The sequence below is a fragment of the Rhizobium sp. Leaf321 genome, from assembly GCF_001423215.1.
In the GTDB taxonomy this organism is placed as follows: Bacteria; Pseudomonadota; Alphaproteobacteria; order Rhizobiales; family Rhizobiaceae; genus Neorhizobium; species Neorhizobium soli.
In genome coordinates, this window is the sequence record NZ_LMOF01000001.1 from 287569 (window position 1) to 336429 (window position 48861).

The following is a 48861-nucleotide window of genomic DNA, read 5'->3' on the forward strand; positions in this document are numbered from 1 at the left end:
GGTCCTGTTCGGCCACCAGTTCGGTCGCCTGTGCCTGGTGGAGGCTCGCCTGCGCCTGGTCATAGGCGGCGCGGTTCTTCTCCGACTCGCTTTGGGTGGTGACGTTGTTTTTGAGCAAAGTCTCGGTGCGCTCATAGGTCAGCTTGGCCGCGTTCAGTGCTGCCTGCGCACTTTCGATGCCGGCCTTTGCCGAGACGATATTGGCCTCCGCCGATTTGCGGCTTTGCTCGGAATTGTCGAGCGAAGCTTCAGCGGTGGCGAGTTGCGCCTCTGCCTGTTCGAGCTTCTGGGCATAGATGCGGTCATCGATCTTGACGATCAGATCGCCCTTCTTGACCTTCTGGTAGTCCTGCACCGGCACGTCGACGATGACTCCCGCCAGTTGCGGACTGAGCAACGTCACCTGTCCGCGGACATAGGCATCGTTCGTGGTCTCGACCGTGCCGTGGAAGGGGGGCAGGTTCCAGGCGTAAAGCACGATAAACACGCCGACGATCCCGACGATCAGCGCGACGTATGTGGAAATGGATCTGAAGGCAGCGTTCATAGCTCTGTTCTTTTTCTAAAGTGTATCGAATTGACGGTCAGGCCTGCGTGGAGGCAGACGCATGCGGTATGAGCCGATCGCGGTGGGTCCACGCGAGATGGCATACAAGCATCACGATCGCGCCGATTGCGATCAGGAAAGTCACGTAGAAGGCGTCGTTATAGGCGAGCACATAGGCTTGTTGCTGAACGGCCTTGGCGAAGGTCGTGGTGCCCTGGATCGTGCGCTGGGTCAGATCGGATGTCGACCGCGCGTAGGCGCCGACATACTGCTGGATTCTCGCCGTCACCATCGGATCGGTGGGCAGAAGTCGGGATGTCAGGATCGACGAGTGATATTGCTCGCGCCAGGTGACAAAGGTGCCGAACAAGCCGCTGCCGAGGAACGCGCCGACCTTCTGGGTAAACAGGAAGACGGCGATAAAGCTGATGACGTAGGTCAGGCCCTTCTTCAGCGCGGCGGCAAAACCCACCGCCATGGCCGGCGGTAGAAACAGACCGCTTCCGAAAGCGATCATGGCCTGGCTGACATACATCTGTTCCGGCCGGGTCAGGACCGTGGATTGGCTGTCCATGTAGCATCCCGCCGCAATCAGGATCAACGCGACGAGGTGGATGAAGCCTTCACGGCCGGGCTTCATCACAAGCGCGCAGACGAGGCCTGAAATCACGCTGGCAATCAGGATCGCCCAGTAGAGCCCAGCCATCTGTTCGTTGAACAGCCCGAGCTGTTTGAAGAAGTTGATCGCGCCTGTGGATTGCTCGGTCAAAAGCATGCGGAAGACCAGGAGAACGCCTGCAAAATGGATGATCTCGCGCGAGGTGATCCAGCGCACGTCGATCAGGTTTGTCTTGCGGTTGAGTTCGATGATCGTCATCAGAACGCCGGTGACGATCGCGACGACAAGCAGCCAGCCGAGCCAGTCCGCTTCCAACCACCAATACAGGCGGCCCATGGTGAATACGACGGCAAGGCATCCCATGCTGGTGGCCAGAAGTGCATAACTGACAAAGTCGAGCGGCGCGATCACCTTGGCTCTTGGAGGCGAGGTGAGTGGCAGCAGGAACACAAGGCCGAACACGATCAGTGCGAGGCCCAGTTCCAGAAGGTAGAGGCCCTGAAGGTCGCGCTCGTCGAGCAGCGATGGCGACACGAGACCGGCAATCGGCGTTGCCAGAAGCAGACCGATCAGCGCCAGACAGATACCGATATTCAGCTTCTTCTCCGGCGGAAAGATCTCCAGCATGTAGAGAATTGCGATGGAGGAGACAGGCGCGGCCGCGGCTCCCGCAAAAAACCGGAGGGCAATGGCAACGCTGAGATCGTTCACCCACAGATGTGCCAGGCTGATGATCACGTAAGGGATAATGGCGATTTCGCAGAAGTTGCGGATACCGTATTGCGTGCGGACCTTGAACAGGAACAGACCAAGGCTGGCGTTGGGAAACAGATAGGCGGCCACCAGCCAGGACGCTTCGGTCTGGGTCGCTTCCATCGGGCCAGCAATCTGCTGGAGGTTGGCCGAAATCAGACTTGTGCCCAGGCCCTGCATGACCGCCGCGGCAATTGACGCGAATGCATAGAGGAGCGCAATTGGAAGCGGTTTCGGAACGAAAGCCGGGGGGGCTACAGGCGGCGCAACGGCAGGGGCCGCATCCTGCACAGCTGAGGCGGTCGATCGCCCCGCATCGGGGCTCGCATCTGAATTTTCGACGTCGTCTTTCACGACTGTTGTGTCACGTGATGACATTGAAGCTCTCCAGATCGGCAAGATTGGTGCCGATCGCGTCCAGGAGGTCGTTGGCACGGCGGATATCGTCGTGGTCGAGGCCTGCAAAAATCTGTTTCCGGATCTGGTCCGCGAGGGAGCGCACGAAGTCTGCCTGCTCCTTGCCGTGGGACGTCAGCGAGATCAGTTTCGCGCGTCGGTCGCCGGGATCGGGCCTGCGCTCGATCAGGCCGTTCTGTTCCATGCGGTCAAGCAGCCGGACCAGTGTCGCCTGCTCGAGCTCAAGCTCAAACGCAAGCTCGGTCTGTGTCATGCTCTGCTTTTTAGTCAGCCGAAACAACGCACGGGCGCGCGGATAGGTCAGGCCGTGGGCGGTGACCTGCTGATTGAACGCCGTGCGGATTTTCCGGCTTACCTTGGTAAGCGATTCCAGAAAATCAGAGCTTGCGAGATCCTGATCCATAAAAGGTTAGTGTGCTAAGTTTATGATGACCATTAGTTAGCATGCGTACTATTCCGGTTCAAGGTCGGGATCGCCCTGTCTGCCGGCTTCAGCAACGCCATTATCGCATTGCGGACCCCGTTCTGCTGCATGGGTCCGGAGTGTCCGCTCCCATACTGACGTGCCTATTCCATAGAAAATGCCGCGCTCTTGGGAAGCGCGGCAGGACTTATCGCTGTATCGCAGAAAACCTGCGGCCAGCACTTGGTGTTAGCGGCAAACCTTCGTTTCCTTGATGATCACAGCACCGTGACGCATCGTCTTGACCTTCTTCACGACACAACCGCGGCGCTGATGATGACGGTCACGTTCGCGCATCATGCGCGGCGGCGGCGGTCCACGACGGTCGTCGGTAACGATCGTAACGCTCTGAGCCTGTGCAAAAGGTACAAATGATACAGTCGATGTAATAGCAATAGCGGCTGCGATAATAAAATTCTTCACGTTTCCTGCCCTCCTTGATGGCGGACAGTAACGCGAATGTCATCGACTGGTTCCACGCCTTTATATCTTAGCGAAGAAGGCTTTGCCCGCCGTCGACGAAGATCGGCGTTCCAGTGATGTGACGGGAGCGATTGGACGCGAGAAACAGCACGACGTCAGCAACATCCTCACTTTCGCCTGCCTTGCCTCCGGTGATCGGAATTTCCCCTGCCGGAAAAACGACAGGGACAGCCGTTTCGTCCTTGCCGCGAAGACTTGTATTGTCGTCGATGCTTGTCCCGATCGATCCCGGGCAGATCGCATTCACGCGGATCCTGTGCTTGCCAAGTTCGAGTGCCAGTTGCTGCACCATCGCAACCTGGGCAGCCTTGGTGGCAGAATAGGCGGTAGCGCCCGGCGTTGTGAACGTGCGGTTGCCGTTGATCGAGGAGATTACGACGACCGACCCGCCCTGTTTCTTGAGATGCGGCACGGTGACGTGAAAGGATAGGTAGGTGCCGCGCAGGTTGACGCGGATCGTGGTGTCCCACTCGTCCGGCTTCATGTCGTCGATCGGAGCCCAGACGCCATTGATACCGGCGTTGATCACAACGATGTCCAGTTGGCCATAGGCTTCGACCAGATGATCAACCGCTGCTCTCATTGCGGCTTCGTCCGCAACGTCGGCATCCAGCACGAGGGCGTCGCCGCCTCCGGCCGTGATTTCGTCAGCCGTCTCTTCCAGTTCGCTGCGCGTATGGCCGAGAAGCCCGATTCTGGCTCCCGATTGGGCCAGCTTGAGCGCTGCCGCCTTGCCAATTCCAGATCCGGCGCCAGTGACCAGGGCGACCTGCGTTTTCAATTCCATGAGCACATTCCTTGCTGCGACGCGAAAATCAGTGAAGGGCAAACGGCAAACGTAAATCGTGGTTCCCAATCCGGACGTCAAAAGTGACCGCATGGAGAGACCCCGGTCGCCGGCGTCTCTTGATAGGGGCCAGGATCAGGGCAGCGTCCCGCATTCGAGCCCGTCACAGTTCTCGTTCAGGCTCCGCCGGATCCTGCTTTGGAGGAGGGGAACTCCAAACGCGTTTGCGACGTTGGGTAGCAATCTCAGATGGAGCCAACCCATGCGCTTTCGCCGCCCGATCATCGCCTGCATCGCCAGCCTTCTCAGCTTGCCCGTATCGGCACAGGAGTCTTCCTTTCTTCCCACGCTCAAGGGCAGCTGGACCGGCGTCGGCACCGTCGTGACGCGCATCGGCGCAAAGCCGATCAACGTGACGTGCAAATTCGATATGTCGGGTGGGCGCACGGCGTTTTCGATGGACGGCACGTGCCGCGGCCTGCTGGTCGTCCAGCGCAAAATATCCGCCACACTGCAGGAAAGCGGCAATGGCTACCGCGGCACCTATACCGGCCCTTCCGGTCAGCCTTCGACCCTTTCGGGAAGACAATCCGGCAACCGGATCAATCTGTCCGTCCGTTGGGCACGTGTCATCAACGGCGATCGGACTGCCAATATGACAATCGAATCGCGCGGTGCTGGCAGCCTGCGTCTGCAGACGGTCGACAAGGATCCGAGCACGGGCAAGACCGTCGTAACCAGCAGCATCAATTTAACCCGGTAGGCGCTCGAAAGCCCCTCGCCACGCACCTCGACCGCAGAGCGGGGAAATGAACTTTTCGCTGCACTGCACGTTGTCTTGCGCCATTGATCATTCGGAGAGATAATTTTGGACATCATCCGCATCCTTTTTGCCTTCCTCCTGCCGCCGCTAGGCGTGTTCCTCCAGGTCGGCCTCGGCCTGCACTTCTGGCTGAACATCCTCCTCACCCTGTGCGGCTTCCTTCCGGGTATCGTGCACGCGCTGTGGGTCATCCTGAAGAAATAACAGGATCGCGGCGCTTGACTCGCCGTCGCGTCTCACTCGGACTTTCGCGATACTGCGCCCTGTAGCTGCGCGATAGGGCGGAACCCGAGTTGAAACCGGTCTCGGCGGCGATGTCGGCGATTGCTGCTGAGGTCTCGATGACCTTTCGTCGGGCTGCGTTCAGACGCAGGGCAATATAATGATTGTGTGGTCCCACACCTATCGTTGTCTGAAACATGTCTTGAAGATGCCGGGCGCTTACACCTACGCGCTTTGCGAGCCTGGTGAGAACCAAGGGAGCATCGACAGTCTCCTCCATCAATCGCACCGCCGCCTGAACTCTGGCGTCGCGTCCCTGTCTGACGGAAGTGACGGCTGAACCATGCTCGCGGCCTAGGCGGTGACCGTATTCATAGAGAAACAGCCTGGACACTTCGAGCGCCAGCGTATGGCCATGGGCCCTGCGGATCAGTTCCAGCATCAGGTCGAGCGTCGGAACCGGTCCGCCTGTCGTAATGCGCTTGCTGTCGATCACGAAGCGGTCTCGAACAAGCTCGACCTCCGGATAAACCAGCGAAAAGGCCTCCAGATCCTCCCAGTGGATGGTTGCACGCGACCCGTTCAGCAGGCCAGCCTCGGCCAGCACGAAGGTTCCGGTCTCAATACCCGCGATCAGGCTTCGATGTCTCGCTGTGCGAGCAAGCTGCGCCTTAAGGTCGTTCGTAACGCTTTTCTTCCAGTCATAACTCGACAAGACGAACAGCGGGTCCGTTTCCCTTGCCGGTCGAAACGCGCCAGCCACCGCGATCGGTATTCCGCATGTCGTGTCGACCGGCGTTCCATCAGGAGAATGCAGTGTCCAGCGATAGAGGTCGCCCCCGGCAATGCGATTTGCAGCCCGCAACGGTTCGATCACAGACGCCAGAAGTATGAGGTTGGTCTCTGGCAGAAGAAGGATATCGAAGTGCTGACTGGGGGCCTTTTGGCTCATTCACCGTAATCCGTGCTGATTGCCGATAGTGTATGAAATGGCTCCGATAATGCAAAGCATTCCATCCGCCTCTCGGTCGTAATACGCTCAATCAGAAGGAGCATATGATGCCGCTTGAGATGAACCGCGAGGTTTTCATAACCTGCGCCGTGACGGGTGCCGGAGATACGACATCACGATCGCCACACGTGCCGATCACGCCGAAGCAGATCGCCGATTCTGCCATAGATGCGGCGAAGGCCGGGGCGGCCGTTGTTCACTGCCACGTGCGCAACCCGGAAACCGGCGCGGCAGCCCGCAATATCGACCTCTACAGGGAAGTGACCGACCGCATCCGCTCGGCCGATGTCGATGTGGTCCTGAACCTCACCGCCGGCATGGGCGGCGATCTCGTGTTCGGCAATGTCGAAGCGCCTTTCCCCGTCAATCCGGAAGGAACCGACATGGTCGGCGCCACGGAGCGTGTGGCGCATGTGGCGGAGTGCCTGCCGGAAATCTGCACGCTCGATTGCGGCACCATGAATTTCTCGCTCGGCGATTACGTCATGACCAACACGCCGTCGATGCTGCGCGAAATGGCAAGGCAGATGACGGCGCTCGGCGTGCGTCCCGAGATCGAGGCTTTCGATACGGGTCATCTGTGGTTTGCCAAGCAACTCGTCGAGGAAGGCCTGATCGAGGATCCGGTGCTGATCCAGCTCTGCATGGGAATTCCGTGGGGCGCGCCCGACGACCTGAATACGTTCATGGCCATGGTCAACAACGTCCCGAAGACGTGGACGTTCTCGGCCTTCTCGATCGGCCGCAACGCGCTTGCCTATCCGGCGGCAGCGGTGCTGGCCGGCGGCAATGTCCGGGTCGGTCTTGAAGACAATCTCTATGCCGGCAAGGGGCAGCTCGCGACCAACGCGCAGCTCGTCGAAAAGGCGGTTGGCGTGATCGAGGGCATGGGCGCAAAGATCATCGGCCCGGCCGAAGTGCGTGAAAAACTCAAGCTGCAGAAACGGCGATCGGCATGAGCAAGATCAAGAAGGCAGCCTGTATCGGTGGCGGTGTCATCGGTGGCGCCTGGGCCGCGCGTTTCCTGCTTGGCGGCATCGACGTTTCCATCTTCGATCCGCACCCCGATGCCGAGCGCATCGTCACGGAGGTGGTGGCCAATGCGGAGCGCGCCTATGGCATGCTGACCATGGCGCCGCTGCCGCCTCGGGGAAAACTCGTCTTTTGCCCCACGCTGGAGGAGGCGGTCGCAGGCGCCGACTGGATCCAGGAAAGCGTCCCGGAACGGCTGGACCTGAAGCGTGGCGTTCTGACGAAAATCGATGCGGCTGCCGATCCGAAGGCGCTGATCGGATCGTCCACTTCAGGGCTGATGCCGACGCAACTGCAGCGCGACATGCGGCATCCCGAGCGTATGTTCGTCGCGCATCCCTACAACCCTGTCTACCTCCTGCCGCTGGCCGAACTGGTCGGCGGCGAACGCACAAGCCCGGAGACCCTGCTTCTCGCCCGCGAGCGGCTGGCGCCGATTGGCATGAAGGGCGTGATCCTCAAGAAGGAGATCGAAGCCTTTGTCGGCGACCGTCTGCTGGAAGCCTTCTGGCGCGAGGCGCTGTGGCTGATCCATGACGATATCTGCGATACCGAGACACTCGACGATGTGATCCGCTATTCCTTCGGCATGCGCTGGGCGCAGATGGGACTGTTCGAAACCTACCGCATTGCGGGTGGCGAAGCGGGCATGCGGCACTTTCTGGCGCAGTTTGGCCCCTGCCTCGCCTGGCCCTGGACCAAGCTGACCGATGTGGTCGATCTCGATGACGCCCTGGTCGACAAGATCGCAGCCCAATCGGATGCCCAGTCCGGCGCCTATGGCATCCGCGATCTGGAACGCATCCGGGACGAAAACTTGGTAGGCATCATGCAGGCGCTGAAAGCTGGCGACGGCGGCAAGGGCTGGGGCGCCGGAAAGATCCTCTCCGAGTTCGAGACGCATCTCTGGTCTGAAGGCGGCGGAAACGGCAACGGCGCAAGCCTGTCCGTCGACACCTCGGCCCCGCTGCGGCTGGTCGATACCAAGGTCAATGCCGCCTGGGTCGATTACAATGGCCACATGACGGAGCACCGATACCTCCAGGTGTTCGGCGACACGTCCGATGCCCTGCTGCGCCTGATCGGCGTCGACTTCGCGTATGTCGAGGCGGGCCACAGCTATTACACGGTCGAGACGCATATCCGGCATCTGGGCGAGGCCAAGCTCGGCCAGGCGATCTACGCCACACTGCAGATCCTGTCCGTCGACGAAAAGCGCGTCCGATTTTTCTCGACCATTCACGACTCGAAGACTGACGGCATCATCGCGACGGCAGAGCAACTGATGCTGCATGTGGATGCAAGCGCCGGCAAATCCGTTGTCGCTCCTCCGGAAGTGATGGCAAAGCTTGCGCCGATTGCGCAGGCGCATGCCAAGCTAACGTTCCCGGACGGGGCAGGCCGCTCAGTCGGGCAGAAAAATTAGCTCAGCGGAAGCGTTAGGCGGCCGGAACAATAACCGCATCTCCTCTGTTTCTGACAACAAGGAGAGATGCGCCATGACCTACGAGTTAAGGGCCGTCCGAGGCGATCAGATCATTCGGGAAAGTTTCGCAACGGCGCAGGATGCCGTCTCTTCGATCGATGCGTTGCGGGGACAGGGGGTGCGGGTGGAAGTAGCCATCGACAGCACCGCAGTCCAGCCTGATACACTGACGGATTCGGAACGGCTGATCATCGTGAAAGAAGGCCGGAGATCCGCGGCAAGCGGCAACACGCTGGACACCTGCCCTTACACGGATGATCTTGACCGTCGCGCGCTTTGGCTGGAAGGATATCAGGATCCGAGCTGATTGATTTTTCTGCCGGACAATCACACGTATCCTAATAGGGCAAAAATCATGCAGATTCGTGCGTTTAGCGCCGGGGACACCGATGAACTTGCGGGACTGCTCGAGGAAATGCAGGACTATTACGGCGTGTTCTGCCCTCCGCGGGACGCAATCGTCGCGGGGATTCTCAACCGGCCGCTCAATACCGAGATCATCGTCGCCGGAACCAGCCGCGTGATTGGCTTTGCCGCCTTCGCTTCGATCTTTCCCGGTCCCGGCCTGGTGCCGGGCCTGTTCCTCAAAGAGCTTTTCGTGTCAGCTTCCGAGCGGGGCCAAGAGGTTGGTATCAAACTGATGCAGCGGCTTGCAGCGATTGCCGTCGAACGGAAGTTTGGCCGCGTCGATTGGACGGCGGCGCGCACGAACCAGCGGCTTTTGAAGTTCTACGACGACCTTGGCGGCGAGCGGAAGGAAACCCACATCTTCTACCGTCTCGAGGGTGCGAAACTGAACGCGCTGGCTGAACGGAGCTAGCTTAGAAAGCGCCGTCCTATCCAGGAAACACGGAGAGCCAGCACCCTCGCTATGACATTCCTGCCACAGTTTGACCCGCTTTTCCGTTCCGGGCAACTCTTGCTTTGAGCAAAAGAGTTCAGCCGTTGACTTGCAAAAGCCCTCCCGATAATTCCTGATCAAAATAATCATGATTTCTTTTCCGCTTGGTCTGCAGCGGCGGGGCGTCGTGGCAGAAATTTTAGTACGAGGGGAATTTCGCGTGGCGTTTCGGTCAAGACCTTTTCAAGTCAATGGTTTTTCACGGATTTCGATGGGGCGCCGGGTAAGCGCCCAACGGATAGCGCTTCTTTCCAGTGTGGCAATCCTGCTGCCGCTGCAGGCTCTTGCACAGACAGCTGATGCCACCGGCACAACGCTCGCGCCGATTGTGCTCGAAAGCGGTGGCAGTGGAGTGGGTCCCGATGCGACGATCGTTGCCAAGGCTTCCCGTTCCAGCAGCAAGACCGATACCCCTCTGCTCGACGCGCCCGCTTCGGTTTCCGTCGTGACGGAAGAAGAACTGGAAAAGCGCGGCGTCACGACGCTCGACGAGGCTCTGGCCTACACGCCGGGTGTTTCGACCGACATCTACGGCTCCGACAATCGCTACGATCACTATCTGATCCGCGGGTTCTACTCGACCGGCAACGCCACCTATCGCGACGGTCTGCCGATGTATACGGGTGGCGATTTTACGACCAACCGTATCGAACCCTACGCGATGCAGCGCATCGAAGTGCTGAAGGGTTCCAACTCGTCTCTGTTCGGACTGTCGGGACCGGGTGGTATCGTCAATGCGGTGACCAAGCTTCCGCAGGACGAGAAATTCGGCGAAGTCTACACGACACTCGGCGACGGTCATGTCGAGACCGGAACCGATTTCGGCGGCCCGCTGGATGCAGACGGTATCTGGAGCTATCGTTTGACCGGCAAGTGGCAGAATGCCGACGCAGGGATCGACGAGACCGAGGACGATCGCATCTACGTCGCGCCGGCGCTGACCTGGTCTCCGACCGCGGATACGTCCTTCACGCTTCTGATGGACTACAACAAGCGTGACGGCAGCACGTCTCACGGCATTCCGCTCGGCTCCGGCATCGATTCCGAGACCTATCTCGGCGAGCAAGATTTCGACAACATGGACGTAATCGAGAAGAATATCGGTTACCAGTTCCGCCACGATTTCGGCAATGGTCTCGAGTTCCGCCAGAACGCCAGGTACACCAAACTCGATGTCACCTACGAGAGTGTCTACAATTCGGCTGATCCAGCCACGAGCCGCAACGCTCTTGCAGTCTACGGCGGATCCACGCGATTCCACATCGACAACCAGTTGCAGTACGAGGCGAGCTTTGGTGACTTCGACAGCCGGACGCTGTTCGGCTTCGACTACGGTCGCGACAGCAACGAGGAAATGCGGTTCGACGGTACTGCACTCGGCGTCGGCGATATCCGCAATCCGGTTTACTGCGGTCGAAGCTGCGTGTCATTCGGTGCCGGCGTTGCGTCCGAGTCCGATCTGACGACCAAGGGTCTCTATATCCAGGAAGAGCTGACCTACGACGATCGGCTGATCTTTACCGTCGGCGGTCGTTATGACCATGCCGAAACTGAAAGCACTTCCTACGGCACAAACTACGACGCGGTCGACGAGAATTTCTCCAAGCGAGCCGGTGTGACCTACAAGGCCACGAGCGAAGTCTCTGTCTACGCCAACTACTCGGAATCCTTCCTTCCGGTTGCGGCCAATCGCAGCTACTTCATCGGCACCCCTAAACCGCAGGAAGGCAGGCAGTACGAAATTGGCATCAAGTATGAGCCGACCGGCATCGATGCGCTCTTCACGGCGGCACTGTTCGACCTGACGCAGACCAACGTCGCACAATGGGCACCGGACTATTCGGCTCAGTACCAGGTCGGAAAGATCAACGTTCGCGGTCTCGAACTGGAAGCCAAGGTCGCGCTGTCCAATCGGATCAACTTTACCGCCGGATATTCCTACCTGGATGCAGAGATCGAGGAGGATGTCGACCCCACTCTCGTCGGCAACCGGCCGTATCTGGTTCCCAAGCACATGGCGTCGGCATGGTTCGACTACACGCTTCCCGGCAACGGCGCGCGCGGCGATCTGACGCTCGGCGTTGGCGGACGCCTGGTCGGCAGTTCCTATGCCGATAACGCCAACACGGATCCCGTTCCGTCGAGGGTCCTGTTCGACGCAGCCGTGAAATATCAGATCCGCGACAACGTCGCTCTCTCGGCGAACGTCACGAACCTGCTCGATAAGGAATATATCAGCCAGATCGACGGCTTCAGCAACACCGCCTATTACGGCGATCGCCGTACGGTTCTCGCAACGCTGAAATACACTTGGTAACCGGGCTTCGCCTCAATGGGGCACTCGAACTGTGAAACCTGATTATACCAAGACATGACTGTGGAAAGGACCGTTTACAGATGCCTATCTGCCAGACAGCGATCGGCTTCGGTATCGTTGCACCCACGAGACGACAGGTTCTGACGGCTATCGCGTCGGGGTTTGCCGCTGCGGCGACCGGAGGCCTTCCTGGTGTCGCGATGGCGCAAGACGAACTTCGCTTTGTCCATGCCTTCGGTGAAACGGTACTGCCGCAGCCGGCCAGGCGTGTGGTCTCGCTCGGGTATTCCACCCATGATCCTCTCCTGGCGCTGGGTGTCGTCCCTGTCGCCACGCGCCAGTGGTTCGGAGGCTATCCCTACAACGTCTGGCCTTGGGCCCAGGCGCTGATGGGAGATGCCCAGCCGCAGGTCATCTCGGGTGAAGTGTCAATGGAGATCGTCGCTTCGCTCCAACCGGACCTGATTATCGGCATCGGATCAGGTATCTCGCAGGCCGAATACGATATCCTATCCCAGATTGCGCCTGTCCTGATGCAGGAAAAGGGCGATCTCGCCTATGGCACCACCTGGGACGCCCAGACCCGCGTCATCGGTCGCGCGGTCGGCAACACTGGCAAGGCTGAGGAACTCATCGAAGGCGTCAAGTCGAGGTTTGCGGACATCAGGACACGGCATCCGCAATGGGCGGAACAGACCGCTGTCTGCGCCTACAATTTCGGCGGAGAAACCGGTGCCTTCATCGGCACCGATACCCGCGCGACGTTCCTGAAGGAATTGGGTTTCAGGCCGCCGCCAGCACTCGCCAACCTCGAAACAAACGAGGGTTTTTACGCCCGGCTTTCCCCGGAGGATCTTTCCAGTCTCGACGCGGACCTGCTGATCTGGGTCTCCACGTCCGATGCCGTGCCGGACATCGTCTCAATGCCGATGCGCAAGACGCTGAAGGCCCATGTCGAGGGTCGTGAGGTCCTGGCCGGAGCGCTTCTGGCCGGAGCGTTGACCTTCGGCAGCGTTCTTTCCCTGCCGTTCGCGCTTGAGCGGCTTGAAGCGGAGATCGGGTTGGCTTTGGACGGAAAAGCCGAGACAAAGGTTCCATCAAGCGTTGCCGCCGGGCTTGCCCCGTGAAGTCAGCTGCCATCCTTGGCCTGATCTTCCTCTTCGCCGTGGTGCTGACACTTGGCGTCGGGGTGCGCGGTGTCACGCCTATCGATGTGTTCCAGGCAATCTTTGCATATGATGAGAGCAATCCGGTCCATATCGTCATCGGTTCCGTCCGAATGCCGCGCCTTGTCGCGGCGCTGATCGCCGGTGCGGGCCTCGGTATCGCCGGCACGATCATGCAGGCGCTCACCCGCAATCCGCTGGCGGATCCCGGCATCATGGGCGTCAACTCCGGTGCCGCCTTCGCAGTGGTGATTGCGGCTTTGCTGACAGGGCGGTCCGATAGTGGCTTGATGTCTGCCATGGCCTTTCCGGGCGCAGCACTCGCCGCCGCCGCCGTGTTCATGCTGGGCGGCGGACTACGCGGCGATGCAGGCCCCGTCCGGCTGGCGCTCGCGGGCACAGCGCTCAATGCGATGCTTCTGTCTCTGGTCTCGGCCATCGTCCTTGCCCGCAACGAGACGCTCGAAATTCTCCGTTTCTGGATCACAGGATCGCTAGCACAGGCTGGCGCGCGTCCGCTCGCCGGCATGGGGAGCGCCGCTGCCATCGGTATCGGGGTGGCTCTCCTGATTGCGCCGCGCATCGAGGCACTTTCACTCGGGTCTTCGCTTGCCCGCGGGCTGGGCACGAAACCGGCGCGCGTGCAGGCCGGAGCTCTCGTGGCGATTACGCTGACGACGGGTGCTGCGGTCGCGGTCGCGGGCCCCATCGCTTTCGTCGGCCTTCTGGTTCCGCCCCTGGCGCGGCGCGTCGCCGGACACGCCCTGCGGTTCGAGCTGATGGCGGCCGCTGTCATCGGCGCGTCGATCCTGCTCTATGCGGATACGCTCGGGCGTATCCTTCTCGCGCCATCGGAAATTCGCGTCGGCATCATGACAGCGCTGATCGGGGCTCCGGCTTTCGTCATCATCGCACGGCGGCTTCGTCCCGGAGCGACATCGTGACGGCGCGAGGCAATGGTCGGGCGAGGGGTGGCGGCAGGGCTGGCGTCGTCCTGCTGGTTGGCCTGCTGCTTTCCTCCATTCTCGCATCGCTCATGCTCGGCCAGATCTTTTTGACACCGCAGGATCTGTGGACCGGTCTATGGACGGGGACCGGGCCAGGAGCGCTGACGCTGCGTGTCCTGCGAGGCCCGGGAATTGCGACGGCAGTCGGTGTCGGGGCCGTTCTCGGCGCGTCCGGCACGATCTTCCAGATCCTGCTGCGCAATCCGCTGGCGGCGCCGGATGTGATGGGTTTCATGCAAGGCGCTGGCCTTGCGGTGATCTGCGGCGTCGCCTTCGGCCTTTCCCTGCCGCTGCCATTTCTGGCCGCCGCCGGCGGATTGATTGCGGCTGTCATTGTTGCGGGACTTTCTTACCGGCGGCACGGTACGCAGGCGGCGCTGACGCTTATTCTCGTCGGCCTCGGGATGGGTTTTTTCTGTTCTGCTGCAAGCAGCTTCCTGATGACCCGCCTGCCGCTCCAGGAGGCTGCGGATGCGCAGCGCTGGCTTGCAGGCTCTCTGGCCGCCCGCAACTGGGGACATGCGCTTCAGGTTTCCGCCACCGGCGGCGTTCTGTTTGCTTTGCTGGCCTTTCAGGTGCGCTCACTCGGCCTGCTCGAACTGGGCGATGAGCTTGCAACGGGTCTCGGGGCCCGTGTGCGCCGGTCGAAATATCTGCTGATCACCACGGGTGTGCTGCTGGCCGGCGCGGGTGTCGCCGTGGCGGGGCCGGTGCCGTTCGTGGCGCTGATGGCGGGGCCACTCGGCTCGCGGATGACTAAGGCCAGCAGTCCGGGATCGCGGCTTGCAGCAGCCGCCGTCACAGGTGCCACAATTACTGTACTCGCGGATCTCGTCGCGCGCTCGCTTGTGCCGGGTCTGCAGCTACCGGTCGGCGTGATGACAGGGATCCTGGGAGCGCCCTATCTACTGTGGCTGCTCTCGCGTGAAATGGAGACTGGAGACCTGTGACAGGCAAGGCGCTGAAAACCGAACTCCTGACCCTTGGCTATCGCGACCGGATCGTGATCCAGGATCTGTCGCTCACACTGCCGGACGGCAAGATCACGACCATTCTCGGGCCGAACGGATGCGGAAAATCGACGCTTCTGAAAGCGTTGGCACGGCTTATCCCGCCGCTGCACGGCACTGTGACGCTGGGGGGGGATGATATTGCGAAGATCGACACGAGAGCTCTCGCACGAAGGCTCGCCATCCTGCCGCAGGCATCCAAGGCCCCGGAAGGCATCAGTGTGTCTGATCTGGTGCGGCGAGGCCGCACACCCTGGCGCGGACTGCTCGCGCCCTGGAGCGAGACCGATGCGATCGCCTGCGAACGGGCGTTGTCACAGGTCGGCCTTGCCGATCTCGCCGACAGGCCGCTCGACGAACTGTCCGGCGGCCAGAGGCAGCGGGCCTGGATCGCGCTCGTGCTCGCACAGGATACGCCCTACCTTTTGCTCGATGAGCCGACGACATGGCTTGACCTCAGCCACCAGATGGACGTGCTTTCCGTGCTGCGCGAGCGCAATCGCAACCACGGAACGACGGTTGTGGCCGTACTGCACGATCTCAATCTAGCCGTCCGGTTTTCCGATCATCTCGTGTTGCTCGGCAGTAACGGACTGGTGGATGTCGGAAGCCCCGAGCAGGTCATGACGGAAGCCAATCTCGACGAGGCTTTCGGTTTGAAATCAATGATCATTGCCGATCCGGTGACGGGAAAACCGATGGTCGTCCCGCGGTAAACTGGCCAATGCCGGCGGCATGCCGACAAGCCTCGCGCCAGAAACGTGATATATATTCACATCGCGGGGAAGATCTCATTCATAAAAACTAACAGTGATTGTTTTCGCTTAAGAATTTGGAATGTTTTTTGCCGCGAAGCAAATCCGTGCCGGATTCACGAATCTATACTGTTGCGCTAGATTCTGCTCAGCAAATGATTCGCCGTCACGATGCATTTATCTAGTGAGGCCACATTGGACGCAGTAAGCCACAGGTTTGAAGACCAGAGTTCATCAGTCGAATACTGGGCCATGAACAGGGCCCATCAGATTGTCGTCCACCACGGTATGAGCCTGATCGAAGCCGCGCAGTGCCTTGACCGCAAGCGAACCAGCGCAAGCACCTACGCGCTCAGAAAAGCGATCATGGATTGCCTTGTCGAAGCGCTCACACAAGGCGCCCAGCAGGAGGTGAAGCCTGCAGAATGAGTCTCATCACTGAGAGTTGAAGTCGAGTTCGCGCAACTGCCTCGAAGCTTTTCAATCCTGTGTTACTGTTTTCACCAGTACAAACGCAGTGATTGGAGTGCAGATGCTTGCAACACTCGCGATGCTGATCAGCCTGTCTTCGGCTGCAACGCCCGTCGTACAATCGCCTGCCACTGCGGGCGGTCCGTCCGGCGAGGTCGATGTCGAACTCGTCCTCGCCGTCGATACCTCCCGTTCCATGGATTTCGAAGAGGTCGCCATCCAGCGCGAAGGCTATATCGAAGCTCTCCAGCACAGGGAATTTCTCGATGCGGTCAGGTCAGGCATGACCGGCCGCATTGCGATCAGCTATTTCGAATGGGCTGGCGGGGTCGTGCCGGGGTCGGTCATCGACTGGCACGTGATCGAAAATGCGCAGGATGCGCTCGTCTTTACGCAAAAACTGGCAGCGCGTCCGATCGAGACACAAAGGCGGACGTCGATTTCCGCGGCGATCACGCAAGGGGCGACGATGATCGTCTCCAACCCGCTGAGGGGCATGCGCCAGGTCATCGATATCTCGGGCGATGGGCCCAACAATTCCGGCAACCCGGTTGAGCCTGCAAGGAACAAGGCGGTCGAGGCCGGAATCGTCATCAACGGTCTGGCTCTGATGCTGCGACCGTCTGGTGCACCGGGCGGCCTGGACAAGTATTACGCGGATTGCGTGACGGGTGGTCCGGGCTCCTTCGTTCTCCCGGTTCACCGCATCGAGGATTTCGCAGTCGCGGTGCGCCGCAAGCTGGTGATGGAGGTGAGCGGCATCACGCCACCGGAGAAAGTCATGAAGATTGCTTCGGCGCCCAAGAGCGATTGCATGATGGGCGAGAAACAGTGGCAGGACATTTTCGACCGTTAGACTAAGACTAAAGACGGGGCAGTGAGCATCAAAGCCGCGCGGACCAGCTTTTGACGTGGGCCGCAACCGTCTTCAGGTGATCGTCGGCGGAATAGCCTGAAACGGTTTTTCGCGGCTTCAGATCGTGATCGCCATCGGGAAGCCACAGGAGTTCGATCGCGTCCGAAAGATCGTAGCCTTTGACCTCCTCTTCGCTGCCGAGCGGGTCGCGGGTTCCCTGGCAGATCAGCGTCGGCGTCTTAAGGTCGCTCAGATGTGCGGTGCGGAGCTTGTCCGGTTTGGCCGGCGGGTGGAACGGATAACCCAGGCAGAGGAGACCGGCAATCCTGCCATCGGCAAACTCCTGGTCAGCAACCATGCTGGCGACGCGTCCGCCCATGGATTTTCCGCCGATCACCAAAAGGGATTTCACATCAAGGTCGGTGATTGCCTTTAGGTATTCCTCCTGCAATCGTTCGGCTTTCGGTGGCGGCCGGTTGCTGCCGCTTTCACGCCGCGCCGCCATGTATGCGAACTCGAACCGCGCCACGCGAAACCCTTCGTCAGCGAGAGCCTCAGTGACCGCTTTCATCGCGCTTGAGTCCATCGGGGCGCCTGCGCCATGCGCAAGAAGGATGGTCACCGGCGCGTCTTGTCGTCCATCGATCAGAAATTGTGTCGCCATCGTTAAGAAGCCCTTCCGCAAACTGAGGATAAGTCCTTTTATCGGCAGAGGGATAGCTAGCCAATCGGGGCCATGTTCCTATCTATGCCATTCAGGCGTGTAAGCGAAAGCGACCGGTTTGGGCGGAACTGCCAGTATCGAAAACAGCAAGACGCAAGCCGATGGCGAATTGCGGCGCTTTCTCGTGGGCCTTGGCCGGGGTGCCGCGGGCGCGATGCTGTTCGGCATTCCCATGCTGATGACGATGGAGCTGTGGGAACTGGGTTTCTATATCGAGCAATCCCGGCTCCTGATCCTGCTCCTCGTCAACATCCCGCTCCTGATCGTGCTTGCGCATCTCATCGGGTTTGAGCGGACCTCTACCTTCTGGCAGGCCGTGCGCGACGCGTTGACGGCCTTCGCGCTCGGGATCGTCATGAGTGGTGCGGCACTTGTGATGCTCGGCGTGCTGAAGGCCGATATGCCCATGGCAACGATCATCGGCAAGATCGCCATCCAGGCGGTTCCGGCAAGCATCGGCGCCATGCTCGGGCGCTCCCAGCTGGGTGGAGAGGATAACGCTGACGACGAGGACGACGAGACGTCCCAGTCATCAGATGCCGTTCCCGACAGTCTTTCGACGAACTACGTGCGCGAGCTGTTTCTGATGGCGATCGGTGCACTGTTTCTCAACCTCAATGTCGCGCCGACGGAAGAAGTCGTCCTGATTTCCTACAAGATGATGAACTGGCACGGGGTGGTAACAATCCTGGTGTCGATCGCCATCATGCACTGTTTCGTCTACGCGGTGTCTTTTCGCGGCGGGCACAGAATGCCGGAAGACAGCTCACGCTGGCCTATCTTCTTCCGCTACACGCTTCCCGGTTATATGGTCGCGATGCTGGTCAGTCTCTATGTGTTGTGGATCTTCGGCCGGCTGGATGGCATGGCCGCAACGCCGGTGCTGATCTCGGTCATCGTCCTCTCATTCCCGGGGGCGATCGGCGCTGCCGCGGCCCGACTGATCCTTTAGCGAGGCCCTGATGAAAGACACGAGCGATATCGGCAAGGTCACCGAAAAGGGTGAGGCACACTGGATCGAATGGGTCACTGCGATCGTTTCGACGCTGATTGTTGCGGCCGTCCTTGGCTGGGTTGGCTGGCGCGCCGTAAGTGAGGAGAAAGTCTCACCCGCGTTCCGTATCGAGATCACCGAACGCATGCCCGTCGAGGGCGGCTACCGCATCCGGTTCGATGTTTCCAACAGCGCTAACCGAACGGCGGCAGTGGTCGTCGTGCGCGGCGAGGTCATGGATGGTGAGGCGGCCATCGAACAGGCGGATGTCACCTTCGATTACGTTCCCGCGCAATCGAAAGCCTCGGGAGCCATCCTTTTCGCCCGTGAGCCGCGTCAGGATCAGATCCGGTTGCGGACGATCAGCTTCACCGATCCCTGAACGGACGCCGCCAGCCGATCATGGCTTTTCGACGGGCGCCGCCAATGCAATCCACTCACGTTCTGGAATCCGGCGTGACATTTCGTGTAGCGATGACGGGATCGATTCGGAGTCATGTGCGTTTATGTTCGCTGCCTGCGACCGACCAAGAGGTGAGGTCGCGGTAAAAGAAGAATTAAATGGAGTACAGGGATGAATAAGACTTTCGCCGCGGCTGTTGCCGCCCTGCCGATCGTTCTCACCGCAACGACCGCCTTTTCTGCAGACGTGATTTCGCGCAGGGATGCACCATACCAGGAAGCTGACCAGCGCGGCGGCGTCCGTATCGGCTATCTCGATTGCCAGGTCGGCGGTGGCGTCGGTTACGTCATCGGTTCCGCCAAGGAAGCCGAATGCACCTTCTCGTCCACGATGGGCAGCGAGCCGATCGATCAGTACACCGGCGTCATTCGCAAGATGGGTGTCGATCTCGGATTTACCACGCGCAGCCGCCTGATCTGGGCAGTCTTCGCACCGACCGCTGGCTATCACCACGGTTCGCTCGGCGGCCTCTACCAGGGCGCAACGGCTGAAGCGACTGTCGGTGCCGGCATCGGCGCCAACATTCTCGTCGGCGGCACATCCGGTTCGATCCATCTCCAGACCGTCAGCATCACCGGTCAGCTCGGCCTGAACGTTGCTGCGACAGGTACTTCGGTTACGCTGACCCCAGCCAACTGATCTATCGGCCAGACGTCAAGTCATTTGGAAGGCCGCCGGGTAACTCCGGCGGCCTTTCCATGTCTGGTAGCAACCTCTTGAACCGGTCCGCGCAAAATCATATTTTGACCCTGTCGCTTGGAAACAGCGTGCAGTTTGCGATCAATCAATTCGGCTAGGCGGCCGCGCCCCTACCGCGACAAGATAAGGATCGGCATCATGGATATAGAGAAAATCTTGGCGTCCGTCGTCGCGGTACGCGCCTCCATTCCCGATAACGCGTTCACGGCCGATGCTCTCGGCGTCCGGCGCGAAGGCAGCGGTGTGGTCATCCGGGAAAACGGTCTTATCCTGACGATCGGCTATCTGATTACCGAGGCCGATGACGTGTGGATCACGAGCCGTGATGGCCGCAAGGTCCCGGGCCATGCACTCGCCTACGATCAGGAAAGCGGCTTCGGTCTCGTCCAGGCCTTGGCGCCCTTGGAACTGCCGGCGCTCGAGATCGGCGATTCCGACAATGCTGCTGTCGGAGATCCGATCGTTTTTGCGGACGGGGAGGGCCAGTATGTGCGCGGCAATATCGTCGCCAAGCAGGAGTTCGCCGGATACTGGGAGTACCTGCTCGACGAGGCGATATTCATCACGCCAGCGCATCCCTCCTGGGGAGGCGCCGCGATGGTCGATGCCGAAGGCCGGTTGATCGGTGTCGGCTCCCTACGACTGCAGATGAGCAAGGGCGGAGAGATCGCCGATATCAATATGGTGGTCCCGATCAACCTACTGGCTCCAATCTTGGATGACCTGCTCAACAGCGGCGAATTCAAGCGCCAGCCGCGCCCTTGGCTCGGCGCGTTCTCGGCAGAAACGAATGGCGACGTCGTTGTCATGAGCGTCACCGAAAATGGCCCGGCCGCAAAGGCAGGGCTCAAGCGTGGCGACGTCATCTCGGAAATCCGCGACGGTGAGGTCGACGGGTTGGCTGACTTCTACCGCAAGGTTTGGGAAAGCGGTCCGCCCGGTGCGGAAATTCCCATGCGTGTTCTCCGTGACGGCCGCGAAGCCTGGCTTCGCGTGAAATCGGCGGACCGCAACGACTTCCTTCTGAAACCGCAACTGCAGTGAACGACAGCCGGATTACCGGATCAGGATCGCCCTGAAATCGTTGACATTCGTGCCCGTCGGGCCGGTGACGAACAGGTCACCGGTCGCTTCGAAGCCGGTATAGCTGTCGTTGCGTGACAGAAGCGCGCGTCCATCCTGTCCGGCCGCGATCAGTCGCCTTGTCGTGCTGCCGTCGCAAAAGGCGCCGGCGTTGTTTTCGGAGCCGTCGATCCCATCCGTATCGGCTGTCAGCGCAGTGATCTCGAGGCCGTCGATAGCTAGCGCAAGGGCCAGTGCGAATTCGCCGTTGCGTCCGCCACGTCCGCCGTCGGAGCGCAGCGTCACAGTCGTTTCGCCACCTGAGAGAAGCACGGCAGGCTTGGCGAACGGCCGGTCGTGCTTTGCAATTTCCCGCGCAATCGCTGCATGAACGAGCGCCACATCGCGCGCTTCACCTTCGATGGAATCCGACAGGATATGCGGCGTCAGGCCGTGTGCCAGCGCTATCTCGGCGGCGGCCTGCAGCGAAACGCCGGCCGAGGCGATGACGTGATGCTCGTTCCGGGCGAAAACCGGGTCTGAAGGATCCGGAGCATCGGCCGCGGGCGACGTCAGATGCGCCATCATGGCCCGCGTGAGATTGAGTCCGTAGTTTTCGACGATGGCCAAGGCATCGTGCCGCGTGCTTTCGTCGGGGATTGTCGGGCCGGACGCGACAAAGGCCGGATTGTCGCCGGGGATGTCGGAGACGATCAGGCTGACGACCCTGGCCTGGGTTGCTGCCGCAAGACGGCCACCCTTGATCGTCGACAGATGCTTGCGGACAACGTTCATCGCTGAAATCGGCGCGCCCGATGCCAGCAGGGTCTCGTTGAGCGCGATCTCGTCATCGAGCGTCAGTCCCTCCGGTGGCGCCGGCAGAAGGGCAGACCCGCCGCCGCAGACCAGTGCAATCAACAGATCCCGTTCCGTCAGATTAGAGACCGTTTCCATGATCTTCACCGCAGCGGCGAGACCGGTCGCATCGGGCACAGGGTGAGACGCCTCCAGAACCTCGATCAACCGTGTTTCGCACCCGTAGCCGTAACGGGTGACGACGACGCCTGAGAGCTCGCCGAGCCATATCGTTTCCAGCACTGCTGCCATCTGGGCTGCACCCTTGCCGGCGCCAACGACGACGGTACGGCCGTTCTGTGGCGGCTCAGGCAGGTGCCGGCTGATGCCGGTTAGAGGATCGGCTGCCTTTACCGCTGCGCGGAACATCGCCTCCAACAATTCCCGATCCTGCATTCCACGCTCCCTCATGCCTTCATTCGTCCGTTCGATCACGGTGACCTGCGGTCGTCAATCGCGTTTGCCCGCCGCCCCTTCAATGTCGCGCGCCGCCTGGCGGATCGTCTGCATCAGAATATCGAGCGGCGCAGGGACGCCGGCCTCGGCCTTGAGGGTCAGCCCCACCGGACCCTTCGTCTCCGCCGTGTCGATGGGCAGCGTTGCCAGCAGGCCGTGGGCGATATCGGCCGCCACAACGCCGTGGGAGATGATCCAGATAGCGTCGCTGGTCTGGACGAAGGCGCGACCGAACGTATCGGAAACCGTCTCGATCTGGACCGGGAGATCGGTAATGCCGTGGGTGATCAGAAACTGCTCGACAACAGGCCGAATGATCGATCCGCGCGTCGGCATCAGGATCGGAAAATTGCCAAGCGTTCCAAACAGCGACTGTTTCGCCTCAAGCAGTGGGTGACCGGTGCGGACCGCAAACACGACCTGTTCCGAATAGAGATGCTCGAAGCTCAGCCCCGCCATTTTCTCAGGCGCCGCAAGCCGTCCCACCACCAGATCGAGGTCGCCGAGGCGTAGCTGTTCCATCAGAACGGCATTCTCGCCCGTCACGATCTTCACCTGGCCGCCCGCATTCTCGGCAAGGAAAAGCGTCATTGCCCGCGGCATGATGTTGCTGGCGACCGTCGGAAGTGCGCCGATCCGCAGCGGCATCGTGTCACCGAAGCGGGTGGTGGAGACGGCATCCATGCCCCTTTTCAAGGAGGCGAGCGTGGTTCCGGCGTGGCGCAGAAACACTTCCCCTGATCGCGTCAAGCGCAAACCGCGGCCTTCGCGCTCGAACACCGTCACGCCAAGGGCCTCCTCCATTTCGCGAATGGTCTTCGTAACCGCCGGCTGGCTGACATTCAGCACCTTGGAGGCCTGCACGACACTCTTCTGCCGGGCGACCTCGACAAAGGTCTGCAGGTGGCGGAACTTGATCTTCAGATTGTCCAAATTCATAACCCATGGGTTAAGTAATGGCCAAAAATTATCATTTTACTTAACCGCATGCCAGTGCGAACACTGTGCCCAGGAGGATTTGGTTCATGCAGTTTGTCGATCTCGACGGCGTCACAGTTCACTATGACATCGACTGGGCGGGAGATGGCCGGCCGGTCGTGGTGCTCGTCAACTCGCTCGGCACGGATAGCCGTATCTGGCATCACGTCATCCCCAAGCTGGCGGGTGACTATACAGTCCTCACCTACGACAAGCGTGGTCACGGGTTGTCGGATCTCGGCAACCCTCCCTATTCCATAGAGGACCTCTCCGGCGAACTTGCAGCCCTGCTCGATCACCTCGGCCTGTCCAATGTCATCGTCTGCGGCCTTTCCGTGGGTGGATTGATTGCCCAGGGTCTCTACGCGTCGAGGCCGGATCTCGTTCGCGCGCTGATCCTTTCCAACACGGCGCACAAGATCGGGACGCCGCAGATGTGGGCTGACCGTATCGGCGCCGTCGAGCAAAACGGCATCGCCAGCATTCTTGAACCTGTCATGCAGCGGTGGTTTACAGCGTCGTTCCGCGAGCCCGGAAATGCCGCCTACAAGGCCTATTGCAACATGCTGGTGCGCCAACCCGCCCTCGGCTACAGCGGCACATGTGCTGCGATCAGCAAGGCGGATTACACTGAGCAGGCAGCCCGGATCGCGGTGCCGACGCTCTGCATCGCAGGCGATCAAGATGGATCGACCCCGCCCGAACTGGTGCGGTCGCTTGCGGATCTCATTCCCGGTGCACGCTATGAAGTCATCGAAGGCACGGCGCATATACCCTGTATCGAAGCGCCTGGCGCCTACGCGGCCCTGATCCGCGGCTTTCTCGAAGAACTGGAGTCCTGAACGATATGGCAGAAGCTTCAATCCCGTCGGAACGCTACAAGCAGGGACTGGCGACGCGCCGCTCGGTTCTCGGCGAGGCGCATGTGGACCGTGCTCTTGCCAACGAGACGCCGTTCGACCAGCCGTTCCAGCAGTTGATCACCGAAGGCGCCTGGGGCTCGGTCTGGTCGCGGGACCAATGGTCGAAGCGGGAACGGTCGATGGTGACGATCGCGCTTCTGGCCGCACTCGGCCATGATGAAGAGGTGGCGATGCATATCCGCGCCACGGCCAATACGGGAGCGACGCGCGACGATATCTGCGAGGCGCTGATGCATGTGGCGATCTACGCCGGCGTGCCCGCCGCCAACCACGCTTTCAAGATCGCCAAGGCCACCTATGCCGAAATCGATGCGGCTAAGCCTGCTGCGGAGGAGCAGAAATGAGCAACGCACCACCAGAAACGACACCCTTCTTTGCCCGAGACCGGGAGAGGCACCCTCCGGCATACACGCCCGGCTACAAGACCTCGGTCTTGCGCTCGCCGCAGCGGGCGCTGATCTCACTGGAAGGCACGCGCAGCGAAATCACCGGGCCGGTGTTCGGCCATAACATTCTCGGCGAATTCGACAACGACCTGATCGTCAACTACGCCAAGCCCGGTGAATCCGCGATCGGCGAGCGCATCATGGTCTATGGCCGTGTGCTCGATGAACGGGGCAGGGGCGTTGCCGGGGCTCTCGTCGAATTCTGGCAGGCCAATGCCGGTGGCCGCTATCGCCACAAGAAGGAAAGCTATCTGGCGCCGCTCGATCCCAATTTCGGCGGTTTCGGCCGGGCGATCGCGGATGCAGAGGGCTATTACTGTTTCCGGACGATAAAGCCCGGTCCCTACCCTTGGCCGAACGGCGTCAACGACTGGCGTCCGGCGCATATCCATTTCTCGGTATTCGGGCACGGTTTTGCCCAGCGCCTGATCACGCAGATGTATTTCGAGGGTGATCCGATGATCTGGCTCTGCCCGATCGTCAAGACGATCCCGGACAGGCACGCGATCGAAAGCCTGATCGCACCGCTCGACATGAATGCCTCGATCCCGCACGATCTGCGGGCCTACAAGTTTGATATCATCCTGCGCGGGCGCCGCTCGACCCTTTTCGAAAATCGTCTGGAAGGCAATTGATCATGGCGCAGCCGCTGAACTACCTCAAGGAAACGCCATCCCAGACGGCCGGACCCTACGTGCATATCGGTTGCACGCCGAATTTCGCAGGGCTTGAAGGCATCTACGACCAGGATCTCGGGTCCGGGCCAATGGCCAGCGACAAGACCAAGGGCGAACGAATCACCATCAGGGGGTTCGTCTATGACGGTGCCGGCGCACCGCTGAAGGATGCGCTGATCGAGATCTGGCAGGCCGACGCGGACGGGATCTACAACAGCCCGTCGGAAACGCGCGGTGCGGCCGATCCCAATTTCCTGGGGTGGGGCCGTTGTCCCGGCGATATGGCAACCGGCGAGTTCGCTTTCGAAACGATCAAGCCCGGGCGCGTGCCGTTCCGGGACGGCCGGCTGATGGCGCCGCATGTCACGTTCTGGATCGTGGCGCGTGGCATCAATCTTGGCCTGCAGACACGGATGTATTTCTCCGACGAGGAAACCGCCAATGCGGAGGATCCGGTCCTTGCCCGCATCGAGCATCGCGTACGGGTGCCGACCCTGATCGGTCAGCGCGACGGCGATACGGTTCGCTTCGATATCCACCTCCAGGGTGACAAGGAAACGATATTCTTCGATATCTGACGGCCAATTTCGAGAAAGACCAGCAAGGTGACAATTCCGGCATGACCGTTTCCGTATTCGAACATCCCTTCCTGTCCGGTCTGCTCGGCGATGAGGAGGTCGCAAGTCTTCTGTCTCCAGAGGCCGAGGTCGCGGCGATGCTTGCGTTCGAAGCGGCTCTCGCCACCGCGCAGGCAAAAAGCGGTCTGATACCGGATGCATCCGCGCAGGCGATCGCTGCGGCATGCGCGTCGTTTTCGCCCGACATCGCCAAGTTGAAGCAGGCGACAGCCAGAGACGGTGTCGTCGTGCCGGAATTGGTCCGACAGCTGCGCGGTACGATCGGGGATGAGGCAGCCCCGCATGTCCATTTCGGCGCAACCAGCCAGGATGTGATCGACACCGCCCTGATGCTCCGCCTGAAATCGGTCGCCACGCTTCTGTTGGGGCGACTGCAGGATCTGGCCGAGCGGTTCGGTGAAGTTGACCGGGCGCACGGTTCCCGCGCGATGATGGGGCATACGCGCATGCAGGCGGCTTTGCCGATCAAGGTATCGGACCGCGTGGATGCCTGGCGCCATCCGCTGATCCGGCAGAAACATCTGCTTGCCGCCTTTGCCGAGGATGGCTTTGCGCTGCAGTTTGGCGGTGCCGTCGGCACGCTGGAAAAACTGGGTGATCACGCGGCGGAAGTGCGCGCCATGGTGGCCGCCGAGCTCGGCCTTGCCGATGCTCCGCAATGGCAGAGCCAGCGGGGCAGGCTTGCCGAGTTCGCCGGCATCCTTGCGACAATTTCTGGAAGCCTCGGCAAATTCGGTCAGGATATCGCCCTTCTCGCGCAGATGGGGGACGAGATAACGCTGTCGGGCGGTGGTGCCTCATCGGCCATGGCGCACAAGCAGAACCCGGTGGCGGCCGAAGCGCTTGTCGCTCTTTCGCGTTACACCGCGGTCCAGCTTTCCGGCATGCAACTGGCCATGGTCCACGAGCAGGAGCGCTCGGGCGCTGCCTGGACGCTGGAATGGCTGGTCCTGCCGCATATCGTGATGGCGGCGGGTGCGGGCCTGCGGCTGGCCGGCGAGCTCGCTTTCAACATCACCGCGCTCGGCCGCGATGCCCCGCGCGATATTTGACGGATAGCAATCGGCTGACACGCCGATTTCGGTTTTACATTGCAGCACCGCATGCAATCTTCTCGCAACGTTACATCGGGAGGCGATGCGACACATGGCACGGGAGAGCCTAATGAAGACGCTGATTTCAACTGTTTTCGCACTGACCTTGATGTCGGGAGCCAGCTATGCCGAGACCATCAAGGTCGGCGTCGTCGGTCCCTTCTCGGGCCCATTCGCGCTGCAGGGAAAAAACTTCAAAGCCGGTATCGATGCCTTCTTTGCCCTGAACGGCAAGAAGGTTGGCGATAACGAGATCGAGGTGGTCTATCGCGACGTGCCGACCGCCGATCCCGCCAAGTCCAAAGCGATGTCGCAGGAGCTGATCGTGCGCGAGAAGGTCCAGTATCTCGCCGGATATTATTTCACGCCAGACGCGATGGCGGCGGCCCCCATGCTGCAGCAGGGCAATGTGCCGATGGTTGTCATGAACGCCGCCACGTCCGCAATCGTGAACGCGAGCCCTTATGTGGTGCGCACCTCGTTTACCACCTGGCAGACGGCCACACCGCTCGCCAAAGTCGCCAAGGACGGCGGCGTTACCAAGACGATCACGCTGGTGAGCGATTACGGACCTGGCGCCGATGCCGAGACGGCTTTCAAAACAGCGTTCGAGAAAGAGGGCGGGCAGGTTGTCGAATCCATCCGGATGCCGCTTTCGACAACGGATTTCGCACCCCTGATGCAGCGGATCAAGGATTCCGGCGCGCAGGCGCTGTTCACCTTCCTGCCATCCGGCCCGCCGACGCTTGCCTTCGTGAAGGCCTATAACGACACCGGCCTCAAGGCAGCAGGCATCAAGTTCTTCGCGACGGGCGATCTGACGCAGGAATCCGATCTTCCCGCCCTCGGTGAAGCCGGCCTCGGCCTTACCACCAGTTTCCACTATGCGGTGTCGCATGACTCTGCGGAAAACAAGGCTTTCGTCGAAGCAGCGCAGAAGGCGATCGGCAACCCCGCCGAACTCTCTTTCCCGGCCGTTGGCGCTTTCGATGGCATGCATGTCATCGCAAAAATGATAGAGGCGACCGGCGGCAAGCAGGATGCGGCCAAGGCCGTCGAGGCCGTCAAAGGCCTGTCATGGACCAGTCCGCGTGGACCCGTCACGATCGATCCGGTCAGCCGGCACATCACCCAGAACATCTATCTGCGCAGCGTCGAGAAAGGCGCAGACGGCAAATACTTCAACAAGGAAATCCAGACCTTCGAGAAACAGGGCGATCCGGGTCTGGCCTTCGCCAAGAAGTAGGCGTTCCTGCTGAGAGCTGCTCCGGCCTGTCAATGGGTTTGTAGGACCAACCCAATTGTCAAAACGGCCCTGCTGAGCCCGTGTTCAGCAGGGTTGGAAAGCCTTCGAGTCATGATCCCCGGCTCGCCGACACGTTCGCAGCATCCGTTAGTTTGCAAAGCGCAATTACCCTTCTTACTCATGTCGAGCGCATCGTACGCGTCCTAAGTCGGGCTACGCGTCGGAGAACCCAAACGGAGCCTCCGTCCTTCGATAGTTGTCCGGAAGTACCTGCCGTCCAATCGGCGGTTCGGCACGAGAAGTGCATTCTGTGCGCTGACAGAGCTGGCACGCAATGCCGATAGGCGTCGGCTTATGTGTCTGAGGATGCTCAGAGGCGTAGACAAGCCGGTCTGCATATCGAGCCTCACAGACGATCGCGATCGCTCGGTCGACGCTCGGAAAGCCGTGGCTGCCACCGCCCGAGTGCACGGTTCGAGCTATCGAGAAGAACCTTTGGCCATCAGGCAGCTCCATCCATTGTGTCACAACCCGCCTTGGAGAGGTAAACACCTGATGGACCGTCCACAACGGACAGCCGCCGCCGTGTCGTGCAAAGGGAAAGGCGCCGCTGTTCAGTCTCTTGGAGACGTTTCCGGCAACGTCGACCTTTATGAAGAAGAAGGGAACTCTCTCGTGTCCGGGCTTCTGGAGCGTCGTGAGCCGGTGCGCAGTCTGCTCGAAGCTCGTCCCGAAGAAACGAGCTAATGAGTCTAGATCGTATCGGCGAGCCTCCACAGCTTTGGCAAAGGCAGCATACGGCATCAGGATTGCCCCCGCGCAATAGGCAGCGATAGCTCGATGAGCAAGCCGCTCCGAATTCTGCGATTCGAAATTCCCTTCGGCAACGGTGCTTGCAATCTCGTTCTCAAACTCGAGGTAGGCGAGCTGCTGCGCCATCTGGAAATTCTGGCTTGAATGATCCAGAGCTTCGTTGAGCAGCAGTTCCTTGCGATGCCAGTCAAGTCGCCGGAGGGATCCTGACATCACCTCTGCGGGAAGCCTTCGGACTTTAAACCCGTGCTCGTTCTGGAGGAAGGCTGGCAAACCGCCGCCCTGGCTTACCCGGCCCGCCAGCTTTTCCGACAGCGTGTCCAAAACCGGGAAGTAGTTCTTTCGGGCGGCTAGAAAGCTTCTGACGGCGGCGATGGAATCCCCTTCAAACGGGCGTCCATCGTTTGTCGTGTGTTGGCGCCGGTCGGCTAAAGCGAACTGCTCCTCTTTGTATGCCGTGTAAAGTCGCAGCAGCGCTTCAGCAAACCCGGGAAAGCTGTGTGCGATATCCGCGATATCGACCGCATTCAAATCGATGTCAGTGAAGATCGCGTCTCGTGCTGCAAGCCGTAACTGCGCGACAAGATCCTGGCCTGCGTCAGCGGTAAATTCGCTAAAATCGATCTTATATGCCTTGGCCAGTCGCAGCAGTATTTCAGCTGTCACCGGGCGCTGATTGCGTTCCATCAGCGCGACATAGGATGGCGAGATGTCGAGGTCGCTCGCCATCTCTACCTGCTTCAGGCCCAAGTCCCGGCGAAGTCTTCGCAAGCGCGGCCCAAGGTAAACACGATTATCCATACAAGCATTACAGCATTACGAAGAACTTCTGTAAAGTTTGACAGCTTGACTTCAGCGTGGCTCGCCATGGCCTTACCGGCTGTTATCCTCCCATGGACAGAAACATTGGAGGGTCTCATGTCGTATCAAAAGCTACTCGAAGAAGCCGAGCACCTGATTGGTGGGAATGAATGCTGGACTGGAATGACACCCGAGGCCGTTGCGAGGATGAGGCTTCAGAACCGGTTCAAGACCGGCCTCGACATCGCCAAATACACCGCCAAGGTCATGCGGCGAGACATGGACGCGTATGATAACGACCCGTCCAAGTACACGCAGTCGCTCGGGTGCTGGCATGGGTTCATCGGTCAGCAGAAGATCATATCGATCAAAAAGCATTTTAAAAGCACGGAGCGGCGATACCTTTACCTCTCCGGCTGGATGGTCGCCGCATTGCGCTCGGAATTCGGCCCGCTGCCAGACCAGTCGATGCACGAGAAGACGACCGTACCGGCATTGATCAACGAGTTGTACACGTTCCTGCGGCAAGCCGATGCTCGTGAACTGGGCGACATATTCCGGCAAATCGACAAAGCCCGGGAGGCAGGCGATGCTGTCAAGGAACGGCAGCTCACCTCCGCGATCGATGATTTCCAAACGCACGTCGTCCCGGTCATAGCTGATATTGATGCCGGGTTCGGCAATGCCGAAGCGACCTACCTGCTCGCCAAGAAAATGATCGAGGCAGGGGCCTGCGCGCTTCAGATCGAAAACCAGGTCTCCGACGAGAAGCAGTGTGGTCATCAGGATGGTAAAGTCACCGTCCCTCACGAAGATTTCGTCGCGAAGATCCGTGCGTTGCGCTACGCCTTTCTCGAGATGGGAGTGGACGACGGCGTCATCGTGGCTCGCACGGATTCTTTGGGCGCCGGGCTGACCAAACAGATCGCCTTTTCGGTCTCCGAAGGCGATATCGGCGACCAGTACAATTCGTTTCTGGATTGCGAAGAGGTCGGCGCGGGCCAGCGATCGAACGGTGACGTCCTGCTGACCCGTGGCGACAAGGTTCTTCGTCCCAAGCGCCTCCGCTCGAACCTCTACCAGTTCCGACCCGGCACGGGTGCCGATCGTTGCGTGCTCGATTGCATCAATGCGCTCCAGAACGGCGCGGACCTTCTCTGGATCGAGACCGAGAAACCGCACATCGAGCAGATCGCCGGGATGGTCGACCGCATCCGCGACGTCGTTCCGAACGCGAAGCTCGTCTATAACAACTCGCCTTCCTTCAACTGGACGCTGAACTTCCGGCAACAGGTCTTTGACGTGTGGGTCGAGCAGGGCAGGGACGTTTCGGCGTATGACCGTGCGAAGCTCATGAGCGTCGACTACGACGGTACGGAACTCGGCAAAGAAGCTGATGAGCGCATCCGGACATTTCAGCGTGACGCAGCAAAGCGAGCAGGCATCTTCCATCATCTGATCACCCTGCCGACCTACCACACGGCGGCGCTTTCGACCGACAATCTTGCGAAGGATTACTTCGGCGATCAGGGAATGCTTGGCTACGTCGCCGGCGTTCAGCGCCAGGAGATTCGCCAGGGGATCGCAGCGGTGAAGCACCAGAATATGGCCGGTTCGGATCTGGGCGACGATCACAAGGAATACTTCGGTGGCGATGCGGCGCTGAAGGCGGCTGGAGAGCACAACACGATGAACCAGTTTGCAGCTTGAGCTGCAGGATCATACGCCTCGAAGGAGCGATGCTCCTTCGAGGTACACTTTCAACGGAGGAGCTGAAATGTCGACAAATACTGAGACCAAGACGTCACAACCCGAACGATCGAGAGCCGTCTTCTCAAACCAGGACTTCGAACTGATCCGGGTCGCGATCAGTCACTATTTGCAGGAAATCAAGGAGCAGCCGGAGGCGGTAAAATACTCGAACCTGTACCACCGGATCGGTCGCGTTGTTTGAACCCGCAAAGCAGCACCGGTGATAGAGACCATCGGTGCTGCGCTCGATGCTGGTGCTTGGGGCCGATTGCTGTGGAGGAGCGTGTAGGAATGCAACCAAAATGTCCTAAACCTTTTCCGATACCTATGTTTCTAAGGAGTTTCAGCGATAGGAAATCATGCTTTTCTGTCCCAAAACTCACTGCAAAATGACCCAGACTTTAAAGCTTAATTGAATCAGTGAGTTAGGAATCTCAAGCCAAGCAAGTGAGGTCTCGGAAAATACGGAACTGAGACGCGCCGTGTCGCAGGAAAGCGTGTTGTCACCTCTGGTCTACAAGCACCGAGCGTCCTTAGAGAACTTGAAGTCGCGGCTTGGGCGCATCATTGGGCACACCCGGCGCAAGCTGGTGGATATCACCCCCAACTGTTCAGCACCGATGGCCGAGGACGGCGTCGAGCGGATCAGAGAACAGTATCGCATCTAGGCCGAAGTGCGCGGCCTTGATCCGCAGGCTCGTCTTGATGGACTGCGGGAGCGATCAGCACTCCTGGTCGCCGAAACGCATACCTGGCTTGTTAAGTACCGCGCACGGGTCTCAACCAAGCCCCCTTGGCAAGGCCTTCGCCTACGTTGCCAAATATCGGGATGTTCTGCCTAACGGGCCTGTCGATGTGTTCGATGACACTTGCGACGGCTGTCCGCGTAGTCAGACACGGCAACGTCGACTCCACGGATATACGTCTGGTGGGTCTTCAATCCGGAGGCCCTTGATTGCTTGGAGCTGCAGCCCAGGGTTCTTTGCGAACGGAACATACGGCACCACCATCGGCAGCACGTTGGGAAGTCCGAATAAGGTTGCATCGGGAGCGGCATCTAAGGACACGTCGGACGTGCTCTCCGTCGATGCGCCAGTCTGCGATTAGTCTTTCAAGGTGCTGCAGTCGCGCATGGGCAGACACCATTCCAGTTTCACCGATGCCAGTGTTCTCAATTTCCAAGAAACGAGTGTCTGGCTTAGAGCCGGAGGTTGGGGTGGTGATCACAGGTGCAAGCCGTTAAAGCCGTTGCAGCTAGCCGCGGAAACCCGAGTGCTGACATGGCAACGTACGAACTTCAGTTTTACGTCAGTCGTATAGGCAAGCGGCAACGCATCGTCGTCTCTAATCATCACCAAGTATTTTTCCGACATCTGCCCTGTGAACATAGAACAACTGACCTGCTACCTCTGGCGGAAAGACTGGTATAATCCCCAGTTCCCGGCATCGATACAATAACTTTGCCCGTGAGCCGATGCGAGAGAGACGTACATAACGATCGTTGAAGTCTTCTATATCGCTGAGTGCGATCATTTTCCTTCGAGCCATCAACGGGTGGGGCGTGTGAGGAATCACACCAGCATCCATAAGCAGGCTTAAAGTCCAACGGTTCATATCGAGCAATTGGCATGCCTCATCCAGTGACGCGTGACCTTCCAAACGGTACCTGGGTGCATAGTGGTTGGGGTCGAGCATTAGAGCGTCGACAAGGCTGCGCTTCCCGCAGTTCGCTACGACTTCAAATTCACCTCTCAGCACGTCCGCAATGATCGATGAGTGCTGTAATTCGAACATCGCTCCGAGATTGACTATGGATTTTAAGCCGCTGGTTGCGACCGTTGTGACACGACCGAGTATCTGGGAATGAAGATCGACGATATCCGACCTTAGGAACTTTCGGTGTTGACGTGCTATCTTAGGTGAGTTGGGTCCGATATCGCAGCGCGTCAGTAGTCCCATTTCTTCGAGTTCAACAACTATGGACTTAGAGGACCCGAGGATGTTTGCTGCCTCTTTAATATTGACGCGCAAATCGGAAATTTCCGAAAAAATCTGAAGCGCTTTAGACGACACAATCCCGTCGTCGCTAACTAAGGTTGAGTCCTCTTGGATACGTTTTCGTATGAAGCGTTTATCTAGACCAGTGGCTCTGACGATGGCGGCCACTGAAGTCCATTGCGATTTCTCGGCGTCGTCTTTAGTAAGTGTGCGTCCAGGGAAAACGATAGCCTGCTCGGCGTGTCTCCTCAAAATTTTCCGAATGGTATCATATCCGGAATCCTCGCGTTTTATCATGAAAGCCTTGTACAGCCTTCCATAAACAGAGGTGCCTAACTCAGGGACCCCCTGCGCCTTGACCACCTCGTCCAGGGCATGAACGAGGCCGTTCTCGCCGCCAAGAAGATGCTCAAAACCTATGGAAAGTGCCGTCGCGCTCTCAGTAGCTGAAAGCTCTTTCAATCGCTCGACTGTTCCGTATTTCAGGGCGACCCCCAGCCTCCGGCTGAGATGGATAACGACCCGCAACTCCAATTTATCGATGAATTCTTGGTAGCCTCGATGCCCATCCAATCTTCTAGTAATGTAATGTTCGACCGGTGCTGCAATCATCCGGGCAGCAGAGGCGGAAAGATTATTGATCTCCACATCTCGGCGATCAAGTGTCTCGCAAAAGTCCACGTAGCGGCTTCCGACAGTCGGCTCAAGTGAGACGATCTCGCGATCATGCTTGGGACAACTGCGAACATCCCGAGCTAACCACGCCGCTCGCATGTATCGGCGAACGCCCGGCTTTCGTAAGACATCCGCTTCATCGTCAAGAAAACAATCTGGGCAGAAGCGCATAGTCCCTTTAACAACTGAAGGTTTTTCAAATTTAACGCCGAGCAAACTTACTTGGAGAGAAGAACCCAGCCCGACAGCATGATGGGCAAGCGTCGCAATGTCTATTCCACAGAGCTCAGCCAACTTACCAATGTGTTCAGGATCCCCACGGGTCGCTTTGTCATGGTCTATGCCAAGATCCCGACAAAACATAAAAGCCACGTTACCGTTGGCCCGGGCAAATCGGGAGACAAAGCTAGGCAATATTTCATCATCCAAAATCGGAACGCGAAACAAATCTGACATGGAACTCATCCAATGGGCGGGGGAGGGTGGTGCGTGGGGTCAGTCGTTAAAGGCACACAAATTGCAACTGACTGCTCAGTTGGCGAGTAGCTATGCCGTCAATTTCGTCGCTATGATCCGAGGAGGTCTGGAAGTCGAGACCTTCGACATCCGCCCGTCGATAAACTGGCGTGTCTGACACGCAAGATGGGAAAGCTCGCTGAAGGCGGGCGGTTTTAACGCATTGCAAAACCCGACTGAGAGATACGCCATGCTCATACCCGAGTTTACGCACTGAGACGAAATCTCTTTCAAAGCGTCTGATGGAATCGACCGCGACCGCGTATGCCTGGCGTCTGCCACGAAAAGGTCTGGCCGACCTTACAGAAGTGAAGACGCCTGCACGGACTAGACCGGAGAAAGCGGATTCCGACAGTCGAAGGCGCCCCATAGCTGGTTCTTTCTCCATTGCAGTGGGAGTAAGAATTCTCATCACTTCGGTACAATCGACCATCAAACAGTCGAAAAGCTGGTAGCCAGCCCGGTAATAGACAAACTGGAGCCGAACGGCCGTGATTGCCGCGAGCGCTTCAGCTAGCTCGCAGCCGGTATTAAGGATGGCTTCGCGAATAGGTACAAGGTCCATTCGGTCGCATAGCGCCTTGGCCATGAGTTGCCGCCGCAAAGCAGTTAGATCTGATGACGAGTAGCGATCAGTCGGAAGGCATTTCCCTGTCTCTGCCGGCGTTCCAATAAGTGCGGGGACGAAGCCTGATGTCGTCAGGTTCCGGAATTCACGGACCGAGCAGTCGAGAATTGCACGCGCGGTCTCGAAATCGACAGCGTCTTTCAAAGCAGCGGTAGCCACGCGTGCGGTCACCAGGTCAACCGGTGCCTCATACATCAACGACTGACGGCCCTTCAAAAGGCCGTGCTGAGTGAGATACCCATAGGCCAAGTCTGGCTGGACTCCGGCCGCTTGCGAGATTGATCGGACAGTCAAGCGAGACGGTTGCAAGGTACTGAGCGAAGGCGCTACGTCGGTAGTGCGATCACCAGTGGATTTGCTCAGGATCGCTCGAAACTCCTCGTATTCAGTAGGATGCTGTTCGATAGTAGCGTGAAGGATGCTGCAAAGCTCCGTAGAACCACACGTCGGACCCATGCCATTCACCGACCTCTGGACACCTGCCACCTCGTTGCAGAGAGCCTCGTATCCCCGCTCCGCAATGGCTCGCATGGCTTCCGTATCCACGGAGGTATAATAGAAGCGTTTTCCGTCTGTAGCCGCAGCTCCAATGGCATGGCAGAGGTCGATGCAGGCTGGTAGCGGAAGGCCGTCTAAGATGTGGCGCTCGACCTTGTGGCCAGACAACCGGTTTCGGACAAAACGCTCAAATTTGGTGGCGAAGCAAGACGTCTCAGGCTCAGAACCAAAGGTCAGTTCGCGGTCCAGCTGAAACATAAAGTCCGTTGCGTCCAAGGAAGACCCAACGCATTTGAACGGTTGCAACAACACTCCGTGTCTCTCACATCCGGAAATGCTGCTCACGGCCCAGTGGATGCGAGCATATTGGCCAGTCCCGGGCATACGGGAATGATCCTTGGCATCGTCAGTCAAGCATTGCAGACAAACTCGGGAAGGAACGTGCGACATCATTCCCCCGACGAAATGTTCGCCGCGAAACTCCACAGTTCTGGGCCCACGCACTACTACTCGCCGCTCAAGAAATGAGGTCGGCGGGTAACCCATAAGCTCCGCAAACTTCACTGTCTCGCTTGCGTCGCCGCTTACCAAGTCACGATAGCTTAGGCCAAGATCACGGCAAAAGCTTCGCAACTTTGGACTTCCGTTAGCCCGCGCTGTTCGAGAGAAAAAACTCACCAGAAGTTCGTCGGCAAAAAATGGGACACGTCGGAGACCGCTCACAGCTATCACTCCGGTCTCGTGGAAAAACCGGGCGTCAACTTCCCTGTTCTTGCGACAACCTGCCTTCGAATCTGTTCCCAGTTCTCCGCTGTCATAACGTTGGAGGCCTTAGTACAATTAGAAATCCGGCGATATCCATCAACGAAGTGCTTGAACCGTAATTCGTCGCCTGCGTCGTCGTCCCACAGTGCGCACTCAATGGACAGTTTGATGATCTGTGCAGTCATCCCGAACCGCCAGATGCCGCCGTGCATCAAGCGCCTGATAAAGTCATCGGTTGTAGGAAACGCGACTTTCAGCCCGGATGACGCCGCAAGCGCCTCCAAAATCTCTTTCGTGTTCTCGATGTCGCCTTCTTCATCCTGAAGATCATCGATGGGAAGAGGTCGAAGGCGACGTTCCATTTGCATCCATTCGTCCCGCTCCACAAACTCCTGGATCTGGGGAACGCCAGCAATCAAAATCCAGACCGGCCACTCCGGATCCTGCATGAGTAGTTTGATCTGGTTCGTGAGGTGGGCGCCGCCCTTTGCCTTCGGACCTTTCAGGACATGCTGAAACTCGTCAAAGAAGATGATTTTGTGCATCCCGAGACGAAGTCTCTTCCGCACCAGCAACCAGATGTCATCCTCATTCGGTGTACGAGCCATCGGATAGCCAGATGCCAGCAAGATTGCCTCGCCAAGCTTTTTTGCCGTGCACGCTGATGGCGTGTTTACCCGCAGGCAGTATCTTACGGAGTTTCCGTAACCATCATCAAAAGGCTCAAGCTCGGGGGTTGCATTCAACCTCCGGTTCACCAGTGTTGTCTTACCCGCGCCTGATGGTCCCGTCACGGCCACCGCATAGCCGGACGTGACTTGGTCGTTTAGCATATGGGAGATGATCAGCTCGATCTCCATATCCAGCTGATCATCTCTGTCTGACTCGAAGTAGACGTTGGAAAGATCCTTGAGTATCTCGGCTCGGCCCAGAAGTTTCGGTCTGACCCGGGCCCGCAGCAGTTCCCGTGCGCGAACGTTTGGATCAACAACGGTCATTGGCGATCCTCCTTTTTAGGCATGCCGGTCACGCGGATCGGACGTCTGGCTTTCGCTTCAGGAGCTTCCGGTACAGCCGCCTTGGCTTGCTCTTGAGCAGCGTCCGGCTGGGTTCTGTCGTTATTATCATGGGTCGGAGCAACCGGCCGTGTGACCTTTGAAGATTTACTGATCCGAGTTGACTGATCCCTTGGAGCGGGCAACCGATCCTCGTTTGCACCGAAGGCTGAGCGGTCAAAGCGCTGCACACCTGCTCCGGGATTTAGCGCCGAGCCTGCCGTATCGATGCGCTCGATCGTCCTTTCTTCAGGAGGTCTGGCTTTCAAACGAGCACTGAGGCGGCCAGCTGCAAATTCCTCGTCGTCATCATCTTCCTGATCTTCGTAGTCGATGCCATCGTCCCATGCAGCATAATCAAAATTCTGGTCTTGATTGTATCGTTGCTTGAAACCGAACTCCTTCTCGAACCGATCCAACTTTTTCTCAAGGCTATCATGAATAAGAACTCCCGATCGCTGCTTTGACAGTGCGAGGACTTCACGGACGATCTTGAGACAGCTTCTGACAGCATCTTGAGCGTGCAATTTCTTCGTGCCGAGATGGCGGTCCATATAGCGGACGGTTTCTCGCCATTCGTCGAGTGAAACGCCTTTCAATCCATCGAAAACCGCAGGTACCTCGATCCACTTGTTCAAGCGGCGGTGCTTGACGGAGATAGTGTGGATGTCGTCCTCGTTCATCCGAACGAGAAGCTTGGCACGGTACCATTTTTTTCGGATCTCCAGGAGCTCGGCACTGGAGTAAATGTTCCCCGCAATGTCGATGCCGCTGTTTCCGATAGAGCGTTTGATTGTCGTCCCGAAGATCTCCCGGTACTTGTCGGGGCTTGGCGGCGGAAGGATAGCTCCATTTTGCAGCTGTGACCCACGGTACCAAGCATCTAGCGGCGTCATGTGAAGTGCACGGTGCTTGGTATTGTGGTAACAATCGATGATCAGGCGAGCAATGAGATCTGCGAACTCTTCATCGGTAACGTGAGCGTACTTTTTCGGGTCGTACTCGCCTTTCATGAGCGGGTTAGAGAAGGTTTGTCCTGAAAATAGGTGAATGTAACTTTGGTTGATCGTGCGGAAGAAGCGTTCGATCCGGCCGCGAAGGTGTGGATGTTTCGAAGGTGGAATCCGGTGTTTGCCGGAGAACATCATAACTGCAAGTTCAAACTTGGCCGACACGTAGGCTGCGCCCGCGTCTGTATGTACAGCTCCAGGTGTTCCGCACTGTGGCCAGCCCGTCTGCGCCCCAAGAAGCGCCGAGATTTTATCTTTTCGTTGCGCGACCATTGCCAGCGTGGCTACCGCTGCGTCCGAATCCGGTGCGCCTTTCAGGATTTTCATACCGACGACGGAGCGTGAGAACGCGTCGAGAGCTACGGAAAGCCATACACGTCCCATAGCCTTGATTTTGATCTGAGCGCTCGGATCGATGTAGTTCCAGAGCCCATTCTTCGTCAGCATGGTCATAAGATGAACCTGGTGTTCGTCCATCTCGACAATCTCCAATGGACGAGTTACCTGAAGCCCTCGCTTCTTAAAGAGATACTTCCTTTCGACCGGATGTTTTGTGTCGTTCCTACCGACATCATTGACAAAATCGCTTTCCTCCGACGTCATCCGCTGGAAGGTTGAGAGAGAGATCTTACGATGCCCCGCCTTTCCCGCAGCTTTGAGCTTCTCATTCTCCCAGTTCATCAAAATATATGCTGAGAGAACGGTTGGAGCGTCGGGCGTTCTCGCCTTGTTGACGAACTCCAAAGCGAATTCTAGATCTCTCTGATCGAGTGTACTTCCTGGCGACCCGCCACCGTGATACCTGTCAGCCATTGACGACGGACGCAGCTCGCTATCTTCAAATCGTTTAATCAGACGACGGAACTGACGAGGGCCAACGAAGAGCTTCTTCTTACCCTTCTTTGTCATGCTGATCCGGGCCTCTTCGATCAGGGCCTCATTGTCTTTCTCGGCTTTGAAGATAGCGTAGAAACGTTTGATGTCTTGATCTGATCGATGGCACTTCTCTGGTGACCAGGCCGCATAGACGTCTTCTTGTGAAAGGAACTCAGCAACCATTTTGGCTCGCAAAACCTTTTCAGGGTCGAGTTCAAAAGACTTGACGTTTCGGGCCCGTTCAATGGCACGCTTCTCGGTGAAGTAGCCCGTATCGACCGTAGCCACTCCGCTCGCGATGAGTTCGGACAGAGTGTTCCATTTGTAAACAATCGGAGTGACATTTCCGGTGTCATCATTGGGACGGAATACGATGCCTTCATCAAATTCTTCTGCGTATCTGAGGTCGCGGTTGTTCACTGTGACAAGGTCATCCTTACCAACATAATATTTGGCGAGTTTTGTCGGTGACGGTCTGCTCATCAAACTCATAGTTTGCCCCCATGGCACTTTTTTTGTTTTACGCAATTTCGCGTTGTCGCCCCCGACATGGTCTCACGATGGTTTCACGAAGCGAGCCTCGTTGCCTTGATCCAAGAGTGGCGCTCAAGGTTTGTCGTCGCAGGCGAAGGGTGGTGGTGAACAATCAAGCCGCGGTCGATAAGCGACCAGACGGCATCCCACCCACTGGAGAACGTCAATTCTGGGATAGACATCAAGACCTTTGCCACGCGCTCACGCCCGCCTGATTTCTTAAGCGCTTCCAGTACGTGGATGTTGTTCGCTTCATTATTCCGACGACGTGCCTCGACAATCTGCTCAGCGCGGTAAATGGCAGGTTTCGAAATCTCCTCTTCAGTCACGACAAGTGCATAATGGGCGTGATTTGAGAGTTCTTGGTTACGGAAAAGTTCGACAAGGTCCTCAACCTCCCCTGAGTTCTCCTTGTTGCGGACCGCATAAAGGATGCGGCACCCGTTCTCAAAATCAGCACAAAAGTCGAACCAGTAATCCCGTTGAACGCCGTCCACCGTGATCTGAACCTTGTACTGGGTTCTTACCGCTACGCAGCCGGGCTCGGTTTTAAGAAGCATAAGCAGTCCGCCTTCGAGGCCGCTCTCAAGACGAACCGACGTCTCCGTGTGCGGGTCAATGTCCATCACGCGGTTGGAAACGATGCTCTTGCGCTCTTCGGCCGGGATCAGATCCGGTCGGTTGCGGATCGCGATGTTACGATCTGCACGGCCGGGCTCCGGATAGGAGCTATCCCAAACCAAGTCAGGTTCGTCCACGGTGGCGTCGCTACCAGCTTGGTATTTCATAATCTCCTGACCAGCCAGTGCCTTCGCGATCCTGGTCAGGGTTTGCATAATGGGTTTCTTCTTTGAACGTCATCAAGATCATGTCGATGCCACACCGACGTTCATGCATCGTGTTAATGACAAACGGGATGTCAACCATATCGCCTCCGCTGCGCTAACGCATGCGTGCTCCAAAAGCGGCCAGGCTTCGGGATCTGCAACGGGAACCTGAGATCAGAGTCTCAGATTACGCTGGCCCATATGTCGCCCGAATGGTTGAAAACGTTGAGAAGCTGGGGAAGGAACATTTTGCTTTGACCAGTTGTAACGCGTGACATTGTAGAGTTTGGTAGCACCAACTCTTGTAGGTTATATCGATAGCGCGTTGTCAAAAGCAGTCATTTATCGAAGTTCCATATTTCAACGAGTACAAAACTGACACCAGAGAACGCCCGTGTCGAGCACCCTGGTCGCAATTCCCGTTCTTATGGTTAACGATAGGATTCTGCCGGGACGTCATGACTAGTCTTCAGTCCAACAGCACAGATGCGGCTAGACACGTAGTTTGGCCGATATCTGCGGAACCTCATCGTCGTGTTCCAGCGGTTTTAGAAAGTCATTCATCGTCAGCCGAACTCGCCGATTTTCTACCGCTGAAGTCCTCAAGAGTGCTCTGACTGGATCGCATGCATACCACTTGCCTTCAGCCGGATTGTAGACCCCTGGAAGAGCATGGCATCGATGTATCAGCATGAAATCGTGAACGTCCAGCGTTGCGATTACCGCATTGTGGGCTATCGCAGCAGCGGCAATATGCAAGTCCTGGAGCGGGCGCTCCCTCCTTTGGTTGTCTCGTTGGATGCGTAGGTTCTTGAGCCGCTGGTCGGTGGCTAGAACTCCCCATGCCTGCGCTACCTCTGGACCGGTTTCCGCAATGGGCACTCCCGACGCGATTACATGAGCGTACCAGGCTGTCAGTCGACCGGCCTTAACTGGATCTTTCTCCATCAAGCTGGCGATGCCGAACTGTACCTCCATCAGCGCTCCGGCCGGGATGATGTACTCTTCGCTTTCCAAGAACTTCATCACGGCGTCATTTCGCCGAGGTTTACTCGTCTCGCTCAGAACACTGTTGTCCAGCATGAATTTGATGCTCATCGCTTTACGTCCTGTCGGTCGCAAGCGATGGTCGGTCTCTGTGGTTTACATATCGTTAACACGGATCGCGTCCCTACTCAGAGTGTCTCGCTCCGGACCTCTCCAGCTGCTGTGCGGCACTTCGGGAAAATAGCTACCTCATCATTTGTAGTAAGGAATTTGTCGAGAATCACGTAGATTGGGTCAATGACGTCTAAGGAAATTATCGTCGTAAAAGACGAAAACAGGGAAATGTCCCAATTCCTTCGCAAACTTATTGCAGAGGGAAGCGTGTGCGTTGAGCTCGATTCCGAGCTCTACCATGTGAATATTCGTCGTGAAAAATTATCAAAACCGGTTCGTCGAAAGCTGCTGCAGGCGCCAGTCGTCGACGATTAAGGCCCAACTATTTCGAATCACTACTTTCTACGACCGGAGGTCTGTCGCGACAGGGGAAGCGGCGTGCTAGTTACAAAACTTAATCCGGAAGCAATGGACGCTGCCAGCTAATGCCGATCTTGGCGGCCCGAACTTATCCGGACAGAGTAGGCCCAGTTGGGGACAATGCTCATGACCATTGGACGATCGCAGCCTTTTAAGGCGTTACGGGGTGCGAAGTTCGTATTCTAGCTCGTTTCCTACAACTGACGTCAACTCGCGCAATGCGGGCGATTTTTCGTTCCAAAAAAGACGATTAGTCTGAGCCGTCAGCGCAGGTGCGCCGATGACAAATCTTTCGTTGTATCGGAGATACAAATCGTTGAAGAAATCTTTCAGTTGAAGCTGGAGACGTTCTTCTGGAAATCCAGCAAATTTTCGAGCTCCATTTCCCTCGAGCGGCTCGATCATTACCAAGGTCATAGCTTCGTACCGACTAATTTCGTCACGAATTCCCTTTCTTCCCGTCATCTCGGACAAAGCGTAGGAAAAACGCGTTATAGAATCGACGACGTTTCCTTGCTCATCAAAGGCGAGATCGTTCTTTTTCATCTGAGATTTGTCGGTCTCAGCACCTTCTTCTACTGACTCATTCGCAGCAGCTTTAAGCTCAGATGACGACCTATCACTACCTTCGATTTCAGTTGCTAAGGTGTACATGCTTCGATGGCTGGAAACCCCCAAAGACGCTACCAGCCATATGAGTCGTTTATCTGTCATTCCGCACGTAGCGCCTCAATTCGCTCCGACGATTACTTCATTGGCCTGTCATGGTCTCTCACGGCTTTCTCCAATCCTGGTCCGCAGGCGTTACTGGCGAGGCGAAGTGTTCAGTTCACTTTCAGGGGACGGCGTAGCCGATATGACGCCCTGAGATTATTCTCGTCATCAGACTACATTTTGACGAATTCTGGATCACTGTTGGAGGGCCTTGGAGGCTGTCATTAACGAAGTAGTCCGGGTAGATGGCTGGACCGGAAGTTCCACTTGAAACACAACCTTTTTCTTGAGATATTACAGCGACTGAACGGCTAGTGCCGAGAAAGGCGGTGGTCCGTGGATCAGGCGACCAGAACCTCAACGCCTATTGCGTCTCTGTCCAAGGCTCTTGCGAGGATTGTTCGTGCCCGCAACACCGAGGAAGCAGTCTCCACGCTGAGAGAGACCGCGCGGAATGTCATCGGCTGCGAAGGGATTGCCATCATCCTCAAAGATGGGGATCTTTGCCACTATGTCGAAGAGGACGCCATCGGACCTCTCTGGAAGGGGCAGAAATTTCCGGCAGTTGCGTGCGTCAGCGGATGGTCGATGCGCAACAAGGCCACCGCGGTGATCCCGGATATCAGGGCGGATGACCGGATCCCTTACGAGCTCTATGCCGGGACCTTCGTCCGCGCGATGGCGATGACACCTGTCCGGTCGGATGCTCCCATCGGCGCGATCGGTGCATATTGGTCGCAGCCCTATACGCCTGCGGACTGGGAAGTGGAGGTGCTCGAGGCGCTTGCGGAGGCCGCCGCCACTGCGCTCGACAACGCCGCTCTGATCGAGTCCTTGACCGCCGGATCATCACCGCGGAGCGGCGTTGCACTGGCCCCCCGGAACGACGACTTCGCGCGCGACGTCAAGCGTGTGGGTGCCATAGCAGCCGTGCCAACGATGCTCGATGTCGTCTTGCGCATCACGGGAATGGGCTTTGCCGCGGTCGCGCGCGTGACAGAGACACGCTGGATCGCCTGCGAAGTTCTGGATCGCGTCGGTTTCGGTCTCAAGCCTGGCGACGAACTGCCGATCGAAAGCACATTCTGCAACGAGATCCGCGGGCACCGCCAGACCATCGTCTTCGACGACGCTGCGGAAGATCTCCAATACTGCGATCATCACACGCCGCGTACCTATGGTTTGCGCAGCTACATCTCCCAGCCGATCATTCTGGAGAGTGGTGCCTTCTGGGGTACGCTTTGCGCGATAGATTCCAATCCCGCAAAAGTAAATAACCCCGAGGTTCTAGGCGCATTCAAGCTCTTCGCGGAACTCATAGCACATCATCTCGATGCCGAGACCCGGCTGGTTAACACAAGCGTCGCGCTCGAGCGCGAACGCGAGCTTTCCGAACTAAGAGAGCAGTTTATCGCGGTGCTCGGACACGACCTGCGAAATCCGATCGCGGCCATAGATGCGGGAACGTCGCGTCTCATGAAAGAAGGATGGACGGAGCGCAGCCCGGTCCTTCTGGACCTGATGAAAGCCAGCCTTTCCAGAATGTCGGGCCTCGTTGACAACGTGATGGACCTCGCCAGGGCCCGCATGGGTGGAGGGATAACACTGTCGCTGTCCGAGAAGGACCTTTCGACTACGCTCCAGCATGTGGTCGACGAGGTTTCCGTCGCAAACCCGACGAGACGGATTACGGCCGCGTTCGATGGCCCAATGAGGCTCGCCGTAGATCACCCCAGACTGGCGCAGATGGTCTCGAACCTCCTGTCCAACGCCGTCACGCACGGTGCCGACGACAAGCCAGTCGCGATCAGTGGTCGAATAGCCGATGGTTGTCTCGAGATCTCGGTGACAAACGGCGGCAAGCCCATTGAGAGGTCCGAGATCGACAAACTGTTCCTTCCCTTCAAGCGAGGCGACGGCAGGTCGGGCGTTCAGGGTCTTGGGCTGGGTCTCTATATAGCGTCGCAGATCGCGCAGGCTCAAGGCGGACGCATTGACGTGCGATCCGACGCCGACGAGACGTGCTTCACGTTCCGGATGTCGATCTCACGCGATCGTGCCATGTGACTGAACTTCAACCCATTCCGAGAGGTGCGCTCCGGTCGCAGCATCTGACGGGCTGAAATACGGGGGAGATCTGGTCGGCAGTCTTGCCCTGCACGAATAGGGATCTACGTTTGCTCGTGACGAACAGAGGCTTCAAGTTGATCAAGGCACGGCCTGCATTCCTGCTTCTGAGCGCGGCCATCATCCCGGTGCTCGTGCTTGCAACATTGATGGGATGGTTCATCATGCGCGAGCGTCAGGCCGAGATCGACGCGGACGTCCGAGACCGTGCTTCGCTTCTGGCAAGCTCGCTCCAGCGCGAACTCGCAACGCAGATTCAGCTCCTCTCTCTGGTGGCGGAATCCCCACGGCTCGACCTCCCGGTGTCGCGGACAAGCTTCAACGAGACGGCACGCCGTCTCAACGATCAGGTCCCAGCATGGGAGCAGGTGCGGGTCTCGAACGGGGACGGAGAGATCGTGCTGTCGTTCCCCCCTCTTGCAGCCTCCGCCCCAAGGACGGTTGTCGACAAGGAGAGCCACGACCGTGTGCTGAAATCCGGATCTGGCATAATCGGGAACGTGGTGATAGGGCCAGGCGGAAAACCTGCTTTCGCCGTCCGGGTTCCGATTATCCGGAGCGGGCGCACCAGAGCTATATTATCAGCAGTCATCCGTCCGGAAATAATCACGCAAATTCTCCAGAGAAGCGGACTTCCGAACGACTGGGCCTCTTGGGTTGTCGACAACCAGGATAGGATCGTCGCTGCTACCGCAGCACCAGGTTTCGAGGCCAGGCCAGCCTTGGAATATGTCAGTCCTGCCGGGGACTCCCGTGTCAAACTGCACGATGGCACAAGTCTTCAAATATCAGAGGCGTCGCTCGCTGGAACGCCGTGGCGCGTTAGCGTCGGAGTTCCGGCGGCCGACTACGATCTTCCTGCAAGACAGGCAACGCTTCTTCTCCTTGTGGCTAGCATCGTGCTCATTGCCCTGTGTGCGACGGCAGCAGTTCTCCTCTATCATGAGCTTCGGACGCGCAGCGCCGAGCGTGAAAGTCTTGCGAACTGGCAGCGGATGGACGCCCTGGGCAAGCTTACCGGACAGGCCGCCCACGACTTCAATAACCTGCTGATGGTCTTCCAGTCCGGTGTTGAAGGTATCGAACGACGGCGGAACGACGAGGAACGTGTGACGCGCATGCTCGGCCACATGAAGGAAGGCATCGCACGAGGCAAGGGTATCACCAGGCGACTGCTGTCATTCGCGAGACGTTCCAACCAGGGTGCGGAACATATCGAGCTGGATCAAAAACTCGAGGAGATTGCACCCCTGCTTAAGCAGGCCCTCAACGACACGATATCACTCGACATCCGGCTTCCGGACGATCTCTGGTCGATAAACGCCGACCCGGTCGGCCTAGAGATCGCGCTGATCAATCTGCTCACGAACGCAAGGGAAGCGATGAACGGAGGAGGCGAAGTCACAGTCGAGGCGCGCAACATCGCCGAAGGTGCGCTGGAGGACAACCGGGTTCAGGGACCGATGGTGGCGCTGACCGTCTCCGACAGGGGTGCGGGCATCGCAGCCGGAGACCTGGCCCGGATATTCGAACCATTCTTTTCTAAGAACGCAACCGGGAGGGCGGGGCTTGGACTGACGCAGGTTCACGGATTTGCGACCACAAGCGGCGGTACGGTCAAGGCGGCGAGCCTACTTGGACGCGGAAGCGCATTCACGCTGCTCCTTCCGAAATCGACCGCACCTCGAAAAATGGTACACAGCGAAGATAGGCGACATGAGCTTCCAGCCAAGATCCTTCTTGTCGATGATACGCCTCCCTTGCTCGAGTCGGCGCGCCTGACGTTGGAGGGCCTGGTTCCTTCGATCCTGACAGCGCGGAATGGAGCTGAAGCGCTGGAGATACTGAAGCGAGAGCCGGATATCCAGGCGGTTGTGAGTGATATCATGATGCCGGAGGTTTCCGGCATAGAACTGGCCGAGCATCTGGCTCGCAGTCACCCTGATCTTCCGGTGGTTCTGATGACGGGGTACAGCGACAAGCTCGAAGCGGGCGGGACGATATCCCGGCCTGTCCTTACAAAACCGTTCAAGTTGGACGATCTTCTGGATGCGCTGGCGACTGCTAAGTCGTCGGTGCCCGATCTCACGAACGTAGTGCGACTTGATGTTTCGGCGAAGACCTGACTGAATGAATCGGGCCACCGCGTTGCGATTTGTCGTCAAGGCGTACTTGGCCATGGAAGCGGAACGCTCATTATTTTCATATCGGCTGGCTGATGCTGCGTAATTTCTGCGCCATACCAAAGCTTATGGTGAAGTTGACCGTTAAATGAGTCGAGCATTCCAAACTGGAGATGAAGCATGTTCACTCACGTCATGATTGGCACCAACGACCACGAAAGGTCCCGACGCTTCTATGATGCCACGTTTGCAGCGTTAGGTGGAAAGCCTGCCGAGGTGGATGAAAGAGGGAGACTGATCTACCTCCACGAGGGCGATCGGCTTACGATCACGAAGCCAATCGATGGCGGGCCAGCCGCCGCTGCAAACGGCGGGACTATCGGTATCTCGGCTGTAAGCCACGATCAGGTACCGGCCTGGCATGTGGCTGGAACCGAACATGGGGGTACCGCGATCGAGAGTCCTCCTTCCGAGCGACCTAACGGATCGTTCGTTGCTTACCTTCGTGACCCGGACGGAAACAAGCTGACTGTGCGGTCTCAGCCGACGAAATGAACCAACTGCCGCTACCCCTCCGCCCCGCCCGTCTTTTCCGCAGCCGCATAATGGCGGGCTTCGAATGCGGCCTTGTTCATCGCGGCCGGCACGACCTTCTTGTCACCACCGGGCACACGGTTGATGCGCGGTTGGCCGACCATTTCCGTATTGCTCGCGAGCACGGACTTCTCACGATCCGCGACGGCCTCGTCCCCGGACACCACGCGCTCTCTCGCCTCGTTGCAGCACGAGACGCGGGCGTTCAAGCGATCTGGGATCTCTCCCACTATCACCGCAATCAGGATCCGGTGCGTTGTGCTCGCATCGCGTCCGAAGCGGTACTTGCGGTGAATGGAAATGAAAAGCTTTGGCTCTGTCCTGTCAACGAGCCGTCGCTCTATCCAATAATCGCCGGGATGCCGCGTCACGAAGCTGTCGAGATGGCAGTGCTGATGGCAAAGGTCGCTCGGGATCATCATCCCGATGTCGGGATTCTAACGAACGACCCTATCACGGGAGTGGGGGAGCGCCAGTTCGAGGCGACAGACGCAATCGTTTCCGCGGTGGATGTGGACGTCGTCGGGGTTAACTATTACCCGCATACGGCCCGAACGTCGCTCGTGAAGGTCTTGCTTGCGACATGGAAACGTTACCGCAAGCCGATCATGGTGTCGGAGACAAGCTGGCACGACGGACATCCCGTCCACCA

General features: G+C 58.4%; 46 protein-coding genes (1 of these 46 only partly in view). 29 read left to right on the plus strand and 17 right to left on the minus strand.

Features of this window, described 5'->3' with window-relative positions; all coding sequences use genetic code 11:
* The 5 genes from ASF70_RS01245 to ASF70_RS01260 form a co-directional block, all read right to left on the minus strand.
* Nucleotides 1-547: the 5' portion of an HlyD family secretion protein gene (locus tag ASF70_RS01245; protein ID WP_062576739.1), read on the minus strand. The gene continues 524 nt to the left of window position 1, outside the view; only the first 547 of its 1071 coding nucleotides appear in the window; the start codon lies at nucleotides 545-547; the stop codon falls past the left edge of the window.
* A gap of 37 nt (nucleotides 548-584) precedes the next feature.
* The gene (locus ASF70_RS01250; RefSeq protein ID WP_062576741.1) at nucleotides 585-2297 is read right to left on the minus strand and encodes an MFS transporter; all 1713 of its coding nucleotides are present in this window, start codon (nucleotides 2295-2297) and stop codon (nucleotides 585-587) included.
* Nucleotides 2284-2739, minus strand: coding sequence for a MarR family transcriptional regulator (locus ASF70_RS01255; RefSeq protein WP_062576743.1), 456 nt, complete (start codon nucleotides 2737-2739; stop codon nucleotides 2284-2286). Before ASF70_RS01255 ends, ASF70_RS01250 begins: the two co-directional genes overlap by 14 nt.
* Nucleotides 2740-2988: 249 nt before the next feature.
* Nucleotides 2989-3222: a hypothetical protein gene (locus ASF70_RS23830; RefSeq protein WP_113110177.1), complete on the minus strand. Its 234-nt coding sequence runs from the start codon at nucleotides 3220-3222 to the stop codon at nucleotides 2989-2991.
* A gap of 67 nt (nucleotides 3223-3289) precedes the next feature.
* Nucleotides 3290-4069: an SDR family NAD(P)-dependent oxidoreductase gene (locus tag ASF70_RS01260; RefSeq protein ID WP_062576745.1), complete on the minus strand. Its 780-nt coding sequence runs from the start codon at nucleotides 4067-4069 to the stop codon at nucleotides 3290-3292.
* A gap of 262 nt (nucleotides 4070-4331) precedes the next feature.
* Here ASF70_RS01260 and ASF70_RS01265 point away from each other — a divergent pair, with 262 nt between their 5' ends.
* On the plus strand, nucleotides 4332-4832 hold the full coding sequence (locus ASF70_RS01265) for a hypothetical protein (protein ID WP_062454454.1): 501 nt from the start codon (nucleotides 4332-4334) through the stop codon (nucleotides 4830-4832).
* 105 nt (nucleotides 4833-4937) lie between these two features.
* The gene (locus ASF70_RS23370; protein WP_082471680.1) at nucleotides 4938-5096 is read left to right on the plus strand and encodes a YqaE/Pmp3 family membrane protein; all 159 of its coding nucleotides are present in this window, start codon (nucleotides 4938-4940) and stop codon (nucleotides 5094-5096) included.
* On the opposite strand, the gene ASF70_RS01270 is transcribed toward ASF70_RS23370, so the two are convergent.
* Nucleotides 5080-6066, minus strand: a complete 987-nt coding sequence (locus ASF70_RS01270) for a GlxA family transcriptional regulator (protein WP_062576747.1) — start codon at nucleotides 6064-6066, stop codon at nucleotides 5080-5082. The two genes, ASF70_RS23370 and ASF70_RS01270, sit on opposite strands and share 17 nt — an antisense overlap.
* 107 nt (nucleotides 6067-6173) lie before the next feature.
* On the opposite strand from ASF70_RS01270, the gene ASF70_RS01275 reads away from it, so the two are divergent.
* The 11 genes from ASF70_RS01275 to ASF70_RS01320 all read left to right on the plus strand — a co-directional run bounded on the left by ASF70_RS01275 (nucleotide 6174) and on the right by ASF70_RS01320 (nucleotide 17127).
* A complete protein-coding gene (locus ASF70_RS01275; protein WP_062576861.1) occupies nucleotides 6174-7085 on the plus strand; it encodes a 3-keto-5-aminohexanoate cleavage protein in 912 nt (303 codons plus the stop codon).
* On the plus strand, nucleotides 7082-8584 hold the full coding sequence (locus ASF70_RS01280; RefSeq protein ID WP_062576749.1) for a carnitine 3-dehydrogenase: 1503 nt from the start codon (nucleotides 7082-7084) through the stop codon (nucleotides 8582-8584). The genes ASF70_RS01275 and ASF70_RS01280 overlap by 4 nt, the downstream gene beginning before the upstream one ends.
* A gap of 73 nt (nucleotides 8585-8657) precedes the next feature.
* Nucleotides 8658-8951 (plus strand): Rmf/CrpP family protein, encoded by a 294-nt coding sequence (locus ASF70_RS01285; RefSeq protein ID WP_062576751.1) that lies wholly within the window; start codon nucleotides 8658-8660, stop codon nucleotides 8949-8951.
* A gap of 48 nt (nucleotides 8952-8999) precedes the next feature.
* Nucleotides 9000-9464, plus strand: coding sequence for a GNAT family N-acetyltransferase (locus tag ASF70_RS01290; protein ID WP_062576754.1), 465 nt, complete (start codon nucleotides 9000-9002; stop codon nucleotides 9462-9464).
* Between the two features lie 292 nt (nucleotides 9465-9756).
* A complete protein-coding gene (locus tag ASF70_RS01295) occupies nucleotides 9757-11862 on the plus strand; it encodes a TonB-dependent siderophore receptor (RefSeq protein WP_082471681.1) in 2106 nt (701 codons plus the stop codon).
* Between the two features lie 80 nt (nucleotides 11863-11942).
* A complete protein-coding gene (locus tag ASF70_RS01300; protein WP_082471682.1) occupies nucleotides 11943-12989 on the plus strand; it encodes an iron-siderophore ABC transporter substrate-binding protein in 1047 nt (348 codons plus the stop codon).
* On the plus strand, nucleotides 12986-13972 hold the full coding sequence (locus tag ASF70_RS01305; RefSeq protein WP_062576756.1) for an iron ABC transporter permease: 987 nt from the start codon (nucleotides 12986-12988) through the stop codon (nucleotides 13970-13972). Before ASF70_RS01300 ends, ASF70_RS01305 begins: the two co-directional genes overlap by 4 nt.
* Nucleotides 13969-14985 (plus strand): iron ABC transporter permease, encoded by a 1017-nt coding sequence (locus ASF70_RS01310; RefSeq protein WP_062576758.1) that lies wholly within the window; start codon nucleotides 13969-13971, stop codon nucleotides 14983-14985. The genes ASF70_RS01305 and ASF70_RS01310 overlap by 4 nt, the downstream gene beginning before the upstream one ends.
* Nucleotides 14982-15761: an ABC transporter ATP-binding protein gene (locus ASF70_RS01315; protein ID WP_062576760.1), complete on the plus strand. Its 780-nt coding sequence runs from the start codon at nucleotides 14982-14984 to the stop codon at nucleotides 15759-15761. The genes ASF70_RS01310 and ASF70_RS01315 overlap by 4 nt, the downstream gene beginning before the upstream one ends.
* 291 nt (nucleotides 15762-16052) lie before the next feature.
* Nucleotides 16053-16229 (plus strand): hypothetical protein, encoded by a 177-nt coding sequence (locus ASF70_RS24275; RefSeq protein ID WP_165699858.1) that lies wholly within the window; start codon nucleotides 16053-16055, stop codon nucleotides 16227-16229.
* A gap of 103 nt (nucleotides 16230-16332) precedes the next feature.
* Entirely contained in the window at nucleotides 16333-17127 is a 795-nt protein-coding gene (locus ASF70_RS01320; RefSeq protein ID WP_062576762.1) for a DUF1194 domain-containing protein, read from the plus strand.
* A gap of 28 nt (nucleotides 17128-17155) precedes the next feature.
* Here ASF70_RS01320 and ASF70_RS01325 read toward each other — a convergent pair whose 3' ends face one another.
* On the minus strand, nucleotides 17156-17791 hold the full coding sequence (locus ASF70_RS01325) for an alpha/beta family hydrolase (protein WP_062454442.1): 636 nt from the start codon (nucleotides 17789-17791) through the stop codon (nucleotides 17156-17158).
* A 118-nt stretch (nucleotides 17792-17909) separates the two neighbouring features.
* Here ASF70_RS01325 and ASF70_RS01330 point away from each other — a divergent pair, with 118 nt between their 5' ends.
* The 4 genes from ASF70_RS01330 (at nucleotide 17910) to ASF70_RS01345 (ending at nucleotide 21051) form a co-directional block, all read left to right on the plus strand.
* A complete protein-coding gene (locus ASF70_RS01330; RefSeq protein WP_244473913.1) occupies nucleotides 17910-18803 on the plus strand; it encodes a TIGR02587 family membrane protein in 894 nt (297 codons plus the stop codon).
* 10 nt (nucleotides 18804-18813) lie between these two features.
* Complete coding sequence (locus tag ASF70_RS01335; protein ID WP_062576764.1) at nucleotides 18814-19227, plus strand: TIGR02588 family protein; 414 nt, start codon at nucleotides 18814-18816, stop codon at nucleotides 19225-19227.
* Between the two features lie 192 nt (nucleotides 19228-19419).
* A complete protein-coding gene (locus tag ASF70_RS01340; protein WP_062454438.1) occupies nucleotides 19420-19947 on the plus strand; it encodes a DUF992 domain-containing protein in 528 nt (175 codons plus the stop codon).
* Between the two features lie 198 nt (nucleotides 19948-20145).
* Complete coding sequence (locus tag ASF70_RS01345) at nucleotides 20146-21051, plus strand: S1C family serine protease (RefSeq protein ID WP_062454437.1); 906 nt, start codon at nucleotides 20146-20148, stop codon at nucleotides 21049-21051.
* A gap of 12 nt (nucleotides 21052-21063) precedes the next feature.
* Here ASF70_RS01345 and ASF70_RS01350 read toward each other — a convergent pair whose 3' ends face one another.
* Together ASF70_RS01350 and pcaQ are read right to left on the minus strand one after the other, a co-directional pair.
* Nucleotides 21064-22320, minus strand: a complete 1257-nt coding sequence (locus ASF70_RS01350; RefSeq protein ID WP_062576766.1) for a glycerate kinase — start codon at nucleotides 22318-22320, stop codon at nucleotides 21064-21066.
* A gap of 54 nt (nucleotides 22321-22374) precedes the next feature.
* Entirely contained in the window at nucleotides 22375-23313 is a 939-nt protein-coding gene (gene pcaQ, locus ASF70_RS01355) for a pca operon transcription factor PcaQ (RefSeq protein WP_062576867.1), read from the minus strand.
* Between the two features lie 92 nt (nucleotides 23314-23405).
* On the opposite strand from pcaQ, the gene pcaD reads away from it, so the two are divergent.
* From pcaD to ASF70_RS01385, 6 genes are all read left to right on the plus strand, one after another.
* Nucleotides 23406-24200, plus strand: a complete 795-nt coding sequence (gene pcaD / locus ASF70_RS01360) for a 3-oxoadipate enol-lactonase (protein ID WP_062576768.1) — start codon at nucleotides 23406-23408, stop codon at nucleotides 24198-24200.
* 5 nt (nucleotides 24201-24205) lie between these two features.
* Nucleotides 24206-24625 (plus strand): 4-carboxymuconolactone decarboxylase, encoded by a 420-nt coding sequence (gene pcaC / locus ASF70_RS01365; protein WP_062576770.1) that lies wholly within the window; start codon nucleotides 24206-24208, stop codon nucleotides 24623-24625.
* A complete protein-coding gene (gene pcaH / locus ASF70_RS01370; protein WP_062454428.1) occupies nucleotides 24622-25362 on the plus strand; it encodes a protocatechuate 3,4-dioxygenase subunit beta in 741 nt (246 codons plus the stop codon). The genes pcaC and pcaH overlap by 4 nt, the downstream gene beginning before the upstream one ends.
* A 2-nt stretch (nucleotides 25363-25364) precedes the next feature.
* A complete protein-coding gene (pcaG, locus tag ASF70_RS01375) occupies nucleotides 25365-25982 on the plus strand; it encodes a protocatechuate 3,4-dioxygenase subunit alpha (protein WP_062454426.1) in 618 nt (205 codons plus the stop codon).
* A 41-nt stretch (nucleotides 25983-26023) separates the two neighbouring features.
* Nucleotides 26024-27094, plus strand: a complete 1071-nt coding sequence (locus ASF70_RS01380) for a 3-carboxy-cis,cis-muconate cycloisomerase (protein ID WP_062576772.1) — start codon at nucleotides 26024-26026, stop codon at nucleotides 27092-27094.
* A gap of 112 nt (nucleotides 27095-27206) precedes the next feature.
* A complete protein-coding gene (locus ASF70_RS01385) occupies nucleotides 27207-28382 on the plus strand; it encodes an ABC transporter substrate-binding protein (RefSeq protein ID WP_062576774.1) in 1176 nt (391 codons plus the stop codon).
* A 213-nt stretch (nucleotides 28383-28595) separates the two neighbouring features.
* On the opposite strand, the gene ASF70_RS01390 is transcribed toward ASF70_RS01385, so the two are convergent.
* Nucleotides 28596-29996, minus strand: coding sequence for a short-chain fatty acyl-CoA regulator family protein (locus tag ASF70_RS01390; protein ID WP_062576776.1), 1401 nt, complete (start codon nucleotides 29994-29996; stop codon nucleotides 28596-28598).
* Between the two features lie 117 nt (nucleotides 29997-30113).
* Here ASF70_RS01390 and ASF70_RS01395 point away from each other — a divergent pair, with 117 nt between their 5' ends.
* Together ASF70_RS01395 and ASF70_RS24280 are read left to right on the plus strand one after the other, a co-directional pair.
* Complete coding sequence (locus ASF70_RS01395; RefSeq protein WP_062576778.1) at nucleotides 30114-31706, plus strand: isocitrate lyase; 1593 nt, start codon at nucleotides 30114-30116, stop codon at nucleotides 31704-31706.
* A gap of 67 nt (nucleotides 31707-31773) precedes the next feature.
* Nucleotides 31774-31950 (plus strand): hypothetical protein, encoded by a 177-nt coding sequence (locus ASF70_RS24280; RefSeq protein WP_165699859.1) that lies wholly within the window; start codon nucleotides 31774-31776, stop codon nucleotides 31948-31950.
* Nucleotides 31951-33092: 1142 nt separating this feature from the next.
* On the opposite strand, the gene ASF70_RS01405 is transcribed toward ASF70_RS24280, so the two are convergent.
* The 7 genes from ASF70_RS01405 to ASF70_RS01445 form a co-directional block, all read right to left on the minus strand.
* Nucleotides 33093-34877 carry a TniQ family protein gene (locus tag ASF70_RS01405; protein ID WP_162237933.1) on the minus strand — a complete coding sequence of 595 codons (1785 nt, stop codon included), beginning with the start codon at nucleotides 34875-34877 and terminating at the stop codon, nucleotides 33093-33095.
* A gap of 46 nt (nucleotides 34878-34923) precedes the next feature.
* On the minus strand, nucleotides 34924-36321 hold the full coding sequence (locus ASF70_RS01415) for a hypothetical protein (protein ID WP_244473915.1): 1398 nt from the start codon (nucleotides 36319-36321) through the stop codon (nucleotides 34924-34926).
* Nucleotides 36322-36791: 470 nt separating this feature from the next.
* Complete coding sequence (locus ASF70_RS01420; RefSeq protein ID WP_062576788.1) at nucleotides 36792-37826, minus strand: TniB family NTP-binding protein; 1035 nt, start codon at nucleotides 37824-37826, stop codon at nucleotides 36792-36794.
* A complete protein-coding gene (locus ASF70_RS01425; protein WP_062576790.1) occupies nucleotides 37823-40261 on the minus strand; it encodes a Mu transposase C-terminal domain-containing protein in 2439 nt (812 codons plus the stop codon). Before ASF70_RS01425 ends, ASF70_RS01420 begins: the two co-directional genes overlap by 4 nt.
* A 74-nt stretch (nucleotides 40262-40335) precedes the next feature.
* Nucleotides 40336-41139, minus strand: a complete 804-nt coding sequence (locus ASF70_RS01430) for a hypothetical protein (RefSeq protein WP_062576792.1) — start codon at nucleotides 41137-41139, stop codon at nucleotides 40336-40338.
* A gap of 483 nt (nucleotides 41140-41622) precedes the next feature.
* Nucleotides 41623-42228: a PIN domain-containing protein gene (locus tag ASF70_RS01435; RefSeq protein WP_062576794.1), complete on the minus strand. Its 606-nt coding sequence runs from the start codon at nucleotides 42226-42228 to the stop codon at nucleotides 41623-41625.
* A 582-nt stretch (nucleotides 42229-42810) separates the two neighbouring features.
* A complete protein-coding gene (locus ASF70_RS01445) occupies nucleotides 42811-43365 on the minus strand; it encodes a hypothetical protein (RefSeq protein WP_156461712.1) in 555 nt (184 codons plus the stop codon).
* A gap of 336 nt (nucleotides 43366-43701) precedes the next feature.
* Between ASF70_RS01445 and ASF70_RS01450 the strand changes: the two genes are divergently transcribed.
* The 4 genes from ASF70_RS01450 to ASF70_RS01465 all read left to right on the plus strand — a co-directional run.
* Nucleotides 43702-45432: an ATP-binding protein gene (locus tag ASF70_RS01450; protein ID WP_062576799.1), complete on the plus strand. Its 1731-nt coding sequence runs from the start codon at nucleotides 43702-43704 to the stop codon at nucleotides 45430-45432.
* 116 nt (nucleotides 45433-45548) lie between these two features.
* Nucleotides 45549-47618 carry a response regulator gene (locus tag ASF70_RS01455; RefSeq protein WP_244473919.1) on the plus strand — a complete coding sequence of 690 codons (2070 nt, stop codon included), beginning with the start codon at nucleotides 45549-45551 and terminating at the stop codon, nucleotides 47616-47618.
* 177 nt (nucleotides 47619-47795) lie between these two features.
* Entirely contained in the window at nucleotides 47796-48170 is a 375-nt protein-coding gene (locus ASF70_RS01460; RefSeq protein ID WP_062576801.1) for a VOC family protein, read from the plus strand.
* A gap of 50 nt (nucleotides 48171-48220) precedes the next feature.
* On the plus strand, nucleotides 48221-48861 hold a 641-nt coding region (locus ASF70_RS01465; RefSeq protein WP_200943481.1), incomplete at its 3' end, for a glycosyl hydrolase 53 family protein.

Excerpts from the sequence above, each read along its gene's own strand:
- ASF70_RS01250 (WP_062576741.1), bottom strand. The coding sequence starts at position 2,297 with ATGTCATCACGTGACACAACAGTCGTGAAAGACGACGTCGAAAATTCA.
- ASF70_RS01255 (WP_062576743.1), bottom strand. The coding sequence starts at position 2,739 with ATGGATCAGGATCTCGCAAGCTCTGATTTTCTGGAATCGCTTACCAAG.
- ASF70_RS01260 (WP_062576745.1), bottom strand. The coding sequence starts at position 4,069 with ATGGAATTGAAAACGCAGGTCGCCCTGGTCACTGGCGCCGGATCTGGA.
- ASF70_RS01265 (WP_062454454.1), top strand. The coding sequence starts at position 4,332 with ATGCGCTTTCGCCGCCCGATCATCGCCTGCATCGCCAGCCTTCTCAGC.
- ASF70_RS01270 (WP_062576747.1), bottom strand. The coding sequence starts at position 6,066 with ATGAGCCAAAAGGCCCCCAGTCAGCACTTCGATATCCTTCTTCTGCCA.
- ASF70_RS01275 (WP_062576861.1), top strand. The coding sequence starts at position 6,174 with ATGCCGCTTGAGATGAACCGCGAGGTTTTCATAACCTGCGCCGTGACG.
- ASF70_RS01280 (WP_062576749.1), top strand. The coding sequence starts at position 7,082 with ATGAGCAAGATCAAGAAGGCAGCCTGTATCGGTGGCGGTGTCATCGGT.
- ASF70_RS01285 (WP_062576751.1), top strand. The coding sequence starts at position 8,658 with ATGACCTACGAGTTAAGGGCCGTCCGAGGCGATCAGATCATTCGGGAA.
- ASF70_RS01290 (WP_062576754.1), top strand. The coding sequence starts at position 9,000 with ATGCAGATTCGTGCGTTTAGCGCCGGGGACACCGATGAACTTGCGGGA.
- ASF70_RS01295 (WP_082471681.1), top strand. The coding sequence starts at position 9,757 with ATGGGGCGCCGGGTAAGCGCCCAACGGATAGCGCTTCTTTCCAGTGTG.
- ASF70_RS01300 (WP_082471682.1), top strand. The coding sequence starts at position 11,943 with ATGCCTATCTGCCAGACAGCGATCGGCTTCGGTATCGTTGCACCCACG.
- ASF70_RS24275 (WP_165699858.1), top strand. The coding sequence starts at position 16,053 with ATGAACAGGGCCCATCAGATTGTCGTCCACCACGGTATGAGCCTGATC.
- ASF70_RS01320 (WP_062576762.1), top strand. The coding sequence starts at position 16,333 with ATGCTTGCAACACTCGCGATGCTGATCAGCCTGTCTTCGGCTGCAACG.
- ASF70_RS01325 (WP_062454442.1), bottom strand. The coding sequence starts at position 17,791 with ATGGCGACACAATTTCTGATCGATGGACGACAAGACGCGCCGGTGACC.
- ASF70_RS01335 (WP_062576764.1), top strand. The coding sequence starts at position 18,814 with ATGAAAGACACGAGCGATATCGGCAAGGTCACCGAAAAGGGTGAGGCA.
- ASF70_RS01340 (WP_062454438.1), top strand. The coding sequence starts at position 19,420 with ATGAATAAGACTTTCGCCGCGGCTGTTGCCGCCCTGCCGATCGTTCTC.
- ASF70_RS01345 (WP_062454437.1), top strand. The coding sequence starts at position 20,146 with ATGGATATAGAGAAAATCTTGGCGTCCGTCGTCGCGGTACGCGCCTCC.
- ASF70_RS01350 (WP_062576766.1), bottom strand. The coding sequence starts at position 22,320 with ATGCAGGATCGGGAATTGTTGGAGGCGATGTTCCGCGCAGCGGTAAAG.
- pcaD (WP_062576768.1), top strand. The coding sequence starts at position 23,406 with ATGCAGTTTGTCGATCTCGACGGCGTCACAGTTCACTATGACATCGAC.
- pcaC (WP_062576770.1), top strand. The coding sequence starts at position 24,206 with ATGGCAGAAGCTTCAATCCCGTCGGAACGCTACAAGCAGGGACTGGCG.
- pcaH (WP_062454428.1), top strand. The coding sequence starts at position 24,622 with ATGAGCAACGCACCACCAGAAACGACACCCTTCTTTGCCCGAGACCGG.
- pcaG (WP_062454426.1), top strand. The coding sequence starts at position 25,365 with ATGGCGCAGCCGCTGAACTACCTCAAGGAAACGCCATCCCAGACGGCC.
- ASF70_RS01380 (WP_062576772.1), top strand. The coding sequence starts at position 26,024 with ATGACCGTTTCCGTATTCGAACATCCCTTCCTGTCCGGTCTGCTCGGC.
- ASF70_RS01385 (WP_062576774.1), top strand. The coding sequence starts at position 27,207 with ATGAAGACGCTGATTTCAACTGTTTTCGCACTGACCTTGATGTCGGGA.
- ASF70_RS01390 (WP_062576776.1), bottom strand. The coding sequence starts at position 29,996 with ATGGATAATCGTGTTTACCTTGGGCCGCGCTTGCGAAGACTTCGCCGG.
- ASF70_RS01395 (WP_062576778.1), top strand. The coding sequence starts at position 30,114 with ATGTCGTATCAAAAGCTACTCGAAGAAGCCGAGCACCTGATTGGTGGG.
- ASF70_RS24280 (WP_165699859.1), top strand. The coding sequence starts at position 31,774 with ATGTCGACAAATACTGAGACCAAGACGTCACAACCCGAACGATCGAGA.
- ASF70_RS01405 (WP_162237933.1), bottom strand. The coding sequence starts at position 34,877 with ATGTCAGATTTGTTTCGCGTTCCGATTTTGGATGATGAAATATTGCCT.
- ASF70_RS01415 (WP_244473915.1), bottom strand. The coding sequence starts at position 36,321 with ATGTTTCAGCTGGACCGCGAACTGACCTTTGGTTCTGAGCCTGAGACG.
- ASF70_RS01420 (WP_062576788.1), bottom strand. The coding sequence starts at position 37,826 with ATGACCGTTGTTGATCCAAACGTTCGCGCACGGGAACTGCTGCGGGCC.
- ASF70_RS01425 (WP_062576790.1), bottom strand. The coding sequence starts at position 40,261 with ATGAGTTTGATGAGCAGACCGTCACCGACAAAACTCGCCAAATATTAT.
- ASF70_RS01430 (WP_062576792.1), bottom strand. The coding sequence starts at position 41,139 with ATGCAAACCCTGACCAGGATCGCGAAGGCACTGGCTGGTCAGGAGATT.
- ASF70_RS01435 (WP_062576794.1), bottom strand. The coding sequence starts at position 42,228 with ATGAGCATCAAATTCATGCTGGACAACAGTGTTCTGAGCGAGACGAGT.
- ASF70_RS01445 (WP_156461712.1), bottom strand. The coding sequence starts at position 43,365 with ATGACAGATAAACGACTCATATGGCTGGTAGCGTCTTTGGGGGTTTCC.
- ASF70_RS01460 (WP_062576801.1), top strand. The coding sequence starts at position 47,796 with ATGTTCACTCACGTCATGATTGGCACCAACGACCACGAAAGGTCCCGA.